46 protein-coding genes and 2 pseudogenes (1 of these 48 running past the window's edge) are annotated in these 57,671 nt (G+C 61.6%); 27 read left to right on the forward strand and 21 right to left on the reverse strand.

Going from position 1 to position 57,671, the window contains the following annotated elements:
• The first annotated feature begins 56 nt into the window (after nt 1-56).
• The gene (locus AC0L2A_RS10845; protein ID WP_473608882.1) at nt 57-1,340 is read left to right on the forward strand and encodes an NAD(P)/FAD-dependent oxidoreductase; all 1,284 of its coding nucleotides are present in this window, start codon (nt 57-59) and stop codon (nt 1,338-1,340) included.
• A 228-nt stretch (nt 1,341-1,568) separates the two neighbouring features.
• A complete protein-coding gene (locus AC0L2A_RS10850; RefSeq protein WP_473494471.1) occupies nt 1,569-2,405 on the forward strand; it encodes an SH3 domain-containing protein in 837 nt (278 codons plus the stop codon).
• Between the two features lie 112 nt (nt 2,406-2,517).
• Here AC0L2A_RS10850 and AC0L2A_RS10855 read toward each other — a convergent pair whose 3' ends face one another.
• The gene (locus tag AC0L2A_RS10855; protein ID WP_473608883.1) at nt 2,518-3,264 is read right to left on the reverse strand and encodes an SDR family oxidoreductase; all 747 of its coding nucleotides are present in this window, start codon (nt 3,262-3,264) and stop codon (nt 2,518-2,520) included.
• Between the two features lie 308 nt (nt 3,265-3,572).
• Here AC0L2A_RS10855 and zwf point away from each other — a divergent pair, with 308 nt between their 5' ends.
• The 3 genes from zwf (at nt 3,573) to edd (ending at nt 7,649) form a co-directional block, all read left to right on the forward strand.
• A complete protein-coding gene (gene zwf / locus AC0L2A_RS10860) occupies nt 3,573-5,042 on the forward strand; it encodes a glucose-6-phosphate dehydrogenase (protein WP_473608757.1) in 1,470 nt (489 codons plus the stop codon).
• On the forward strand, nt 5,024-5,740 hold the full coding sequence (gene pgl / locus AC0L2A_RS10865) for a 6-phosphogluconolactonase (protein ID WP_473608758.1): 717 nt from the start codon (nt 5,024-5,026) through the stop codon (nt 5,738-5,740). Before zwf ends, pgl begins: the two co-directional genes overlap by 19 nt.
• Nucleotides 5,741-5,804: 64 nt before the next feature.
• Nucleotides 5,805-7,649: a phosphogluconate dehydratase gene (edd, locus tag AC0L2A_RS10870; RefSeq protein ID WP_473608759.1), complete on the forward strand. Its 1,845-nt coding sequence runs from the start codon at nt 5,805-5,807 to the stop codon at nt 7,647-7,649.
• A 378-nt stretch (nt 7,650-8,027) separates the two neighbouring features.
• Here the strand turns inward: edd and AC0L2A_RS10875 are convergent, their stop codons facing one another.
• On the reverse strand, nt 8,028-8,324 hold the full coding sequence (locus AC0L2A_RS10875) for a DMT family transporter (RefSeq protein ID WP_473608761.1): 297 nt from the start codon (nt 8,322-8,324) through the stop codon (nt 8,028-8,030).
• Between the two features lie 289 nt (nt 8,325-8,613).
• Nucleotides 8,614-9,534, reverse strand: coding sequence for a helix-turn-helix domain-containing protein (locus AC0L2A_RS10880; RefSeq protein ID WP_473608762.1), 921 nt, complete (start codon nt 9,532-9,534; stop codon nt 8,614-8,616).
• A 345-nt stretch (nt 9,535-9,879) separates the two neighbouring features.
• Between AC0L2A_RS10880 and AC0L2A_RS10885 the strand changes: the two genes are divergently transcribed.
• From AC0L2A_RS10885 to AC0L2A_RS10940, 12 genes and pseudogenes are all read left to right on the forward strand, one after another.
• A complete protein-coding gene (locus tag AC0L2A_RS10885) occupies nt 9,880-10,701 on the forward strand; it encodes an alpha/beta fold hydrolase (protein ID WP_473608884.1) in 822 nt (273 codons plus the stop codon).
• A gap of 64 nt (nt 10,702-10,765) precedes the next feature.
• Nucleotides 10,766-10,987, forward strand: coding sequence for a hypothetical protein (locus tag AC0L2A_RS10890; protein WP_473608763.1), 222 nt, complete (start codon nt 10,766-10,768; stop codon nt 10,985-10,987).
• An 80-nt stretch (nt 10,988-11,067) separates the two neighbouring features.
• Nucleotides 11,068-11,817 (forward strand): SDR family NAD(P)-dependent oxidoreductase, encoded by a 750-nt coding sequence (locus tag AC0L2A_RS10895; protein ID WP_287229497.1) that lies wholly within the window; start codon nt 11,068-11,070, stop codon nt 11,815-11,817.
• A 246-nt stretch (nt 11,818-12,063) separates the two neighbouring features.
• Complete coding sequence (locus AC0L2A_RS10900; RefSeq protein WP_473608765.1) at nt 12,064-13,032, forward strand: MBL fold metallo-hydrolase; 969 nt, start codon at nt 12,064-12,066, stop codon at nt 13,030-13,032.
• A 295-nt stretch (nt 13,033-13,327) separates the two neighbouring features.
• Nucleotides 13,328-13,872, forward strand: a pseudogene (locus AC0L2A_RS10905) (carboxymuconolactone decarboxylase family protein).
• 71 nt (nt 13,873-13,943) lie between these two features.
• The gene (locus AC0L2A_RS10910; RefSeq protein ID WP_128170341.1) at nt 13,944-14,408 is read left to right on the forward strand and encodes a nuclear transport factor 2 family protein; all 465 of its coding nucleotides are present in this window, start codon (nt 13,944-13,946) and stop codon (nt 14,406-14,408) included.
• A 29-nt stretch (nt 14,409-14,437) separates the two neighbouring features.
• Complete coding sequence (locus AC0L2A_RS10915; protein WP_473608766.1) at nt 14,438-14,644, forward strand: hypothetical protein; 207 nt, start codon at nt 14,438-14,440, stop codon at nt 14,642-14,644.
• Nucleotides 14,645-14,722: 78 nt separating this feature from the next.
• Nucleotides 14,723-15,178 carry a DUF983 domain-containing protein gene (locus AC0L2A_RS10920; RefSeq protein WP_473608767.1) on the forward strand — a complete coding sequence of 152 codons (456 nt, stop codon included), beginning with the start codon at nt 14,723-14,725 and terminating at the stop codon, nt 15,176-15,178.
• A 222-nt stretch (nt 15,179-15,400) separates the two neighbouring features.
• The gene (locus AC0L2A_RS10925) at nt 15,401-16,483 is read left to right on the forward strand and encodes a sensor histidine kinase (protein WP_473608768.1); all 1,083 of its coding nucleotides are present in this window, start codon (nt 15,401-15,403) and stop codon (nt 16,481-16,483) included.
• Nucleotides 16,484-16,971: 488 nt separating this feature from the next.
• Nucleotides 16,972-20,370, forward strand: a complete 3,399-nt coding sequence (locus tag AC0L2A_RS10930; RefSeq protein ID WP_473608770.1) for an AAA family ATPase — start codon at nt 16,972-16,974, stop codon at nt 20,368-20,370.
• 447 nt (nt 20,371-20,817) lie between these two features.
• Nucleotides 20,818-21,354: a FecR domain-containing protein gene (locus AC0L2A_RS10935; RefSeq protein WP_473608771.1), complete on the forward strand. Its 537-nt coding sequence runs from the start codon at nt 20,818-20,820 to the stop codon at nt 21,352-21,354.
• A gap of 5 nt (nt 21,355-21,359) precedes the next feature.
• A complete protein-coding gene (locus tag AC0L2A_RS10940; RefSeq protein ID WP_473608772.1) occupies nt 21,360-23,249 on the forward strand; it encodes a CHASE2 domain-containing protein in 1,890 nt (629 codons plus the stop codon).
• A gap of 369 nt (nt 23,250-23,618) precedes the next feature.
• Here the strand turns inward: AC0L2A_RS10940 and AC0L2A_RS10945 are convergent, their stop codons facing one another.
• The 5 genes from AC0L2A_RS10945 to AC0L2A_RS10965 form a co-directional block, all read right to left on the reverse strand.
• Nucleotides 23,619-24,152, reverse strand: a complete 534-nt coding sequence (locus AC0L2A_RS10945; protein WP_236375140.1) for a dihydrofolate reductase family protein — start codon at nt 24,150-24,152, stop codon at nt 23,619-23,621.
• A 333-nt stretch (nt 24,153-24,485) separates the two neighbouring features.
• Nucleotides 24,486-26,147, reverse strand: a complete 1,662-nt coding sequence (locus tag AC0L2A_RS10950; RefSeq protein WP_473608774.1) for a vWA domain-containing protein — start codon at nt 26,145-26,147, stop codon at nt 24,486-24,488.
• 166 nt (nt 26,148-26,313) lie between these two features.
• Nucleotides 26,314-27,312 carry a GlxA family transcriptional regulator gene (locus tag AC0L2A_RS10955; RefSeq protein ID WP_473608775.1) on the reverse strand — a complete coding sequence of 333 codons (999 nt, stop codon included), beginning with the start codon at nt 27,310-27,312 and terminating at the stop codon, nt 26,314-26,316.
• A gap of 19 nt (nt 27,313-27,331) precedes the next feature.
• Nucleotides 27,332-28,231 (reverse strand): bifunctional methylenetetrahydrofolate dehydrogenase/methenyltetrahydrofolate cyclohydrolase FolD, encoded by a 900-nt coding sequence (folD, locus tag AC0L2A_RS10960; RefSeq protein WP_473608776.1) that lies wholly within the window; start codon nt 28,229-28,231, stop codon nt 27,332-27,334.
• Nucleotides 28,232-28,354: 123 nt separating this feature from the next.
• Nucleotides 28,355-30,574 carry a GumC family protein gene (locus AC0L2A_RS10965; protein WP_473608886.1) on the reverse strand — a complete coding sequence of 740 codons (2,220 nt, stop codon included), beginning with the start codon at nt 30,572-30,574 and terminating at the stop codon, nt 28,355-28,357.
• A 196-nt stretch (nt 30,575-30,770) separates the two neighbouring features.
• Between AC0L2A_RS10965 and AC0L2A_RS10970 the strand changes: the two genes are divergently transcribed.
• A complete protein-coding gene (locus tag AC0L2A_RS10970) occupies nt 30,771-32,066 on the forward strand; it encodes a lipopolysaccharide biosynthesis protein (protein ID WP_473608778.1) in 1,296 nt (431 codons plus the stop codon).
• A gap of 465 nt (nt 32,067-32,531) precedes the next feature.
• Nucleotides 32,532-33,680 carry an alpha-hydroxy acid oxidase gene (locus AC0L2A_RS10975; protein WP_473519408.1) on the forward strand — a complete coding sequence of 383 codons (1,149 nt, stop codon included), beginning with the start codon at nt 32,532-32,534 and terminating at the stop codon, nt 33,678-33,680.
• 91 nt (nt 33,681-33,771) lie between these two features.
• Here AC0L2A_RS10975 and AC0L2A_RS10980 read toward each other — a convergent pair.
• A pseudogene (locus AC0L2A_RS10980) lies at nt 33,772-34,170 on the reverse strand (DUF6492 family protein); the annotation flags it as partial.
• Between the two features lie 261 nt (nt 34,171-34,431).
• On the opposite strand from AC0L2A_RS10980, the gene AC0L2A_RS10985 reads away from it, so the two are divergent.
• The gene (locus AC0L2A_RS10985; RefSeq protein WP_091595183.1) at nt 34,432-35,499 is read left to right on the forward strand and encodes a helix-turn-helix domain-containing protein; all 1,068 of its coding nucleotides are present in this window, start codon (nt 34,432-34,434) and stop codon (nt 35,497-35,499) included.
• Between the two features lie 42 nt (nt 35,500-35,541).
• Here AC0L2A_RS10985 and AC0L2A_RS10990 read toward each other — a convergent pair whose 3' ends face one another.
• The 4 genes from AC0L2A_RS10990 to AC0L2A_RS11005 all read right to left on the reverse strand — a co-directional run bounded on the left by AC0L2A_RS10990 (nt 35,542) and on the right by AC0L2A_RS11005 (nt 39,888).
• A complete protein-coding gene (locus tag AC0L2A_RS10990) occupies nt 35,542-36,285 on the reverse strand; it encodes an META domain-containing protein (RefSeq protein ID WP_473608779.1) in 744 nt (247 codons plus the stop codon).
• Between the two features lie 38 nt (nt 36,286-36,323).
• On the reverse strand, nt 36,324-37,988 hold the full coding sequence (locus AC0L2A_RS10995) for an alpha/beta hydrolase (protein WP_473608781.1): 1,665 nt from the start codon (nt 37,986-37,988) through the stop codon (nt 36,324-36,326).
• A 110-nt stretch (nt 37,989-38,098) separates the two neighbouring features.
• Nucleotides 38,099-38,404, reverse strand: coding sequence for a hypothetical protein (locus tag AC0L2A_RS11000; protein WP_091595177.1), 306 nt, complete (start codon nt 38,402-38,404; stop codon nt 38,099-38,101).
• A 278-nt stretch (nt 38,405-38,682) separates the two neighbouring features.
• Complete coding sequence (locus tag AC0L2A_RS11005) at nt 38,683-39,888, reverse strand: M14 family metallopeptidase (RefSeq protein WP_473608782.1); 1,206 nt, start codon at nt 39,886-39,888, stop codon at nt 38,683-38,685.
• Nucleotides 39,889-40,352: 464 nt separating this feature from the next.
• Here AC0L2A_RS11005 and AC0L2A_RS11010 point away from each other — a divergent pair, with 464 nt between their 5' ends.
• Nucleotides 40,353-40,868: a DUF1269 domain-containing protein gene (locus tag AC0L2A_RS11010; protein WP_091595172.1), complete on the forward strand. Its 516-nt coding sequence runs from the start codon at nt 40,353-40,355 to the stop codon at nt 40,866-40,868.
• A gap of 397 nt (nt 40,869-41,265) precedes the next feature.
• Here AC0L2A_RS11010 and AC0L2A_RS11015 read toward each other — a convergent pair whose 3' ends face one another.
• The 7 genes from AC0L2A_RS11015 to AC0L2A_RS11045 all read right to left on the reverse strand — a co-directional run bounded on the left by AC0L2A_RS11015 (nt 41,266) and on the right by AC0L2A_RS11045 (nt 50,288).
• Nucleotides 41,266-42,324: an AI-2E family transporter gene (locus AC0L2A_RS11015; protein WP_473608783.1), complete on the reverse strand. Its 1,059-nt coding sequence runs from the start codon at nt 42,322-42,324 to the stop codon at nt 41,266-41,268.
• Nucleotides 42,325-42,330: 6 nt separating this feature from the next.
• Complete coding sequence (locus AC0L2A_RS11020; protein ID WP_473519336.1) at nt 42,331-44,166, reverse strand: SLC13 family permease; 1,836 nt, start codon at nt 44,164-44,166, stop codon at nt 42,331-42,333.
• 46 nt (nt 44,167-44,212) lie between these two features.
• Nucleotides 44,213-45,415: a M20/M25/M40 family metallo-hydrolase gene (locus AC0L2A_RS11025; RefSeq protein WP_473608785.1), complete on the reverse strand. Its 1,203-nt coding sequence runs from the start codon at nt 45,413-45,415 to the stop codon at nt 44,213-44,215.
• A gap of 50 nt (nt 45,416-45,465) precedes the next feature.
• Entirely contained in the window at nt 45,466-47,016 is a 1,551-nt protein-coding gene (locus AC0L2A_RS11030) for an AbgT family transporter (protein ID WP_473608786.1), read from the reverse strand.
• Nucleotides 47,017-47,380: 364 nt separating this feature from the next.
• On the reverse strand, nt 47,381-48,304 hold the full coding sequence (locus AC0L2A_RS11035; RefSeq protein WP_473608787.1) for a DUF6492 family protein: 924 nt from the start codon (nt 48,302-48,304) through the stop codon (nt 47,381-47,383).
• Nucleotides 48,301-49,119: a WecB/TagA/CpsF family glycosyltransferase gene (locus AC0L2A_RS11040; RefSeq protein ID WP_473608788.1), complete on the reverse strand. Its 819-nt coding sequence runs from the start codon at nt 49,117-49,119 to the stop codon at nt 48,301-48,303. Before AC0L2A_RS11040 ends, AC0L2A_RS11035 begins: the two co-directional genes overlap by 4 nt.
• Nucleotides 49,116-50,288 (reverse strand): glycosyltransferase, encoded by a 1,173-nt coding sequence (locus tag AC0L2A_RS11045; RefSeq protein WP_473608790.1) that lies wholly within the window; start codon nt 50,286-50,288, stop codon nt 49,116-49,118. Before AC0L2A_RS11045 ends, AC0L2A_RS11040 begins: the two co-directional genes overlap by 4 nt.
• A 175-nt stretch (nt 50,289-50,463) precedes the next feature.
• Between AC0L2A_RS11045 and AC0L2A_RS11050 the strand changes: the two genes are divergently transcribed.
• The 3 genes from AC0L2A_RS11050 to proC all read left to right on the forward strand — a co-directional run bounded on the left by AC0L2A_RS11050 (nt 50,464) and on the right by proC (nt 53,694).
• The gene (locus tag AC0L2A_RS11050; RefSeq protein WP_473511366.1) at nt 50,464-51,462 is read left to right on the forward strand and encodes a glycosyltransferase family 2 protein; all 999 of its coding nucleotides are present in this window, start codon (nt 50,464-50,466) and stop codon (nt 51,460-51,462) included.
• On the forward strand, nt 51,431-52,750 hold the full coding sequence (locus AC0L2A_RS11055) for an O-antigen ligase family protein (protein ID WP_473519335.1): 1,320 nt from the start codon (nt 51,431-51,433) through the stop codon (nt 52,748-52,750). Before AC0L2A_RS11050 ends, AC0L2A_RS11055 begins: the two co-directional genes overlap by 32 nt.
• A 128-nt stretch (nt 52,751-52,878) precedes the next feature.
• Nucleotides 52,879-53,694: a pyrroline-5-carboxylate reductase gene (proC, locus tag AC0L2A_RS11060; protein WP_473517491.1), complete on the forward strand. Its 816-nt coding sequence runs from the start codon at nt 52,879-52,881 to the stop codon at nt 53,692-53,694.
• A gap of 276 nt (nt 53,695-53,970) precedes the next feature.
• On the opposite strand, the gene AC0L2A_RS11065 is transcribed toward proC, so the two are convergent.
• Nucleotides 53,971-55,287, reverse strand: a complete 1,317-nt coding sequence (locus AC0L2A_RS11065; RefSeq protein ID WP_473608791.1) for an NAD(P)H-dependent oxidoreductase — start codon at nt 55,285-55,287, stop codon at nt 53,971-53,973.
• A 197-nt stretch (nt 55,288-55,484) separates the two neighbouring features.
• Between AC0L2A_RS11065 and AC0L2A_RS11070 the strand changes: the two genes are divergently transcribed.
• The 3 genes from AC0L2A_RS11070 to AC0L2A_RS11080 form a co-directional block, all read left to right on the forward strand.
• Nucleotides 55,485-56,258, forward strand: a complete 774-nt coding sequence (locus tag AC0L2A_RS11070; protein WP_091595146.1) for an SDR family NAD(P)-dependent oxidoreductase — start codon at nt 55,485-55,487, stop codon at nt 56,256-56,258.
• 213 nt (nt 56,259-56,471) lie between these two features.
• A complete protein-coding gene (locus AC0L2A_RS11075) occupies nt 56,472-57,191 on the forward strand; it encodes a hypothetical protein (RefSeq protein WP_473608792.1) in 720 nt (239 codons plus the stop codon).
• Nucleotides 57,192-57,365: 174 nt separating this feature from the next.
• A protein-coding gene (locus AC0L2A_RS11080; protein WP_473511357.1) for a YihY/virulence factor BrkB family protein crosses the window boundary here: on the forward strand, nt 57,366-57,671 show its 5' end (the start). 615 nt of this gene lie beyond the right edge of the window; the window shows 306 of its 921 coding nt (coding positions 1-306); the start codon lies at nt 57,366-57,368; its stop codon lies off the right edge, out of view.

Raw genomic sequence — 57,671 nt, forward strand, 5'->3', positions numbered from 1 at the left:
GACTAACATCTCCTTACTGCCTTACTGCCCTACTGCCCTACTGCCCTACTGCCCTACTGCCCTACCAATCCCCAATCTCCCCCGGCCGCTCCTGGTATGAGGACACGGCCGGTCCACGGCCCGAATACAAGGCGCTCGACGGTGACCTGAGCTGCGACGTCGTCGTCGTTGGCGGCGGATTTACCGGCCTGTCGGCGGCGGTGCACCTCGCCAGGGCCGGCAGCAATGTCGTGCTGGTCGAAGCGCATCGTTTCGGCGACGGCGCATCGGGCCGCAATGGCGGCCAGCTCGGCACAGGTCAGCGCGCCTGGGCCGAGGAGCTCGAAGCGGAATACGGCTTTTCCCGGGCCAAGGCGCTGTTCGACCTCGCCGAAGAGGCCAAGGCGCATCTCCTCGAATTCGCCGCTGTCAACAAGATCGAGATCGACTACATGCCCGGCCAGATGTCGGTGGCGCACAAGCAGCGCTATGTCGACGACTACAAGGCGCATGCCGAGATCATGGCGAACCGCTTCGGCTATCCGCACATCAGCTTCATGGACGCCAGGGAGACGGCGGAGCGGTTGGGCTCGGCGCGCTATTTCGGCGGCACCCGCGACACCGGCACCGGGCACATCCATCCGCTGAAGCTGGTGATCGGCACGGCAAAAGTGGCGGCGCAGGCGGGCGCGCAGCTGTTCGAGCAGACGCCGGCGACCGCCATCGCGTCCGTTGGCGGCAAGGTCAGGGTCACGACGCCGAAAGGCACGATATCAGCCGAGAAATGTCTGATCGGCGTCAACGCCCATGGCGGCACGCTCGAGCCGATCAGTGCCGCGCATATCATGCCGATCGGCTCCTTCATCGGCGCGACGGCGCCGCTTGGCGGTTCAAACGTGTTGCCGGGCGGTGAGGCGGTCGACGATTCCCGCTTCGTCGTGCGCTACTTCCGCAAATCGACGGATGGGCGGCTGCTGTTCGGCGGGCGCGAGATCTACGCGGTCAACGATCCGAAAGACATCCATGTCCACATCCGCCGGCAGATCGCCGAGCTTTACCCTGACCTCAGCGATGTCGAGATCACCCATGGCTGGGGCGGCTATGTCGGCATCACGATGCCGAGAAAACCGTTCGTGCGCGAGGTGATGCCCAATGTGATCTCGGTCGGCGGCTATTCCGGCCACGGCGTCATGCTGTCGAACTTTTTCGGCAAGCTCTATGCCGAAACCGTCGCCGGCAACCGGGACCGGCTGAGGCTGATCGAGGACCTGAACATCCCGGCCTTTCCCGGTGGCCGGCGCTTGCGCGCGCCTCTGATGTTTCTTGCGCTCAATTGGTATGCCTTGAGGGACCGCATATAACCACAGGTTGCAAAATCCCTTGCAAGTTGCAGAATCGATCGTAAAGGTGCAGAATCCGCACCGCAAGGGCGCAGTGATGCCACAATCGCCGGCAAAGGATGCCGGTTCTGGGCAGTCGAAGGGGGATTTTGCGGGCCTGCCCGCGTTGGATTGGGACCGATGCCGACCAGATGCCGGTTTCCCGGCACGGGTCGTAAGAACGTTGGCCCGCAAATGGAGGTTGTAAGAGTGAGAGAGCCCTTCAGTTTCGGCGCGCCGGAACGACGGCGCTTTGCGATGCAGTTTGGCTACGACATGCAGCCCAGGTTCTGGCGGCAAATCCGGTCGAACCTGCATCTGGTCATCGCCGCGTTTGGAACAGCAGCGCTGCTTGGCGTGGCAGCGATGGCGCTATGGCTGGCATTGCCGGCCACCGAGAGACAAGCGGTCGCCAGTCCCGAGCAGATCGTTTCCAGCATTCCGGTGAAAACGACAAGGATCGTGCCGGCCGCGGCCGCGGCCGCGAGGATAGAAGCGGCGCAGCAGGCTGCGAGCAAGACCGATGCGATTTCGTCGGCGGTGGTTGCAGCGAAGGCCGAGATAGCGGCGCTGGCGCCCAATGACCCTCGCTGGACAGGATCGGGACCGAAGACCACATCCGGCCAGACGGGGGGCGGCCAGACGGCGGGCCAGGCTGAAAAAGCAGACAAGCCGTCCACGGCGGCGGCATTCGCCGATCCGGCAGCGAAAACCAAAGTGGCAGCATTGATTGCCAAAGTCGCTGCTCCCGCCAAGGCGGCGACGGACGGTGCGCCAACCGCCGCCATCTCGACCCCGAAGCCGCTGCCGGCCGCGACACAGAAGGATGGCGCCCAGGCCAAAGTCGAGGCCAAGCCAGCGAGCGCGGCAGGACGTATCCTCAGGGGCGTCACCATGCGCACCGGTCCGAAGAACAGTGCGGCAGCCATCGTCACCATTCCGGCCAAGACCTCGGTTCAGGTGATGGGCTGCAAGAAATGGTGCCAGATCGTCTACAACGGCAAACGCGGCTGGATCTACAAGAGCTTCGTCAAGACCGGCGCGTAGCATCGGTCAGGCCGTTCTTTGACGTTGCCCACGGCTCATTTGGCTGCCGCAATCAACCGCCCGCGTGCGAGGGACGGTCAGGTCAAACTTGAAACCGACAGGGCCGAACGGCTCAGATGCACCGTCCGCCGTCGATCTCCAGCGCCACGCCAGTGACGAAGGCCGCCTCGTCCGAAGCCAGCCACAGCGCCGCGTTGGCTATGTCGAGCGGCGTCGAAAGCCGGCCAAGCGGGATCGACGCGCGGAATTTCTCGCGGATTTCGGGTGTGTCGGCGCCCATGAATTTTTCGAGCATGCCGGTCTCGCCGGCAACCGGGCACAGGCAGTTGACGCGGATGTTCTTCGGCGCGAGTTCCACCGCCATGGATTTGGTCGCGGTGATCGCCCAGCCCTTCGACGCATTGTACCAAGTGAGGCCGGGCCGCGGCCTGATGCCGGCGGTCGAGGCCGTGGTCAGGATGACGCCGCCGCCTTGCCTAGCCATCACCGGCACGACCGCCAGGGCGGCGTGGTAGATCGCCTTCATGTTGACGGCCGTGATCAGATCGAAGGTCGTCTCGTCGACCTCGAGCATATCGCCGTTGCGATGGGTGTAGCCGGCATTGTTGACCATGATGTCGATGCGGCCAAAGGCACTCTTTGCGGCATAGACCATCTCGTCGAACTCGGAACGGGTCGAGACGTCCGTCTGGGTCCAGATCGCCGCCCGGCCGATCTCGTTGGCGACGCGTTCGGCGCCCTTGGCGTTGAGGTCGGCGACAACAACCTTGGCGCCCTCCTCGGCAAAACGCTTGGCCATGCCCTCGCCGAAGCCTGACGCGGCACCGGTGATGATGGCAACTTTGTTTTCCAGGCGCATGGCTTTCTCACTCATGATTGAAGACTCCCCGCTCCGGCAGCCTCCGGCAAGGGCCGCCGAAAGATCAATATACTCTCGATTTCTCCTTTGGCTTTCGCCTCGATCCCGCTCTATGCTGCATCCGCGAAGGCCTCCCGGAACCACCTCGCCGACAAGCGTCCGGGTTGCGCCAGTGTCAAGGGCACACCTCAGGACAATCGGCAAACACCCGATTGGCCTTGGGCTGTGACGCCGTGTCACTGGAAAATCTAAATCGATTAGATTATATCCACGCGTACACCAGCGAGCGGCGTCAGAGCGGACAGACCATGACCAGCCAGATCATTCCCGTCGACCCTTTCGACTTCATCATCTTCGGCGGCACCGGCGATCTGTCGGAACGCAAGCTTTTGCCGTCACTCTATCATCGCCAGCGCGGCCATCAGTTTTCCGAACCGACGCGCATCATCGGCACGTCGCGCTCGATAATGACCGACGAGGAATTCCAGGCTTTCGCCAGGCAGGCGATTTCCGACCATGTGAAACCGGCCGATATCGACGCCGCGGAGCTGGAGACGTTCCTTGCCCGGCTTTCCTACGTCTCGGCTGACGCGACGACCGGCGCTGGCTTCGACAAATTGAAGACGGCGATCGGCGACAGCGAATGCATCCGCGCCTTCTATCTGGCGGTTGCGCCGGCGCTGTTCGGCGACATCTCACACAAGCTGAAAGAGAACGGGCTGATCACGCCGAACTCGCGCATCGTGCTGGAGAAGCCGATCGGGCGCGATCTCGCCTCGGCGCGCCAGCTCAACGATGTGGTCGGCGACGATTTCCATGAAAGCCAGATTTTCCGCATCGATCACTATCTCGGCAAGGAAACCGTGCAGAACCTGATGGCGCTGCGCTTTGCCAATGCGCTCTACGAGCCGCTGTGGAATTCCGCCAATGTCGATCATGTGCAGATCACTGTGGCCGAGACCGTCGGCCTCGAAGACCGCGTCACCTATTACGACAAGGCGGGCGCGTTGCGCGACATGGTGCAGAACCACATGCTGCAGCTTCTCTGCCTCGTCGCCATGGAGGCGCCGTCGTCGATGGACGCCGACGCCGTGCGCGACGAAAAGCTGAAGGTTCTGCGCGCGCTGAAACGCATCAACGGCAATGAAGCGCCCAAGCACACGGTACGCGGACAGTACCGTGCCGGGGCCTCGGCCGGCGGGCCGGTGAAAGGCTATGTCGAGGAGCTCGGCAAGAACAGCAACACCGAGACCTTCGTTGCGCTCAAGGCCGAAATCGGCAACTGGCGCTGGGCTGGCGTGCCGTTCTACCTCAGGACGGGCAAGCGGCTGGCGACACGCGTTTCGGAGATCGTCATCGAATTCAAGCCGATCCCGCATTCGATCTTCGGCGACAGTGCCGGGCCGATCTCGGCCAACCAGCTGGTCATCCGGCTGCAGCCCGACGAAGGCGTCAAGCAGTTCATCATGATCAAGGATCCGGGGCCTGGCGGCATGCGGCTGCGCCAGATCCCGCTCGATATGAGCTTCGCGCAATCCTTCGACGGCCGCGCCCCTGACGCCTATGAAAGACTGATCATGGACGTCATCCGTGGCAACCAGACGCTGTTCATGCGCCGCGACGAGGTCGAGGCGGCGTGGAAATGGATCGACCCGATCCAGGACGCATGGGAAGGCGCCAGGCAGGAGGCGCAGGGCTATACCGCCGGCACATGGGGCCCCTCCGCCTCGATTGCGCTGATCGAACGCGACGGGCGGACATGGCACGAGAGCAATTGAACAGCGACGCCTACAACTGGCACGCATTTGCCGAACGCCAGGATCTGGCGGCTGCACTTGCCGGCCACGTCGCAGGCCGCCTGACCACTGCGATTGCTGAGCGCGGCACGGCATTGCTCGCCGTTTCCGGCGGCACGACGCCGGCGAAATTTTTCGCATCGCTTTCGAGCATCCCGATCGCCTGGAACAAGGTCACGGTGACGCTGGTCGACGAGCGTTGCGTGCCGTTCTCCTCGCCGCGCTCCAACGCCGGGCTGGTCGCCGCCAATCTTCTGCAACACGCCGCCGCAGCCGCACGTTTCGTGCCGCTCTACCAAGAGGCAGCAAGTATCGAGGATACGTCGGAGGCCGATAGCAGGATGTTGCGGTCGCTGCCCTGGCCGCTCGATGTGGTCGTGCTTGGCATGGGAACCGATGGCCATACCGCGTCGTTTTTTCCTGACGCCGACAATCTGGAAACACTGCTCGACCCGTCCTCGGAAAGGGTCGTGCTCCCGGTTCACGCGACAAGCGCCGGCGAGCCGCGGCTGACGCTGTCGCTGGCGCGGATCGTCAGGGCCGGCTTCGTCGCGCTGCACATCGAGGGCGAGGACAAGCGCACGGCATTCGAAAGCGCGATGGCATCGGAAACGCGAAAGCCCATTCGCGCCGTGCTCGACGCAGCCGAGAGACCCGTACAGGTTTTCTGGGCACCCTGATTTCAACTTGCCGAGGGGTCCCACGGACCGTGTCTGCGGGACCTCGCCTGAAAGGACCGACGCCATGACCGCGAGACGCGACATCGAAGCCATCACCGAGCGCATCCGCCAACGCTCCAGACCGGGGCGCGAGGCCTATCTCGGCCGCATCGCCGAGGCATCGAGCCGCACCGCGAACCGGGCCGTGCTGTCCTGCGGCAACCTCGCCCACGGCTTTGCCGTGTGCAGCCCTTCGGAAAAGCTGGCATTGGGCGGCGACCGCGTGCCCAACCTCGGCATCATCACCTCCTATAACGACATGCTGTCGGCGCATCAGCCTTTCGAGACATTTCCAGCACTGATCAAGGACGCGGCGCGCGAGGCCGGCGGCATTGCCCAGGTCGCCGGCGGCGTGCCGGCAATGTGCGACGGCGTCACCCAGGGCCAGCCCGGCATGGAGCTGTCGCTGTTCTCGCGCGACGTGATCGCCATGGCGGCGGCGATCGGCCTGTCGCACAACATGTTCGACGCCGCCGTCCATCTCGGCGTCTGCGACAAGATCGTGCCGGGGCTGGTGATCGCGGCGCTGACCTTCGGCCATCTGCCGGCGGTGTTCATCCCGGCCGGGCCGATGACCACGGGCCTGCCCAACGACGAGAAAGCCAAGGTCCGCCAGCTCTATGCCGAAGGCAAGGCAGGACGGGCCGAACTGCTCGAGGCCGAGTCCAAATCCTATCACGGGCCGGGAACCTGTACCTTCTACGGCACGGCGAACTCCAACCAGATGCTGATGGAGATCATGGGCCTGCACACGCCGGGCGCCTCCTTCGTCAACCCCGGCACGCCGTTGCGCGACGCGCTGACCCGGGAGGCGACGAAGCGGGCGCTGGCCATCACCGCGCTCGGCAACGCCTACACGCCGGTCGGCCGGATGATCGACGAGCGCTCGTTCGTCAACGGCATCGTCGGCCTGCACGCCACCGGCGGATCGACCAATCACACCATCCACCTGATCGCCATGGCCGCCGCGGCCGGCATCGCCATTACCTGGCAGGATATTTCGGACCTTTCGGAAGCCGTGCCGCTGCTGGCGCGGGTCTATCCGAACGGCCTTGCCGACGTGAACCATTTCCACGCAGCCGGCGGGCTCGGCTTCCTGATCCGCGAACTGCTCGACGAGGGAATATTGCACGAGGACGTCCAGACGGTCTGGGGCGAAGGGCTGCGGCCTTATGCGGTCGAGGCCAAGCTCGGCGCCGATGGCGGCGTGGTGCGCGAGGCCTCGCCCCGCGAAAGCGGCGACGAGAAGGTGCTGGCGCCGTTCAAGAAGGCGTTCCAGCCGACGGGCGGGCTGAAGATGCTGTCAGGCAATCTCGGCCACGCCGTCATCAAGACTTCCGCCGTGAAACCGGAACGGCGCATCATCGAGGCGCCTGCCAAGGTTTTCGACAGCCAGCAAGGGCTCAACGAGGCGTTCAAGGCCGGCACGTTGACCGGCGATTTCATCGCCGTCATCCGCTTCCAGGGGCCGAAAGCCAACGGCATGCCGGAGTTGCACAAGCTGACCACCGTACTCGGCGTCCTGCAGGATCGCGGCCAGCATGTGGCGCTGGTCACCGACGGGCGCATGTCGGGCGCGAGCGGCAAGGTGCCGGCGGCGATCCATGTGACGCCGGAGGCGGTCGAGGACGGGCCGATCGCCAGGATCCATGACGGCGACATCATCAGGCTCGACGCCGACGCCGGTACGCTGGAAGTCTTGGTGCCGGCAGGCGATTTCGCGCTGCGCCGGGCAGCGGACAGCGATCTTGTCGGCAATGAATTCGGTTTTGGCCGCGAGCTTTTCGCCGGGTTGCGGCAAATGGTCGGCCGTGCCGACCACGGCGCCAGCGCATTCGCAAACAACGTGGCGGAATTCGCGCTGCAGTGAAAAGGGCGGCGGGGCTGTCGCCCTTTTGGTGGTTGTCGATTGCCACGCTATTTTGCCCTTTGGCCACTACGCTGCCTTCAGGGCAGACATGCTGTCCTATCTCCATAAGAAGGGCATTAAACACATCGAGGGATGCAGTGTTGAGTGGTTCTGCGTCGTTAGGGAACGGCAAAGGTCGACCCGTTCCAGTCGTCCAGATTCGCTCGCGCTACGGAATAAGTTGACCCATTCGAGACCTTCATTACCGGCGTTGGGGATGGCAGCTTTGCGCTCGCTCCATGTCGGTCGTCCAGAGCGGTGACGCTCCCCCCGAAACGTGACACTGGGTTAGCGAACAAGCAAACGATGCCAAGGACGCCAGCAACTGTCCGGCGACGATCAGCGCAACAACGGCGGCGGCCCTAGCTTCGGTATCAGGACAATCGCCAGAAGGATGTAGATGGCGCCGAACACGCCGCCCGCCAACGAGGCCACGAGCTTTTCGCGACGCCGGTTGTCAATCCAAGGCTCTTGCATCAGTAAGATGACGAGGATCATCGTCAGCGTTCCGCCGGCATAGCTGATAAGTGCTGCCCATGGCGCAGATCCCAAGCTGGCCCTGAGACTTGCGACAAGAACTTGCTGAACAACCACGCTAACCCCTGCTCCGACGCCAAGCAGAGCCGATCCCAGCATCTGGCAAAGGTTGCACCGCTTACCCACCCGCTTTTTTACTATTGCAGGTGACCTTTGCCGGCTTCCAAGTCACAAAGTGTGGACAGAATTTATGCGACAGGCCGAATCTCGCCCTTTCATGGCAGTGACTGTGATCGTCGACCGCCGCATCCGAAGGCATACGCCGGACTGGAGAAGGGTTGGCTGTGTCGCAACACAATCTTTCATCCAGACCTCGGACCGACAGCCTCGATAGCAACGGCAGCTAGTCCACCTCGCTGAGTCGTGGTGGCGGACAAAATTACCCTGTTTAGTGCCGGCGTTTACGTCGCCAGTCACTAGGGGTGGTTCCAACATTCGCTCGAAAAACACGGGTCAGATGGCTCTGGTCAGCGAATCCGCAGGCAAGTCCGATTATTGCGATACTCTCATCCGTTGTCTCCAGAAGATCCTTGGCGAGTTCCACGCGCCGTTTCAACAACCAGCGATGGGGCGGCTGCCCAGTTGTTGCCTTGAACGCTCGCGTAAAATGCCTTGCTGACAAACCGCATGCATCGGCCAAATCCGCCAGAGACCGATCGGACTGGATGCTGTCCAAAAGTAGTTCCTTTGTTCGCCTTTCCTGCCATGGCGCTAAACCTCCGGTAGCCTTCTCCGAAGGCGTTTTCAGGCCGCCATAGGCTTGAGCGAGGTGCATTCGGATCGCAGCGAAGACGTAATCTGCGAACAGCGCATTCGCTTCCCAGGGTTTTGAAATCGCGGGGAGCAGTGCACTGACCAAATGAAGCAGTACCTCGTCGCGCGGCGGAGGCTGTAACGGACAGACTAGCTGCTCGATGGCCGGCACGCGGAGTTCGTCGGTGAGTTCATTGAGGGCTCGCATTGGCATATAAACGTGCAGCGCCGCAAACGGCTCTGCGAGGTCAGCCACCCACGATTGCCTTAGATCAAAAATCCCCAAACCACCCGATGGTGTACTTGTCCGTCTCAAATGACGCTCATCGCACCAAAGATCGCCGTCGCTCCAGCCCCCGACAAAAATGCTAGCGAGAAAGGTCTCGCTGCGCGCATGCGGCAAGGTCAAACCTAGGCCGGGCTGGTCTCGGCGAACCTGACAAGCGGCCATATCATTCCCGCCCAACGAGCGAACACGAAGGTGCTCATAAACGTCGAGCCGCTGCCGCCTCGCAAAGAAGGGTTCCACGTAAACGGCGCGCGTCGTCGTGCTCATGGGCCTCGGCCTAATTGTGTCGGCACGCTTCGAGCAGGGCCCGGTCGTGCAAACCGTTCAGCGGAACCATCATGTCCGCTGTGTTCCAACTCGGCGCTTTCGTTCTATTCGTCGCGGCGCCGACACAGTTAACTTAAGGCACATCTCACGAGGCTGTTAAAGCATTTGCCTCGGCAGGCGGGAAGATCAGAAATGAAGGCGAAGCCTGACGAAGGCCTCAATGTGTCGCGCCGATCGACGCTGGTACTCTTGGGAGGCGTAGCTGCGGGTGGCCTGGGCCTGAAAGGTTATGCGATGCCTGCGGCAGCATCGGCTGGCGCAGTCGATTACACAAGGAAAACCGCGATGAGTTTCATGACGACAAAAGACGGCACGCGGATTTACTACAAGGACTGGGGGGCGGGTCGGCCGGTTGTGTTCAGCCATGGCTGGCCGCTAACGGCCGATGCCTTCGAGGATCAGATGTTTTTCCTGGCCTCCCAAGGCTACCGCGTTATCGCGGCTGACCGCCGGGGGCACGGCCGCTCAGGCCAGTCCTGGCACGGCAACGATCTCAACACCTATGCCGACGATCTGGCCGAGCTGACCGAAGTCCTCGACCTGCGCGATGCCATCCACGTAGGCCATTCCACGGGCGGTGGCGAGGTCACTCGTTACATCGGCCGCCATGGCACGGGACGTGTGGCCAAGGCCGTATTGATCAGCGCTATACCGCCCTTGATGCTGAGAACTGAAGCGAACCCGATCGGCAAACCGATGGCGGACTTCGATCAGGTCCGCGCGGCAGTGCTGGCCGACCGGGCCCAATTCTGGAACGATCTGACCTACCCATTCTTCGGTTACAATCGACCCGGGGCGAAGATTTCTGAAGGCGTGCGTCAGCAGTTCGTCCTGCAGTGTATGATGGCTGGCTTCCCGGCCTCCTATTTCGGAATCAAGGCCTGGTCTGAAACGGACCTCACTGAAGACTTGACGAGGTTCGACGTCCCGGCGCTCGTTGTCCATGGTGACGATGATCAGATCGTTCCCATTGCGGCGTCGGCGCTGCTGTCCTCCAAGATCATCCCAAACGCGACACTCAAGGTCTACGAAGGGGTGTCGCACGGGCTACCGACGACCCACAAGGACCGGCTGAACCAGGATCTCCTGGATTTCATCAAAGGGTGAGGCTCCCGGCGATGCCCTCTAACCTGACACTCCATGGCGTAGGAGAGCACGATGACCAACAACAATGGTCATCCCTGGCCACGGTCCCGTCAGCAACAAGCGTGGATTTTCTGACTACCTCGCCATGCTTGTGGGCGTCCGCGAGAACGTGGCTGGCCTCAAACAAAAGGGAATGACCATGGCCGAGACTATCTCGGCCAGGCCGACAGCAAATTTCGACGCCAGATGGGGTCGGTTCATCATTGATCCCGCCTTCTTCACCAGGCTTGCTTACGCGGGCGTATGACCAGCCGGGCGAGGAGTACTGCAGCTTTCAGTTAAAACTTTAAACCGCTGCCTCCGCAGCCATGCGCACTGGGACCGATCATGGGAAAATTAGACGGAAAAATCGCCCTCGTTACCGGCGGAAATAGCGGTATCGGCCTAGCAAGTGCAAAGCGCTTTATGGAGGAGGGCGCGTACGTGTTCATAACGGGACGGCGCCAGCCCGAGCTGGATAAAGCCGTCGCGTCGTTAGGGGACAACGTCACTGGCGTTCGCAGCGATGTTTCCAGTGCTCAGGACCTCGACCGACTATATGAGACCGTCACGGCCCAGAAGGGCCGCATCGACATCCTCTTCGCAAATGCCGGGCTTGGCGAGTTCATGCCGCTGGGCGAGATTACCGAGACGCATTTCGACACAACCTTCGGCGTCAATGTTAAAGGCACGCTGTTTACCGTGCAGAAGGCATTGCCGCTGATGCAGGGCGGTGGCTCGATTATTTTAACCGGTTCCACTACTGGAAGCCACGGATCCCCTGCTTTCAGCGTCTACGGCGCGAGCAAAGCAGCGATTCGCAGCTTCGCCCGGAGCTGGATTCTCGATCTGAAAGGTTCCGGGATCCGGGTGAATGTCCTGTCGCCGGGCGCGACTTCGACGCCGGGTTTGCACGGCTTAACGCCTGATCTCGAACAAGGTCGTCAGATGACGGAGTTTTTAATCGCCCAGACTCCTCTGGGACGCATGGGACGTCCGGACGAAATCGCAGCAGCGGCGCTTTTCTTGGCGTCGGAAGAAAGCAGCTTTGTAAATGGCGTCGAATTCTTTGTCGACGGCGGTATGGCGCAAGTATGAGCGTCCGAGATGCGGGCCCGGCATTATTTTAACTGGTACTACACAAGGTGATGGACATGATCGAAAGCCCGACTTTTAACCCAGATAGTAATTGGGCATCTGTGGGTGGCCACCGACGACGCGCCGGTGAAAGTCTATCTGTCCAGCGCGCCTGGAGAGCGTAAGCGCCGGGTTGATGCGCCCGCACGTCAAAATCAACCCCGATACCCAGTGCCGAAGAGAACTTTCGTTCAGCAGGAGAAACTCATGACAAGCCTTTCGCGCAGAGCCTTTGCCTTCGCAATCCCTGCGGTCCCAGTTGCACTAGGCTCCGCTTTGGCCGCCAGCGTGAATACCGCGAAAGCGCGGACTGCCGATCCCAAAGTGCTCGTCCCCTCAGCACAAATCAGGATCGGCCGCTTCACCGTAACCGCGCTGGTGGACGGGTTTGCCGATATGCCCTTCGGCTATTTCCCCGGGAGCACAGCCGAACAAGTTGAGGAAGAAGCGCAGGCGATATCGACGGCGAAGCCCGGAGGCATCCGCTTCGTGTTTAACCAGTATCTCGTCGATGACGGCGAGCGCCTGATCCTGATCGACACCGGCCCCGCCGGCGCGATGGGCAAAACGGGACAGCTCCCTGGTGCGCTCGAAACAATGGGAATCACGAGAGAAGATATCGGGGCGGTCATCATCACGCATATGCATGTCGATCACCTTGGCGGCCTGGTGGCCGGTGGAAGCCGGAACTTCCCGAATTCTGACGTGTACGTCGATCGCCGTGACGTCGCGTACTGGACTGATCCCGCGAAGAGAATTTCAGCTCCGGAGTTCCTGAAACCCAGCTTCGATGCATCTTTGGAACTGGTCCGCCTCTATCCAAACCTGCAGGCAATGGATGGCGAACGTCAGATCACACCGGGCGTCTCGATCATCGACCTGACCGGCCACACGCCCGGGCACATCGGAGTCCGCATCGAGGATGGCGGACAAAGTCTGCTGATGGTTTCGGACATGCTCTTCCCTGTTGTCCATCCCTCGAATCCGGAGGTCGGCTTCCTGTTCGAGCAGGACCGACCGGCCGCGCAGATCATGCGCGAACGATTTTTTCCGCGTGCGGCCGAGGAAAAAGCCCTGATCGCGGCCACCCACATGCCTTTCCCAGGCTTGGGACGAATCGTGGCCGACGGCGGAAAGATGCGTTGGATACCAGCCGAGTGGGCTCATCAGGAATGAGCCCGACCGCCTGCTTTGGAGCACATCATGCCGCACCAAGCTCACCAAAAGTGCAGTGACCTACGTCAAGGAGCCGACGGCGGCGATTGGCGAAGGCGAAGCGCTGCTGTGCTGCGCAGTCCCCGCCTAAGAAACGACGGGGGAAACCAGATCCAACTCGAACTCTGGTACTCGTCATTGATGCGTCTGACGCAAGAGTATCGTCCGCCTTTTCGACGTTCATCATCGTCCAGACCGGAGCATCTTATCGGGGACGAAAGGGACAGCCTTTCAAAACCAAATCAAGGAGATAGACATGTCCCGCATTCCCACGCCCGCCACAATCAACGATGCACCGGAAGCGTCCCGCCCTGTGCTTGAAGCCGTCCAGAAGCAGATCGGCTCCGTGCCGAACATCTTTCGCCTGGTGTCGAACAGCCCCGCCGCTCTGAACGGCCTGACGGCGCTGCAGGGCGCTCTCGGCAAGGGAAAGCTGGCTCCGGCCACCCGCGAGCGGATCGCCCTGACCATGGCCGAGGCCAATGGTATTACTGCCTGTCCGCGCATACCTATGCCGGCGCAAAATTCGCCAGGCTGGACGAGAGCGAAATCGAAGCGAACCGCCGCGGCACCTCGAAAGATCCAATGGCCGCCGCCGCTGTCGAATTCGCCCGCGCCCTTGTCGACGCGCGCGGCTCGGTGGCGCCGAACGAAATCGAAAAGGTCCGCGCCGCCGGTTACGGCGATGCCGAAATTCTCGAGATCATCGCGCATGTCGCGCTGAACACCTTCACCAACTACGTCAACGAAGCTCTGGGCACCGAAATCGATTTTCCACGTATCGATCGCCTTGCCGCATGACCAATGAAGGGTGGTCGTTTCCTGCACCCACCCTCCCATCCTTTCAGCGCTACCAACCAAGGAACTTATCAATGTCCCGTCCGCCGCTTCCCCCTTTCAACGAACAGTCCGCCATCGAGAAGGTCCGCCTTGCCGAAGATGGCTGGAACAGCCGCGATGCCGCCAAAGTGGCGCTTGCCTATACAGTCGACACGCGCTGGCGCAATCGCGCCGAGTTCGCAACCAACCGTGCCGAGGCTGAGGCCTTCCTGACGCGCAAATGGAACCGCGAGCTCGATTATCGCCTGATCAAAGAGCTTTGGGCCTTTCAGGGTAACCGCATTGCCGTTCGCTATGCCTATGAATACCACGACGACAGCGGTCAGTGGTTTCGTGCCTATGGCAACGAGAACTGGGAGTTCGCCGAAGACGGGCTGATGCGCGCGCGCCATGCCAGCATCAACGAGCATCCGATCACGGAAGCGGACCGCAAGTTCCGCTGGCCGCTCGGCCGCCGACCGGACGATCACCCAGGCTTGAGCGACTTCGGCTTTTAAGCGAGACCCGGATCAAGGAGGTTACCGCCATGGCAGGCTTCAAGCTCGATGCCAAGGCACGGCTGTCGACCGAGCTCGCGCCTACCACCGGACGCGATGATCGCATTTTTGCCCGGCAGCAGGAGGAAGACGCGAAGGCACGGCGCGCGACGTCAAAGAGATCCCTGCTCGCCAATGGCGCGTGGAACATCCATTGGGGAAGTGGTTCTGGCCAGTCTTTCCAGGCAAACCCGTGAAGGGACGATCACTGGTGATTGAGCACGATTCAGGCCGACGCCCATGCTCGTTCAAAACGGCAATCTTGAGGACCAATTATGACTGACGAATGGCCTCCACTCCAACCGGTTCTCACTGGTGTACGCGGTTTGTGCCCCCGTTGTGGGAAAGGGCATCTTTTCAACGGGTTCCTGACGCTTAAGCCTAAATGCGAAGTGTGCGATCTCGACTACTCGTTTGCAGATCCCGCTGATGGTCCCGCGTTCTTCGTAATCTGCTTTGCATGTGTGCCGAGCGTTTTTCTTGGCGTATGGCAGCAGGTCGCTTTTGAGACACCGTACTGGGTCCATCTGCTGACCACGCTGCCCTTCATGCTCATCACTTGCATCCTCCCGCTTCGGCCTCTCAAAGGTTGGCTCATCGCGAGCCAGTATTTCTACAAGGCTGAGGAAGGCAAGATCGACCGCGATTACGTGAGGCCTCGGCACGCTTCGTCCGGAGACGGCGAGGAAATCACACCTCCTCCCGTACCGACCTCTGGCGACGACTCATAAAGATGCGTTGGATACCAGCCGAGTGGGCTCATCCGGACCCTAGGAGCACGCGCGTCATCGTTGACGATACCGTTCGCGGTTTCACCAACAATCGTGAAACGATCAAATGCGTTCAGCGCCAAACCACAGCCTGGGTGTTGTAGCCTTGATCTGATGTCAGGCGTATAGCTAACTTCACGGGTATGGCTGTTGCTACACGGCGAAAAGGACCGGGCTCAACGGATGGCATCCGACGATAATAGGCACGAGCCTGTCGAACAATTGCTCGACACTCCCGAACTTGCGACTGCGCTCGAAAGTGAACAGTTCAAGAAGTTCCTCGACCAAGTTCCTATCGCCATTGCGGTATCGGATCTGAGGGATGGCGAGACGGTGGTCTACGCCAATCCAGAATTCGAGAAGCTTTCCGGGCTTGCCGCCGCTCGCCTTGAGCAGGAGAATTGGAAGGGGCTTTCGGGGAGTGCGGTGAAAGCGCCCTTCGATCAGCGGATCGATGAAGCGATTGTCACACAAACGGACTTCATTGGAACCTTCCGCCTCGAGCGCAAAGGCTCAGGTTCAGCGATCGTAGACGTCTATTCGAATGTCATCGAGGACGACGATGGCAAGCTCTGCTTTCGGCTTGTCGCCCTGGTGGATGTGTCTGCCCATAGCGATGCGGACAAACTGTCCATTGAGGAGCGGATCCGGGAGAAAGATACGCTCCTCCGCGAGCTGCAGCACAGGGTCAAGAACAACCTGCAAATGATCACTGCGCTCATCCGAATGGAAACTCGGAACGCAGTCGAGCCAGACAAGAAGCGATTTGAGCGGCTGGCTGGGCGCGTTGACGCACTCGCGATCCTGTATCAAGCGCTGTCTGGTGAGGATGACAAGGACGAGATCGACTTGGGCGTCTATCTGAGCCAGATAGCCTCCGCCGTGATGACCTCTCACGCGGTGGAGGGCATCCGCCTCGACATGAACGTCGACACCTATCCGGTTTCGATAAATGTCGCCATGCCGACAGGACTGGTTGTGAACGAGCTTCTTACAAACGCGCTGAAGCATGCCTTCAGAGGTCGGGAGGGAGGGACAATCACGCTGCGGAGCATAGTGGACGGCAATGGTTGCCGGGTCGTGGTCGCTGACGACGGTATCGGTCTGCCTGAGGGTGTGACATGGCCTGCACCCGGTAAACTCGGAGCCCTCATCGCGCGGTCGCTGACCGAAAATGCCAAGGCGCAGTTCGACGTCACCTCGGCCGTCGGTGAAGGAACCAAGGTGACCATCATCTTCAATCGGTCGGCTGCGATCGCCGGCTGAATAGATCATGGAGCCGGCTCGACCGGAATCGCCATTACTGGCATAAACCGCCCGCGGTAGGATCTATGGATTTATCATCGGGCCGCCCGCCCTGGGGTTGTAGGGAAAAGCGAGACGCACCGCCAGAGCCTCTGAGAGATCTGCGACTGAGGTCGACTGCACGAACGAATGGTGATGTGGCCCCGCCTCCCGATCCAAGGACCGCTTCGCGATCGAGAACTGCACCTTTAACTGGGCGGGCTCGGAGGTCCGAAAGTGGCGCGTCCGGCTGGTTCAAACACCAGAGCCGCAGAACGCCCGAAATGAGCGTCGAACGACTGGCTGGGGTGGAAGGCAGTCGTTCTCCCGGATAATTGAACGGCAAAAAGTGTGCCATTTTGCGGACCTTGAATCCTTTCGGATGTGCCTTTTCCGTGCACCTTCGCGGTGATTGTGCGGTAGAATGTCGAGCCTTGCGCTCCGGATAGCCGGAGGGCCGGAGGAGTCCAATGGACGTCGGCACCTGGCTGCGCGATTTGGGGCTCGCGCAGTACGAACAGGAGTTTCGCGCCAACGACATCGATGCCGAGGTTCTCGCCGACCTCACGGCAGAGGATCTCATCGCGCTAGGCATCACCTCGGTCGGCCACCGCCGTAGATTGCTTGCGGCAATCGCCACCCTCCGCGACGGCGCGGGTTCTGCGCCCGCCCGTCCTTCGCAAGCCTTCGCTGCGGTCGACGTCACAACCCTGGCAGCTCCAGACGCCGAGCGCCGCCAGCTGACAGTGATGTTTGTCGACCTGGTCGACTCGACCGCGCTCGCGTCAAGGCTCGATCCCGAGGTGGTGAGTGAACTTTTGCGGGCCTATCAGAGCGTCGTGGCGGCCGCAATTGCGCGCTACGAAGGGCACATTGCCAAATATATGGGCGACGGCGTGCTGGCCTATTTCGGTTATCCGCGAGCCCATGAAGACGAGGCGGAACGCGCAGTGCGGGCTGGCCTCGCCGCGGTCGAGGCCATTGACAGCCTTAAGCCAAAATACGACCTGTCGTTGGAGGTCCGCGTCGGCATCGCAACAGGCGGCGTGGTGGTAGGAGAGCTTATCGGAGCCGGGGAGGCGCAGGAGAGGTCTGTCGTCGGCCAGACACCCAACCTGGCAGCACGGCTGCAGTCGCTGGCTGAGCCGAATAGCGTGGTGATCAGCCGGAACACGCGCCGCCTGGTCGGTGGTCTGTTCGACCTTGCCGACCTCGGCTCTCAGCATATCAAAGGCTTCGCCCAGCCAGTGCGTGCTTGGCGAGTGATCGGCGAAAGCCAAGCAGAGAGCCGTTTCGAGGCGCTGCACCCAGCCGCGCTCACACCGCTCGTTGGCCGCGAGGAGGAGCTGGCTCTGCTGCAGCGGCGATGGGACGAGACGCGAGATGGCGAAGGGCAGGTTGTCTTGCTCTCAGGGGAACCGGGAATTGGCAAATCGCGCCTTACGCGCGCTCTACAGCAAAGATCGGACGAGAGCACCTACACGCGCATTATCCACTTCTGCTCGCCTTACCACGTGCACAGTGCGCTGCACCCGATCATCGATCATCTGCAGCGCGCCGCCAGATTCGATCGGGATGACAATGACGAACGGAAACTCGCAAAACTCGAGGAACTGCTCGCGCTTTCGACGCAGAACGTCACAGAAGTGATGCCTATCTTTGCGGCGCTCCTGTCGATTCCATCCGGCGGGCGCTATCCGCAACTACAACTCGCGCCAGAAGAGCTGATGTCAAAAACGCTCGACGCGCTGGCCGATCAGGTCGAGGGTTTGGCGCGGCGGCGACCGGTGCTCGAGCTATTTGAGGACGTGCACTGGATCGACCCGACATCGTTTGAGCTACTGGAGCGGCTCATTGAGCGTGTGCGTAGTCTACCGGTTCTACTGGTGATCACGTTCCGGCCCGAATTCAAACACTCCTGGAGCGGTCACCCGCATGTCACGTCTCTCACGCTGAACCGCCTCAGCCGCAAATCGGGTTGCGCGATGATCGATCGGCTGACTGCCGGCAAGACATTGCCGACGGAGGTGCTGCAGCAGGTCGTGGCAAAGACGGATGGGGTGCCTCTGTTCATCGAGGAGCTAACCAAAAATGTCCTCGAATCCGGGCTGCTGCGCGAAGAGAGTGGAAGCTATGTGTTGGCTGGCCCCCTGCCGCCCTTGGCAATCCCAGCAACCCTTCAAGACTCGCTGACCGCACGTCTCGATCGCTTGATGCCGGTCAAGGAGGTGGCGCAGATCGGCGCGGCCATTGGGCGGGAGTTTTCCTACGAGCTGCTCGCCCTGGTCACTCCACTTCGCGAGAACGAGCTCCATGGAGCACTGGCGCGGCTTGAGGAATCGCAACTGGTTTATCGGCGCGGCACGCCACCGCAAGCCATTTTTGCGTTCAAGCATGCCCTGGTTCAGGAGGCCGCATATGAAAGTCTGCTCCGCAGTAAACGGCAACAAATACACGCAGCCCTCGCGCAAGCCATAGAGGAGCACTTCCCTGAGAAGGGCACCGCCCAGCCGGAGGTGCTCGCCCACCACTACAGTGAGGCTGGCCTCGCAGAGAAGGCAGTCGGCTACTGGTTGAAAGCCGGGCAGCAGGCGGCGGAACTCTCCGCCAATGCGGAGGCAATCGGCCATCTGATGAACGGTCTGGAAGCTCTGAAATCAATTCCCGAAACGCGTCGGCGCGATGAACTTGAGCTGGACCTTCAGACTGCTCTCGGCATGCCGCTCATGGCCACAAAGGGTTACGGAGCTCCGGAGACCGGCGCCGCCCACGCGAGAGCGCAGGAGCTTTGCGAGCGGCTGGGCCGTAGCCAGCAGCAGCATTTTCCGATCCTCTACGGTCAATGGGCCTATCGCGCAGCCGGCGGCGAGTGGTCGAAGGGGCGCCAACTCGCAGAGGACTTTCTGGGTCGCGCCGAACTCCACGCCGACCGGGCCATGAAGCTCGTCGGACACAGGATTCTCGGATTTTCGCTTGCGCATATTGGAGATTTGCTGGCTGGTCGAGAGCAAATCGAGCAGGCACTTGCGCTTTACGATCCGGGACAGCACCGATCTCTCGCCTTCCGCTTCGGGCAGGATCAGAGGGCAGCTGGTCTCGCCATCTTGTCCATGATCTTGTGGCTGAGCGGCTTTCCAGAAAGAGCATCGGAAACGATGGACCGCGCGACTAAGGCGCTTGAAGAGCTCAATCACTTTAACAGCCGAGGCTACGTGCTTGCCTGGGGGGCTGCGACACTGGCTCATCTCCGTCGAGATGCTGCGGCCGTTCGACTGCACGCGGACGCGGTGATATCCCTATCCGAGGAGCACGGGCTACGTTTGTGGCTGGCCCACGGAAAGATCTTCCGGGGTTGGGCATCGGGTGCACAGGGATCGCCATCGGAGAGCGTTCCACAAATCCTTGAGGGCATGGCGGAGTGCCGAGCGGCGCGACATCGAATGCGCGCGCCATATCACCTGAGTCTTTTCGCTGAGACCCTACACCGCTCAGGCAAAACGGATGAAGCGCTACGTGCGCTCGCCGAGGCCGTTATGTTGGTGGCGGAGACCGAGGAACGCTGGTGTGAGGCGGAACTCCATCGGCTAACCGGTGAGATGCTGCTATCGCTCACTACCCCGAACGCATCCAAGGCTGAGGCATGTTACCGTTCGGCGATCGCGGTCGCCCAAGCCCAAGGCGCGAAGATGCTCGAGCTGCGGGCTGCGGCAAGCCTCGCCCGCCTCTGGCGGGACCACGGCAAGTGCGCGGAAGCCTATGAGCTTCTTGCACCGGTTTATGGCTGGTTCAGCGAGGGCTTGGGCACTTCGGATCTCAATGAAGCGCGGTTGTTACTCGCGACAGTTGCGGGCGAAAATCCATCCGCTTAGGGCCAAAGGCTGCGGTGTGTTAGCTACCGGGTCGAGCCGGATACCGTCGAAGTGTCCGCTCCAGGGTCAACTTGCGGCGTTGAGCGTCAGACGCTGAAAGGCAGGAACGGGTCGAATTCTGCGGTTGAGCGAAGGTCGGCAATGGAGAAGCCCGCCGAATGTCCGGATGTGGCGTGACCTGCTCGTTCTGGCAGATGAGCCGAACAGCAGCGTCGCCGCGTGACGTTCGCGACATTCGCATCGCGGCCGCCTCAAACGGCTTGATGTCGCCTTATTTGGTGTTGGAGCAAGCTATCGTGCTAAGATCGCTGGTCGGCACCGTGCTACCTCTAAGGCAACGCGGCTGCAAGTGCCGGTTCGTACGCATGAGTATACTGCCAGGCTGACCGCAGAAGACAATGCAAAGATTTTCTTGCCGCAGATTTTCGCAAAAGCAAGGAGACGTTCATGAGCGCAAGTGGCCGATATCTCCGGAGCCTGATGGCCTGCATGCTTGCCTGTGTCTTCTGGGTGGATACCGTTTCAGCGCAGTCGAATAACGCCGGCTGTACGTTCAGACTGGTAGCAGGTACGTCCCGACAAATTCTGAGATGCCGGCAAGGCCTTACCATCATTGCGGAAGATGGCGCTCGTTTTGCACTGGTGGACCGTGATCGAAATGGTAGTGCCGATGCGGTCAGATTACGGCGCAAGGCGCTGTTGCTCGATGCTCCAGCCGGCAGGGTCCGGGGTGGCTTCGCTGTCGTCACCCCGCAGGCGATTGCCGCGGTGCGAGGTACAAAATGGGCAGTCGACGTTGCCCGAGGCAAGACCTCTGTTTTCGTCGTCAAAGGTCGCGTCGCCGTGCAAAGGCCGGCGTCCAATGCTGGTGTAGTCCTCGGGCCGGGCGAAGGCGTCGATGTGGAAGCCGGAACAGGCACACTGACGGTCAAGCGCTGGCCCGCCGCACGTGTTTCGGCTTTGATGGCCCGTTTCGGTCAGTAAGCTAAATGAGCGGGCGAGCGCTTCAGACGCTGATCGCGCTCGTTCTGGCGGGTCTTTGGGGGGCCGGCCTTGGCTTTGCGCACTGGCGCGGCAACATGTGGTCCCTCGATCGCGTCGAAGCGACGATGACGGATCTTCGAACGCTTGTTCGGGGAACCACAAAGCCGCCGGAGCTGATAACCATTATCGCCATAGACGACGAAGCGGTCCGAAACGATGGCCGCTATCCCCTCAGCCGCGCCACGCTTGCCCGGATTGTCGATACGATAGCTCGCTTTGGACCGAAAGCCATTGCGTTCGACCTGCTGCTGGTCGATCCCGGGACAAAAGATGATGATGAGGCGCTCGCGCGTTCGCTGCGTGGGACTTCAAGCGTAATCGCTGCTGCAGCGGTCTACTCGGGAGGTAAACAATCGATTGCAGTCGAGGGCGATGGCCCTCTCGCCCGAGTGCCGAATGCCGAGCGGTTTTTGTGGCCCCTGAAAGCGTTCTCGGATATCGCCGCTGTCGGCGTCGTGAACGTGGTTACCGACTGGACGGGAACGCCTCGGTTCGTCCCGTTGCTGTTTCGGGCCGGAGATCGGACTGAAGCGTCTTTCTCCCTGCGCGTTGCCGCCATGGCGGTGGGAGAGGATCCGGGAATAGCGCCCGACTATCTATCTCTGGGTGGACAGCGGATTCGGACGGACATTGGTCACATACTCCCTCTGACATTCTATGGCCCCCGCGGCACGATCCGCACGATCAGCGCCACGACGGTGCTGGGCGGCCAAGTCGATGGCGGCATTATTCGGGATCGAATTGTTGTGATCGGAGCAACTGCAACCGGCGCCGGCGATGTTTTCCCGACACCGTTTGATCCCGTGCTCCCAGGCGTCGAGGTCATGTCGACGGCCATTGCCCATCTGATGACCGGCGACGGCATAGTGCGAGATCAGTACGTTCGCCTTGCAGATGCCGGCTTTGCGGTGGTGCTGCCGGTGGTTCTTGTGGGGCTGTTGGCATGGCGTCGCAACGCCGTCGGCCTTGCAGCGATCGTCGGCGTGGTTGCGATCTGGTTCGTGGTCAATATGACCGCATTCTCACACCATATCTGGCTGAGCGCGGCGTTGCCGATGGCCGCCGCCGTTCCGCCGGCTATTTTGTTCGGGGCCGCGCAGCTTTGGTTGGGCAGGAACCAGGCCCAGTATTTCGCCACGCAGAGCGAATTGCTTCAACGAGTTCAGGCCCCGGGCTTTGCGGGGTGGCTTGCGGAGCATGGCGACTTTCTCCTGGAACCTGTCCGGAGGGACGCCGCCATCATATTCATTGACCTGTCCGGTTTCACCGGACTGAGCGAAACATTGGGGCCGAACGCCACACGCGAACTTTTGAACACGTTCCATGCGTTGGTGGACGAAGAGGTGACAAGATGCGGTGGCGTTGTCACGAATTTCATGGGTGACGGAGCCATGATCCTGTTCGGTCTACCGGAAGCAGCGACAGATGATGCCTTCAATGCTGCCCGCTGCTGCGCAGCGCTCTCCAGCCGTACCAGCAACTGGCTCGTCTCGCTGCCCGCATCAACTGCATCCAGGCTCGGCTTCAAGATCGGAGCGCATTACGGAACAATCGTTGCGTCGAGACTCGGTGGCAAAGGCCGTCAGCACATCGCGACGACGGGTGATACGGTTAACGTCGCCAGTCGCTTGATGGAGATCGCGGCCGACCAAAATGCCGAAGTCGCAGTGAGCGACGAAATGCTGCAGGTCGCCGGCCGCGACTGCGAGTTGTTCAAATCTGGTGCTCTAAGAGGACCTGTGGAAGCACAGGTCCGCGGGCGTTCAGGCTCGCTCGCAATCTGGCTGTGGCAGAGTTCGCAGACGCTGCAGGATACCAGGCCCCGTGAACAATGATGGTACGGAATGTCTGAATGGCGCCCGTTTGACCGCGACACTTCGAATCCTGCCTGAGGCCTGGGCCAACCCGAACGGGAGATTCTGAAAAAATCCGCATTGATGGAAGGCAGCTTCGGGTCATGGGCGAGAATTCGGCCGGGGGCGAACGAGCTTCCGCTTAGGGCGGTATCAGGCTGCAGCGCGAACGGCAGGTTTGGAGAAACGCAATGAAGGTCGGCAAATGGCGCTCCTAAGCCGTTCGGCCGATCCCCGCCGAATGGCGATCTCCCCACCCGCAGCCGTCGTTCTTCCGAATCCTTTCCGCAACGTATGCTGAACCGAAAGGGGGATTTCGATGCATCGCCTTCTCATCGGCGTGGTCTGTAATCAGGCAGGAACGTAGGTCAACCTGATGACTTCCCCGCCGATTCGCTCGCTGGCCACAAGGCGGAGCGGTGGCCGAGAGCCGGCGAAGAAGGGCTTGCCGCGACCAAGCACCACGGGGTGAAGGTAGAGGCGGTATTCGTCGATCAGACCCATTTCGGTCAGGCTTTGCGCCAACTCTGGTCCGGAAGCGGAAATCTCTCCTGTTAGCTTGGCCGTTAGCCTGCGTATCACTACCTCGACCTCATCCGCGATAAGCGTGGCATTGGGACCGACCGACTTCAACGAGCGCGATACAACCCATTTCGGCTGGCGCCGCCACGCCGCCGCGAACTCGTGTTGCTCCGTACTCCACTCAGGACGGTCTTCGTCCCAATAGCGCATGGCCTCGTACATGCGGCGACCGTACACACTGCCGGTCAGGTCGCGCACATGCTCTATCCAGTGACGAAAGAGCGCGGGACTTGGCGCAGGCAATTCCTGGTGGTCGACGTAGCCGTCAAGGGACTGGTTCATTCCGAATACGATTTTCGCCATGCTGCAAAATCCCCCCGTCGCGTCAGGTATACAAGACGAACGACAGCCAAGCGCCCCGACATGCCCGAAATTTTTCTGGTGGAGGTCGTTACCCGGTTCTTGTCGCAAAAATTCCCGAGTTTGAATCGGTTTCGCGACTGATATTTGCGACGTCGCAAAACCGGATGTTGTGCGAGGATCCGGCGAACAGAATGCTTTGCGAAAATATTTACAGCAGGCTAAACCGCGCGAAACGTCCGGGCTGCAGGCGAATATTGCGCTGCAAGATACTTGGGTTCCACATTTGGGTCAGGGGCTGGGCTTCGCGCCCCCCTTTTTAGACGTCGAATGTCCCTACTGCACCGTCAGTTCGGAACGCTCGCCGGCCTTGATGGTCACTGTGTCTTCCTTTGAGCTATTGTCCGACTTCTCAGAGACGACGGCATAGTCGCCGGCCGGCAGCGCCGCCTGATATTTCTCGTCATAGGCGTAGCCGAGCGATTTGCGGTTGCCGTTGATGTCCTTCTTCGCATCGAAAATCTCGATCTTCGAAGCCCCTGGCGCGGTGATCGCCAGCACGCCGGCATTGATGGCGATCTGCAGATCCTGGTGCTCACCGGCCTTGACGCTGAACGGCTGCTCGACGATGGCAAGGTCGACCGTCGCCGTCAGCACATAGTCGTCGGGCGGCAGATCGAACTTGCTGTCGGGGCCATAGGCATAAGCCACCTCTTGCCTCGTTCCGTCGAGCTTCTTTTTTGCCTTGAACACCTTGAAGCCAATGCCCGAGCCGTCGGCCTTGTCGCCGCCGGCACTGTAGTAGGCGTTGGCAACGACACGGCCGACACCAACGACGATATCCTTGTCGACGACCTTGCCGGCAGTGAGCGGGATGGTTTCGGTAACCTCGCCCTGCCCGATCCTGACCGTGACTTTCTGATCGCCGGCCGGCAACACCACCTTGGTGTCGCCATAATAGGTCGCAGGCATTTCAACGCCCGGAAAGGCGATCACGACAGCCGCACCATCGGCCACATCCGCTCCCTCGCTTGGCCGCGGATGAATGATGAGCGTGCCGGCATCGAGCACGAAGAGGGGTTTGTAGACCTGGCCCGCCTCGACCGTGATCTTCTGTTCGGTCCTGGCCTCGCCATGGCGCGCCACGACTGCGTACTCGCCCGGCTCCAGACTGCCTTTGTAGGCGCCGTATTCGGTGGCGACGTAATCGCCGCGCGTGCCGTCGGACTTTGCCTTGAAGATCTCCCAGGAATTGCCGCCGGTGACGGGATCGCCGCCATCGGCGAGCACCACGGCGGGCATGAAGTTGAACTCCGGTTTTTCCGGCGCGGCGACCGGCTGCGGCGCTGGCGCTGGTTCGGGCGCCGGTGCAGGTGCAGCGGCGATGGTCTCGACCAACGCGTCCTGCAGCGCCTTCTCATCCGACGCCTGGATGTATTTGCCGCCGGTGTTGTCGGCGAGGCAAGCAACCTGCTTGCCCTCGTCCGCGGTCAGGCCGAAGCCGACGACGTTTACGGTGAAGTCGACACCGGCAGCCCTCAGTTCCCTGCCGAGCGCGCAGGGGTCGCCTTTGCAGGTCTCGAGCCCGTCGGTGATCAGGATGACGGTGGCCTTGTCCTCGGTGTATTTCAGCGCCTCGGCCGCCTGTCTGACGGCTGATGTCAGCGGCGTCTTGCCGATGAATTTCAGGCTGTCGGCGGCAGTGGAAACAGCACCTGCCGAGCCGGCCTGCGGCGGCACGATGAGCTCGATGTCCTCGCAACTGCCCTTCTCGCGATGGCCATAGGCCATGAAGCCGATTTCCTTGTCGGCGGGGACCGATTGCAGCACCGTTCGCAGCGATTCCCGGGCGATTTCGAGCTTTGGCTTGCCGTCGATCTGCGCCCACATCGAACCGGAGGCGTCGAGAACGATGACGACACGGTCGGCGGCAAGGCCGAGCGTCGTCATCCACAACAGGAGCGCCGCCGCAACGATGCTCCGTGCAAGTCCCGCCATGAAATCTCCCCCCAGTCAGTGGCCGCCAGTTCGTCGCAGCCAGTCAGCTTCTGCCAGGCAGTCCATGCCCGCCAGTCCGTCCCAGCCGGGGGAAGCTATTTGACGCCGCGTCAGGATACAAGCCCGGGCACGTGAGGGGTTGGCGGCGCTGGCTGCGCCAAACCCCTCAATATGTCGTGCGCCGCTCTTCGGAAGGCGGCCGGCCAAACTGCAGCCGGTAGCTCTGGGCAAAATAGGAGTGCGAGGTGAAGCCGGTGGCGATCGCCACGTCGAGGATCGGCATGTTGGTCTGGCGCAGCAATTCGCGCGCCCGCTCAAGCCTGAGCCGCATGTAATAGCGGCCGGGCGTCACACTGAGGTGACGCAGGAACAGCCGCTCGACCTGGCGCACCGACAGGCCCGCCGACTTGGCGAGCTGCACCGCCGACAGCGGCTCGTCGAGATGGTCGGCCATCAGTTCGACGATGCGCCGCAGTTTTTCCGATTTGCCGGTCAGGTCGCGCTCAGGACCGACGCGCTGGCGGTCGCCGGCGGAGCGGATGCGCTCGTGCTGGAACTGATTGGCGACGCCGTTGGCGAGGCTCGAGCCGAAATCGCCGCGCACGATCTCCAGCATCAGGTCGATGGAGGTGGTGCCGCCGGCGCAGGTGTAACGCTTGCGATCGATCTCGAAGACGTTGCCGGTGCAGTTGATGTCGGGAAACCGTTCGACGAAGCCGGCGCGGTTTTCCCAGTGGATGGTGCAGCGATAGCCTTCGAGCTGGCCTGCCTCGGCGAGCAGATAGGAGCCGACCGACAGTGCGCCGAGCGCGTTGCCGCGCCGGCCCCAGCTGCGCAGCGCCGCCAGCACCTTGCTCTTGCCGGGAAACTCGGTCGTCAGCCCGACCGAGACGAAAAGAATATCGACCGGCGGCAGATCGGCGACAGCGTAGTCGATCTTGAGCGGCAGGCCGTTGGAGGCCAGGACGGCATCGCCGTCGGCCGACACCGTCGTCCAGCCATAGAAGTCGTGGCCGAGCAGCCGGTTCGCCGACCGGAACGTGTCGATTGCGGCGGCCAGCGAGAACATGGAAAACTTGTCGACCAGCAGGAACCCGAACTGCCGGCCGCCGTGAATGGGATCATTGGCGACCGGCCGCTCTGAGGGAACAGTGAGGTTCGGCAAAGCTTTGGGCTTTCCAGGTTCAGAAAGACGGCCGTTTCAATCCGGCCGCGAGATAGGCGGAAGCTAGCGTGTTGGCCATCAGCATGGCAATGGTCATCGGTCCGACGCCGCCGGGCACCGGCGTGATGGCGCCGGCCGTCTTGGCCGCTTCCGCAAAGGCGACGTCACCGACGAGACGGGTCTTGCCTTCGCCCTTTTCTGGCGCCGCGATGCGGTTGATGCCGACGTCGATGATGGTGGCGCCCGGTTTGACCCAGTCACCCCTGACCATTTCAGGTCTGCCGACAGCGGCAACGAGAATGTCGGCGGTGCGCGCCAGTGCAGCCAGGTCCTTCGTGCGGCTGTGCGCGACAGTGACGGTGCAGTTGGCGGCAAGCAGAAGATTGGCCATCGGTTTGCCGACGATATTGGAGCGGCCGACGACCACCGCATTGAGCCCGGAAAGATCCTTGCCGCGCACACGCTCGATGAGCAGCATCGAGCCGGCCGGCGTGCAAGGCACGAACGCCGTCTCCAGTTCGCCGGTGCCGAGCTTGCCGACATTGATGAAGTGGAAGCCGTCGACATCCTTTTGCGGCGCTATTGCCTGGATGACCTTGCCCGCATCGATATGGCCAGGCAGCGGAAGCTGCACCAGGATGCCGTTGATACCGGGATCGGCGTTGAGGTCGCCGATGATGGCAAGCAGTTCCTGTTCGGTCATGTCGGCCGGCAGCGTGTGCTGGACCGAATGAAAGCCGCATTCCTTGGCGGTGCGGGATTTGGAGGCGACGTAAACCTGGCTCGCCGGATCCTCGCCGACGATGACCACGGCGAGACCGGGTTTGTGCGCGCCCTTTTCCATCAGTTCGATCGTCAGGGCCTTGACGCGCCGCACCACGCCTTCGGCAACGCTTTTTCCGTCAATCAACTCGGCCATCAACCACCCTCAACATCGTTCTGCTTCGGGCGGCATTCTCATGAAAATCTGACCGGGCAATCCCGTCAAAGCGCCGTCTTATGCCGCTAACTCGAAACCGATGGCTTTTATTCTGTTCGGCGCTCAGAAATAGCGCCGCGATCGGCTTTCGGTGAGTTCGCGAACCGCTTCACGGAATTCGCGCAAGCTGGCTCGGATTTCCTCGATGGAGGCTTGCTGTTCAGCGGCTTTCGAAGCCTGATCTGCCTCCTCCGACGAGGCTCGCCGATACTGCTGCTGCGGATGAGGCACTTGTCCGGCATGGGGCGGAACGGGCGGCGACGCCTTGTATGCTTTGTCTTCAATGGGTGTCCGGCGCTCTTCTGTCCGGCGGCGCGGCCGCGAATCGGCAGTTTCGCGCAGGCTCGCATAAGCGCCGCGCATGGCGCCGAGGCCGACACCGGAAGCAAGCCCCGCCAGCAGGCCGGCAAGCACCGTCATGGCGCGCGACGGTCCGTTTGGCTCGAGCGGGGCGAACGCCTTGGAGATCACGTTGATATTGGCGGTGTTGATGTCCTTCTGCTCGCCGGTCTCCCTGGCGCGGAGAAGATATTGCTCATAGACGGAGCGTTTGGCGGCGGCCTCGCGCTCCAGTTCGCGCAGCGTGACCAGGTCGCTGTTGACGTCGCCGCTACGGACCTTCAACTGTGCCAGCCGGGAGGCCAGATCCTGTTCGAGCTGCACGGCGCGCCTGAGGTCGACCTGCAGCGACGAGGCGATGCGGCGCAGTTCCCCGGCGATACGCTCGCGCGATCCGGCAAGCTGGGCATTGAGCGCCTGGAGCTCGGGATGGCGCGGGCCGAGCCGGATCGCGGCGCGGTCGGCCTCCTGCTTGAGCGTCGCATATTGCGAGCGCAGCGCGCTCATGGTGTTGGAGTTGATCTCCTCCGGCAAGGTGCCGCTCAGAACCGAATTCACGTCGATCGAGCGCGCCGATGCCGCGCGGGCGTTAAGTTCCAGCGTGCGCGCGCGGGCGATGGCCAGCTGCTGGTTGAGCTTGAGCATCTCGTCGTCGCTGATCAAATGGCCTTGCGCGTCGACGAGGTCGTGCGCGGCCCTGAAATCCTCGACCTTGCGCTCGGCCACTTCGACGCCCTTGCGCAGCTCGTCGAGCCTGCCGGTCAGCTCGTTGGTCGCGCGGCCAGCGGTGTCGGACTGGATCTGACCGAAGGTCTGCAGAAAAACATCCGTCATCGTGTTGGCGATGAGCGCCGACTTCTCGCCATTTTGCGTGGTGGCGCTGACGGAGATGACAAAGGTCTTGCCGCCGCGCTCGACCGCAAGGCTCTCGGCCAGATTGGCGACGGCCAGCGCACGGCGGCGACCTTCACCGGCAGCCGGCCCGTCATTGCGCGACAGGATCGACCGGATGACCGTCATCATCCCCAGCCCATCGGAACCTTGCCCGTTGAACTCCGGATCATTGACGAGATTGAGCTTGTCGACGACCTTGTTGAGAACGGTGCCGGAGGTGAGCACGCGAACCTGGTTCTCGACGATGGCCAGCGTCGCGTCGGACGCAACCACCGATTGCGTGAGGTCGCGGTCGGTGAGCTTTAGGTCGCGCGGGTCGACGATCAGCTCTGCGGTGGCTTCGTATTTCTTCGGCGTCGACAGCGCGATGGCGACGCCAAGCGTGGCGCCCAGTATCGTCATGGCGACGATCAGCAGCTTCGACCGGGCAATGCCGCGGACGACCTGCATCGGGTCGATCAACGGCTTCCATTCTTGTCTGTCGTCATCCTGAGGGGAAGACCGCCGCCCGTCATCTGCATATCCGGGTTCGGGTGCGGCGTGTCGAGGCTCGAACGCGGCGTCTCGAGGCTCGAACGCGGCGTATCGAGGCTCGAACGCGGCGTATCGAGGGTCGGCATCGGATCGGCGGTCCTCGGAAACAGTGGCAGCAACCGGCTCCTCCCGCGGCATGGCGTATCGAGGTTCGAACGCGGCTTCCGCATGGTCCGCTTCAACGGGCTCGTCACTCTCAGGTGGCATCCGGGCCGCCGAAGCCGATGCATCCTCGGCTTGAAACCGGTTTATTTCATCGTTTGCCGATAACTCCGGAGTCACCCAGCGTTCCGGGGTCGCCGAGGGCTCCGGGTTTGCCGAGAGTTCCGGATGCGCCCGCCCCTCGCGGCGTAAGCGCGCGAGACGATGGCGCGTTGCGGCATCCTCGCGCCATGACGGGTCTGCCCGGTCCCCGATCGCAACCAGCGATGGCTCTTCTTCGCCGCGCAACGCCTGGCCGAGCGCCAGCAAGGAGCGCTCGCGCTTCCAATCTTCACGGTTTTGCCTGTCGACCATTGTCGTGGAGCTTGCCCTTTGCGGCTTGGACGCGCGGTCAGCCATTCGTTAAACCACGCTAAACAAGCATAGGAAACAAAAAGTTAATTTCCCTGCCTTGAAGACACGGTTTCCCTCTAGGGTTGTGCCCTTCTTGAAAGCATCGAAAGCGCCCAGAACCGCGCGTTAAACTTTCCGGCCTATGCTGTCTCGACACATGACCCAGGCTGGCAACATCCCGCAAAAACGGCCTCTCGCCCGGATCCGCGCTTTCGTCGCCGAGCGACGGCGGCTGGTTCGCGACTATCTTTCGGCGATCAGCGGCGCGGGCGGGCGGCTGGTGTTTTCGCTCGCCTATTTCATCGCGCTGGCCAACACGCTGTCGATCGCCGAATTCGGCATGTTCGCCACCGCTTCGGCGGCCGGCGTGATGCTGTCGCGCATCCTGGCCTTCGGCTTCATCTCAGCGCTTTACCGAACCGCCACCATCCGCCCCAATCTGATCGGCACCTTCACGGCCGGCTTCCTGCTGCTTGGCGCGATATCGCTGCCGTTGCTGGCTGCCGCCTCCTACGGCGTCTACCTGGTCTTCTTTGCCGGCACCGTGCCGCTGTCGGTCTTTGCGGCGATCGTGTTTGCCGAGGCGTTGCTGTGGCGGCCGGTCGAGGTGGCGCTGATCGTCAACAACGGCCTCGGCAAATTCGGCCGCGCCGCCCTGCTGACGATCCTGGCGACGGCCTTGCGGGCGCTCGGCGCCGTGCTGTTCATGTTCGCGGCGCAGCCCACCATAGGAGCCTGGTCCTGGTATTACATCGGCGCCAACGCCGCCTCGCTGCTCATCGCCTTCGGATTTTTCTATCCGCGACAGCGGCTGCGGCTGCGGCTGGCGCTCTATCTGCGGCGGCTCGCCGATTCCATCTACGTTGCCGGCGCAGAGGTGCTGTTCTACCTGCAGATGGAATTCGACAAGCTGCTGGTGCTGGCGATCGGCGGTCCGCACCTCGCCGGCATCTATGCCATCATCATGCGGCTGGTCGACCTGACGGCGATCCCGATCCGCACCTTCTCGATGATGCTGGTTCAGCGCATGATGCGGGCGCCGGAACTTTTGTCGCGCCTTTCGGTCAAGAGCGGTATCGAAGGCGCCGTGTTCGCGGTCTCGACGCTGGCGCTGGCGACACTCGCCATCGTGCTGCATTTTTTCCCCAACGCGCTGGGCAGGAATGTTGCGGAGGCCGCCCCTTTGGTGGCGCTGGCGATCTGCGTGCCGGGCCTGCGCAATCTCGTCGAATACCAGGCCGAGCTTCTGTTCGCGCGCGGCCAGACGCTGGTGCGGGCGATCAACCTGGCGCTGCTTGCCGGGCTGAAGGCGGTGCTGCTGACCTATGTGCTGACCCATATCCTGGACACACCCGATCTGGTGCTGTCGCTCAACGTCGTCTTCCTGCTGCTCTATCTCGCCTCGGCGCTGCTCACCTACTCGGCGATGCGCAGGCCGGCGAAGCCGGTCTAGGTCGACCAGCTAGCTGCCGTCGATGCCGAGATGGGATGGACACTTCGATTCGTTGGCAGTAGTCGCTGGCGATGGGACGCCACAAATGATTACGCGTGGTTTACAGGTGAAGGCCGTTATAGCAATCAAGCTCTAAAATGGGGGGAGTTCTACGAAGTGATCGGCGACGGCGGGGCAGTCGACGAGCCCGATTGGGGGGTTCTGTCGTCGGACAGTCCGACATCACGGCATTTCTTGTTCTATTTTCGAGATGAGACCATCGAGGTTGTCGCCCGAGACTGGTCGTTCACTCGAAAAATGCCGGGTGTCGGGTAGCGGCGAGCCTTGCCGCCGCTTCTCCAGAGCAACGTTCGCGCCACGACTGCTACCAGTTCGTTGCGGCCGTTTATCGTTCAGCCCGCGTCAGTTAGGCATCGCGCAGCAGTGTGCTATCGGGCAGATGAGCCGGGCCAACGGAGTGATGAGATGCGTCTGAGGAATTGCCACAACTTCCATGACTTCCGCAGCATGGCCAAACAGCGCCTTCCCCGACCGATCTTCAACTACATTGACGGTGCGGCCGATGACGAAGTCACTTATCGGCGCAACAGGGCTGCCTTCGATGACTGCGACCTGGTGCCGAATGTACTGCGCGGCGTGACCAATGTGGACATGTCGGTGACCGTCATGGGCCAGAAGCTGGCGATGCCGGCCTACTGCTCGCCAACAGCGCTCCAGCGCCTGTTCCACCATCAGGGCGAACGTGCAGTGGCGGCAGCGGCGGCGAAATATGGCACGATGTTCGGCGTCTCCTCGCTCGGCACCGTCAGCCTCGAAGAGGCGCGCCAGATCAGCAATGGGCCGCAAGTCTACCAATTCTACTTCCACAAGGACCGCGGATTGAACCGCGAGATGATGGCCCGGGCCAAGCAGGCGGGAGTAGAGGTGATGATGCTGACGGTGGACAGCATCACCGGCGGCAACCGCGAGCGTGACAAGCGAACGGGGTTCGCCATCCCCTTCAAGCTCAATCTCGCTGGCATCGCGCAGTTCGCGGTCAAACCGTCATGGGCGATCAACTACTATATGCATGAGCGGTTCCGCCTGCCACAGCTCGAAGGCCATGTCGACATGGGCGGCGGCGCGATGTCGATCAGCCGCTACTTCACGGAGATGTTGGACCCCTCCATGTCGTGGGGCGACGTTGCCGAGATGGTGCAGCACTGGGGCGGACAGTTCTGCCTGAAAGGCATCATGTCGGTCGAGGATGCCAGGCGTGCGGTCGAGATTGGTTGCACCGGAATTGTCCTCTCCAATCACGGCGGTCGCCAACTCGACGGCTCGCGTACCGCGTTCGACCAGCTTGCCGAGATCGTCGATGCGGTGGGAGACAGAATCGATGTGATGATGGATGGTGGCGTGCAGCGCGGCACCCACGTGCTCAAGGCCCTGTCGCTGGGCGCAAAGGCCGTCGGATTGGGCCGCTACTACCTTTTCCCACTGGCGGCCGCCGGACAGGCCGGCGTCGAACGCGCACTGGAATTGATGCACATCGAGATTGAGCGTGGCATGAAGCTGATGGGCTGCACCTCGGTCAACGAACTCACGCGACGGAACCTGCGCTTCCGCCAGTAACAGGCGACTTCCCACCCTTTCATGACCTCCTGCCAGGAAGGTCGGGGGCCTAAGCCCGGTCGTTAAAGGGCGATGAGTTTTTATCCTCGGACTAATCGAGCCCGATCAGGCGGCGGATGCGGCCGACATCGGTGCCGATGAACGACTGCATGCCGATGGCCACCTGTTGCGGCGCCATGGCGGCGACGAAACGGCGGAACTCGTCTTCCGACAGCGCCTCGCCCGTCCAGTGGACGCGGCAGAACGCCTCCGAGCCATGGAAATGGCCGGCGCCGGCGAGCACGTCGTCGACATAGCGGCCGTAGATCATGCATTCGGAGAATTTGCGCGCCGCACCGACGATTTCGACCCAGTTGCGGCCATGGATCGTCTCGATCCGCGCGCACAGCGCCGTCACGGTTTGGCGGCGCCAGGCAATCAGCGTCGAAATGTAGTCGTGGGTCGAAACCTCCGATGGCTCGATGCCAAGCGCCGAACCGGCATTGCGCGACCTCCGCGCTCCGTGCAGATCACGCATGAAAAGCTTTCGCATGAATCCCTGCAGCATTTTCCGACGCCGAAACTGCTAGATTCGTTTTTTTCAGAAGATTGGCCGTTTCGCAAGCATCGAGCCATCAGGCCCAATTCAAGGACAATTGCTCACACGCTCTGTCAATTTTGTCTTTGAGGCTTGTGCGTGGTACGATATGGTACAAAGAAGGTGATGTTTGTTTGGACATTACGCGGAGCAACGGTAATTTAGAGTCATCTAATGTATCAAGACTCCGCGCTCCAATCGCTCGAAGAGCACGAAAGTAAGAATGCGAAATTTACGCATTCTCTTGATTTTTCAACCTTTGGCTTTCAACCTCACGAGCAATTTCCGGCTTTCCGTTTCGCCAATCGAGGCGTGATGGACTTGTCAGCCGTGCGGGATTGTCCTCAATCCTTTCCGGCCCGCCAAACGGTGTGGAACCTGGATAGACTCGCTTTTATGCGAACTGAGCTTCCAGGCGAAAATCATGCTCATCGCCAGAAGCATCTGAAAAATGCCGTTCTTGACCATTGGTATGTCACCCTGCCGTTTTGCTTGCCGGGTGAGTGGCATAAAGGCGAGAAAGCTGTGCCTGAGCTGCACTGCCTGGCCAGCCCGTTCGATAGACAAATCAATCACGACGGGGTCCTTACGCTCTTCATCCCAAACGATCTGTTTACCTCGACTGCCGGGCTCCATCGAATGTTGGATGCCAAGTTCGAAGGAGGGCTCGGTAAGCTGCTGGCAGACTACCTGCTTCTTCTCAACCGGTCGCTGGCGGATTTGCAGTCGCCGGAGATACCATACGTCGTCGAGGCAACACGAAGCCTTGTGGCCGTATGTCTCGCGCCCTCCCAGGATCGCTTGAGAGAAGCACAAACCCCAATCGACGCGACATTTCTAGGCCGAGCGCGACGGATGATTGACGGCAGACTTGTGGATCACCAACTGACATCCCAAACGCTGTGCGCGGAACTTGGCGTGTCCCGCTCCCGGCTATACAGAATTTTCGAGCCGCTCGGGGGAGTAGCTTCTTACATTCGGAGGCAGCGGCTACTGCGAACGCGGGACGCGCTCTCCGACATTGGCGATACGCGGTCCATATCCCGGATCGCCGAGCAATGGGGCTTCGTCGATGCTTCCAGCTACAGTCGAACGTTCAGGCACGAATTCGGCATTTCACCGAAGGAAGCACGGGATATAGGTTGGGCGAGCGATGGCTTCGTCGTGGCGCAGCAATGCCAGGCACGACACGAAGGGCCGCAAACGCTTTACCAGCTACTCCGCACTGTAGATGGAACCTGACCGGACTGAGCACGAGTCCGCGCTAACGTCAGCTTAGCCGCCTCACGGCGCTCCCAGGCGAGCGATGGTCTTACCTGCATCATCGACGAGCATCAGATTTCCATCCTGTACCGAATACGCCGCAGTTTGCGAAAGCGCTGCGTGGAAGACCGCCTCTTGAACGGACTTGGCATCTTCGCAGGCCATCATTGTCGATGCCAGCTGGCCAAATTTCATTGTCGTACCTTCTATATCGACGTCGCCGCGAAAAGCGTTGCAGCCACCATTGCCGCTCACCGCGCCATCAGCATCAAAAATAAGCGTCGACGTCACGTTCGTATGGGCCTTCTTGCCCTCCAGCTTTAAAACCCTCCATTCGGTACCTGCCAGCGAGACGCCGGAAGCCTCCTCTGCATCCTTACTGCCTGCCTGAACGAGGAGGATTGAAAACATTTCTCCCGCTCTCGCCAGATCAAACGGGGTCGGCTCGGCACTGGCGAACCAGGCGGAGCCGCCGACCTCAATGCGGGCCTGTATCGCATAGGCCTCTCCGTTCGAGAGTTTGCTTGAATCGACAACCAGGCCAAAGGCAATGGGAACTTGTCCGGCCGGCGCCACCGCAGTTGCGGCCAGGGCGTTTTTTGGCTTGGCCAGATCTATGAATTCCACAAGGAGAATGGCATCTGAGGGTAGCGCAATCCGCTCCCGGTAGAAGGCGCTGCCGGACAGTTTCACATCCGTAGCAAACGCGCCATGCGACGCTAGGCAGCACATGGCTGCGGCAACAAGGGCTGACAGCAGCTTCACGGCGTTTCTCCTACTTATAACAATGACAAAACTGAGATTTATCCGCTGACAGGCGTCGTCCCGCGCGTGATGAAAAGGACCTTCAGCCGAGCAACGTCTCCAGGTGTAATGCTCGGCGGATCGGTTACGGCCAGCCACGCATCGATATAGTGCTGCGGTGCAAAGACATGGCCGTAGCCCATTGGAGACGTCGTCGCTATTGCCATATCGACCGTCAGTTGCAGCATCGTGATAAGCGGATACCAGCGAACCTGCTCCGATACGTCGGGTCCGCGCGGCTCTTTCATCCAATCGGGTTCTCGATAAAGCGTGGCGACGTCGAAGAAGGTTATCGGATCGCTGGCATATTGAAGGTAGACTATCCGGATCGGTCCCCACTCCGCGTCTGGAATGTCCAAGGCATCGTTCTGATTGGTGAACCGGAAGATCGAGCTGTTGCGAAAGCGGGGGAGCCATTCGGGCGATCCGGAATTGCGGCCGTCGGTAACGGATCGCCAGGTGCGGCTTGCGAAAGGTGGCCCGCTCCACAAGGCGCCTTGAAACGGATCTGCGACGACATCGTAAAGGTTCGCCGACTGTTCAGAGTTCATCGCCCCGAGGCTTAGGCCGTGCAAGTAGAGTTTCGGGCGGGCGTCGCGTGGAAGCGAAGACCAGTAGGTGTAGACCTCTTGGAACAGCGCGTCGCCGGCCTCCGCACCGTAGTCCGGCTCGACCAGGAGGGATAACCAGCTGGCGAGGTAAGAGTATTGCATTGCGACGCTCGCGACATTGCCCCTGTGAAGATATTCAACCGGGTCCAGCGCAGCCGGATCAATCATGCCGGTACCAGTCGGCACGATGATGATCAGTATGGATCTCTCGAACGCGCCGGTACGTTTCAATTCCTGCAAGGCCAGCTTCGCGCGTTCATCCGCAGTGTCGGCCGAACTCATTCCGACATACACCCGAATAGGGTCCACAGCCCCTTCCCCGAAGAAAGTGGTTATCTCTGCCGCTGTTGGACCGGAACTGACAAACCTGCGGCCCTGCCTGCCGAGTTCTTCCCATGACAGCAAAGAAGCCGCGCTTCCCGTCTTGATCGATTGCGCGGGCCTGCTGAGGTCATCTTCAATGAGAGCATCCATCTCCTGGAACGAAGAATCCAGGATCCGAAGCGTCAATCTGAAGACCAGTCCCTCGACGACCGACCAGAACAGCGCGACCGCCAGCAGGCCGCCGACAAGATGGGAGACCCGCCTCGGGACGAAGCGCCCAAGCCAGCCGGAGAACACCAGGAAGGTGTGCCTGAAAAGGTGTGCCAACAACATGAGTGTCGCAAATACGACGACAGCGACAATCCCTGTCTTGAGCGGACTCGCGGTGTCCAGCGGAGCGAGATCCATCAAAACGCGGATCGAATTCTGCCATTCCAGAGTTCTCCAAAGGAAGACAGCGGCAATCACAACGCACGTGCCGGCGACTGCAATTCTCGTCGCCTTCAGGGTTCGGTCCCGTAGCTGCGGCAATTCGAGATAGGTCCACAGCGAATAAGCGACGAAGCCGATGCCGTATCCGAGAGCAGCCGAAAGTCCCGAGAGCACACCCTGGACCAGATAGGATCGTGGTATAAGGCTGGGCGTAAGAGAGACCGCGAACGCAAGGGTCGCTACCAGTATCCCTGCCGCGAGGAATGAGTGTGCGAGCTTTGTCAGGATCGCGCGCAACCCATTGGTCCTCAGCGTTTAACGGACAGCAAACTTGCAAGGACGGCGTAACGATCGAGTCCTTAGGCTGAGTCTAACGGAATCCAGACCCTGGAAGATAGCCCAAACCATTATCTTCTAAGGCGACGCAGATCGACGACGCGGCCATTGTTCGCGCTCACTGCAATTTCGAAACGGCTTGCGCCGCGCCTGGCGCGATAGACGAAGAACCGCCCGCGGCAATCGACACGTCGAATGTCTCTGAAGCCGCGATTGCGCAAGATTCGCTCGCCGTCACGACAAGTGATGGCACGGCCATTATTGAGGCTGGTGCCGATATTGATGTTTATCGTGACTGCATGGGCGGGCGTTGACGAAACTACAGGGAGAACGAAGCTGAGAGCTACACCAAAGCAAGCGAACAAAAGACGACGCATAAGACTTCCTCCATATCGACGGGCTCTTCGAGAACAATTCGTCCTCGGCTGCCTTGTCAAGGCAAAGACGGTGGCGGCCCATATCTCAGGGGCAACCATACAAAGTTCAGGACTCTTTGGTCATGACCTCTCTCCATCGAAGCTAAGTTCGAGATGAGTAGAAAACAAAACTTGCCTCCCGCCTGCGTGTTGCCGTCCTTGCCTCCCGCCTGCGTGTTGCCGTCCTTGCCACCACAGGAGTCGGAGTTGGCGCCTTTCTCGGCGCTGTCGTGGCGTACTCACTCTGGGTAAGTTTCACCGTCATCCGGCCCCGCCTTGTGGAAAAGGATGAATGCCAAGGGGTCGCCAGGCTCGCACGGTACTTCGCTGCGCTGGCCGGCAATCTCTCCATTAACGCTGCTCGTATATTCCGCGACGACTTCGCCGAAGCTGTTGCGTTGGATGGCCACCTTTTGTCCGGCTTCGACCTTGTCGTTGAGCTTGACCAGATGCTCGATAAACCCGCCCTGGGTTGCCACGACCGGAACCGCGCTGTTGCCTAAGAAAACACCCACGTCCTTGCCTGTCCGTCCCATTGGGCCGGCCAGGATGCCGTGATGCTTGAGGACATTCATCGTGCCCTCCACGAACAGGGGGATCATCTCGAGATCGAGGACGCGCGCAGCGCCGACCTCCGGGCAAAAAGACGGGATACCCGCGTCGACAAACGCGTTATGCAGGACACCGGGATATGTATGATTGTCGAAGATCTGGCCGACCGGGTAGAGTTCCACCATAGCCCTGATCTCGGGCACATCCATGCTTGCAATATTGAATGCGGTGACTTCGAATCCGCTTGTCCCGGTATGGAAGTCGATCGCCGCGTCGGCGTTCGGCCGCAGCAGCCGGTTGAACAGCAGCCCGGCGTGCCGGCTGGGCGCGGTGAAGCCGTTCTCGTTCCCGGGCCATTCCCGGTTCATGTCGATCAGGCCGGCGCCCCTGCCAGAATTGGGCCATCTGCGCTGCATGCCTTCCATAGCCGGGCGGGCAATGTCCGTGACCGCCATCACCGTGCCCGACATTTCCGCCGGAACGAGCTGGTTCATCACGGTCAGGATCGTATGCACGGAACTCATCTCGTCGCCATGCACACCGCTGGTCAGAACGACGCGCTTGCCCGGCTTTGCCCCCTTGGCGACGGCCACGGACACATACCAATACTGTCCGGTGGGCATCTGCACGCCCTGAAAGTACAAGAGGTGCTTCTGCCCGGCTTCCAGGTCGCTGACGTCGAGCGCACTGACGACCTTTTTCCCCTGGATCACTTCGCCGGTATAGACCGTTCCCTGAGACCCACCGGATGCGGCGTCGGCAGAGGGAGCCGCTACGTCCTGGGCGGTTGCAGAACCAGCGTTGGCCGCGAAGGCGGCCGCCGCGCCAACCGTCGCGATGGATGCTATTATCAGATCGCGACGGTCGAGGCCTTTTTTGTATAGGTCCGACATGATCAAGTCCTTGTGTGTATCAAGGTCGCTTCGGCTTGAGCGGTCATTGATGGAGAAAGGAACGATCGGAGATCATCAGATGGACCGTGACTACAGCTTAGGATGCTTCCGCTTCCGTTGTTGACGATAGCGTCTTCTGGCCGCCTTGCCATTGGCCCAGAATTCCAAAACTGTGCCTCTCGTCCTACATCGGACGATATTCTCCAAAGCGCTCCTGTTCCCTCGGCCTATCGCCCGATTTCGCCAGCGACGCCGGCATGATGAAGCGTGAGGCCAAGTTAGTTGCCTCAGGCTGTGGCAAGACTGGAAACGGATTTGACATCAGTCAATCGATGCCCCGGCGCTGCGAAAAAGAGACATGGGGCACATAAGCAGGACTCCATGCCGATTTCTTCAGGTGCTGGACGCCCTAAAATACGGCACCCCCTACGCAGCCCTAATGGCTGCCGTCGACAGGAGCCTCCATGTCAACCCTCATCGTCATTGTTTATCCCACCGAGGCGAAGGCTGAAGAAGTCCGCCAAACCCTGCTCGGTCTACAGAAGGAATATGTGATCAAGCTTGGCGACGCTGTCATCGCCACCAAGACTGAGGCGGGAAAGGTCAAGCTGAACCAGCTTATGAACACCACGGCTACCGGCGCCGTTTCCGGCAGCTTCTGGGGATTGCTCATCGGGATTTTATTCCTCAATCCGCTTATAGGCGTGGCGGTTGGCACGGCTTCGGGTGCGCTTGGGGGCGCGTTGACCGATGTCGGCATCAATGATGCCTTCATGAAAGATCTGTCGGCAAGCATCGTGCCAGGCAATGCCGCGCTCTTCCTGCTGATCCAGGAGATGACCGAAGACAAGGTTCTGAAGCAGATCCAGGGCTTCGGTGGAATCGTCCTCAAGACCTCGCTCGACGAGACCAAGGAGCAGGTTCTGCGCGACGCCCTCAAGCGCCATTCCGCAGAAGCCGGTTCGGCGCCGTCGGCGTAGGCGGCATCGCCGCTCCCGTTCGTGCTGGAGAAAGTGACAGTTGTCCCCGACCGAAACTGTCATAGCCATCGCCATCGAGATGCTCTGCGGCGCGGCGGGGGCACTCGCTGTGCGGTGGTGGTGGCCCAGCGTTGAACTTACCAAGATCGCAGCCGTTCTGGCCGGCATGGCCGGAGGTTTTGCGTTGACCTTCGTAGCTGCGCAGATTCCCGGCATTGGCCACTTGGTTGGGCACGCTGAAAACGCCGCCGATTGGGCTGGGCGGGCTTACCCCTGCCGTCCTGATCGGGGTCGGCGTATCGGGCCTGCTCGGTGGCGTCGTTCTGATGACTGTTCTCGGTCTAATCCGAGCCCGCGTGAAAGGTTAATTTCCGGGGCTGGCTGCTCTTACTGTTCCCTATCCACATGTTCCGTATCTACCTTGGGCGCTTCCCACCTCATCGTCAGGGGCGCCTAACAACTGGGCGAGCCACCTGGCCGACGGAGACTGGGCGCAGAAGGTCAGCACTGCAATTGCTATCGGGACCCCGATGAAGGCGCCGAACAGGCCCCAGAGGAACATCCAAAGGAAGACAGAAAACAGCACGAGAAAGGGCGACAGCGCCAACGCCTTGCCGGCCAAACGCGGCTCTACATAACTGCCGATCGCGAACTGGATGAGATTGAGGCAGGCAAAGACGAAAAGTGCGGAATACAGGGATTCGAACTGGGCCAGCGCGTAGAAGGTCGGCAGCAGCGTTGCGACGAACGGGCCGACGAAGGGGATGAAATTCAAAGTGAAGGCGATGACGCCCCACTCCGTGGCAAGCTGCAGGCCAAGCGCCAGGGTAAACACGTAGATCATGCCACCCGTTGCAACGCTCATGATCGTTCGGATCACCAGGTACCGGCGCAGCTTGGCGGCTGTGCGTTCGCCGCCGACGATCAGGATGCGCGCAGCCTCGCCGCTGACGATGCTGGGGATTTTGCGCGCCAGCGGGCCGACCTCGAGCAGGCCGAGCAGCACGTAGATCAGTACCACGATCCAGAACGAGATCGTCGTGTTCAGCCGTGCTGACAGGCCCTGCATCGCCGCCACAGCCCAGCGCACATTGAAATGCTCCGCCCATAGGCCGGCAACGGCGATCCCGTGCGTCTCCAGCCAGGCTGTCGCCTGTTCGTAGAGCGCTTGAAGCCGCGGCGTCTCGGCGATGACGGATCTGCCGATCCGACCGAATCCCCAGGCCACGACGGACGCGAACACGATGAAGACCAGCATGACGAGCGTTACAACAATGGCGAGCGCCAGAAGCTGCGGCAGGCGTGCCTGCAGCCGTTTCTGAACCGGCCAGACGATCGCGATGATAAAGAGGGCGCAGGCGACCGGCGCAATGATCGCGTCGGCGAAATAGAGCGCGGCCAGCAGGAGAATTGCGCAGATGATGCCCAGCAGAACCGGAACCCAGCGGGCATTCATGGCAATTCAGAAGCTCCAGATCATCGGCACTATGAGCACGGCCACGACAAAGAACCAGAGCATGAGCGGTAGACCAAGCTTCCAGTAGTCACCGAAAGCGTAACCGCCGGGACCCATGACCATCAGGTTCGTGGGGGTTGCGATCGGCGTCAGGAATGCTGCGGCCGCCGCCACGGCGGTGCTCATGAGCACGGGACGGGGCGAAATACCCATGGTTAGCGCGGCTGCGACCCCGATCGGGATGACGATGAGAGCAGTCGCGGTGTTGCTGATGAGCTGCCCCATTATGGCAGTCAGCACGAACAGGCCGGCGAGCAGGGCAATGGGACCGGCGTCGCCGACCAGCGACACCAGATGCTCTGCCATCAGTTTCGCGGCGCCTGTCTCGACCATGGCGGTGGACAGCGGCATCATCGCGCCGACAAGGATCACGGTCGTCCAATCGATGGCTCGGTAGGACTGATCGACACTCATGATCCCCGACAGGACGATCGCTCCGGCGGCGAGCAGGCCGGCTACCGCTGGCGGGGTGATGCCCGTGGCGAGGAGCACGACCATCGCGATCAGAATGGCAACGGCCTGGCGGGCACCCGGCCCCATCGGCACCGCCTGACGACGCACCAGTTCGGGCGAATTGACGACCAGGACATCCGGATCCTTGAGGCGGTGGTCGAGAGCTTTCCACGTTCCCTGCAGGAGCATCGTGTCCCCGGCCTGCAGCACGATACCTCCTGCATCTCGTGTTGCGTTGGTGGCGACCACCTCTGCGCCGGCGCGCTGCACGGCAAGGACGATCAGGTCGCCGCTCTCGGTGACCATGCCCGGGAAAACGTTCTGGCCAATAAGGCCGGAGCGTGGCGGAATCACCACCTCGGCGAGGCCCGAGCTGCGGTTGAACAGCGTCTCCTCTCCCTGCCCTGGCGCCGCCGACTCGCTAAATGCGAGGTGTTTGTCGGCAGCGAACGCAGCGGCCGACTCGGCGTCGCCCCGCAGCAGCAGGTGATCCCCCTCGGCGATAACAGGTCTGCGAAGCGGGCTGGCCGTTTCACCCTCCTGAACGGCGACGACTTGCAGGTCGGGATAGGTGCCCAACTCGATCGCAGACGCGGGCATGCCGATAAACGGCGAACTTGCGCGCACGCGCATTTGGTAGACGCCGCTGGCAAGGCCGTATTGCTCGACGAGCGTCTTCGCATGGCGGCTGAAGTCGGCAGGCATGGTCGCGCCGTTGCGTTCGGGCAACAGCCGTTTTCCGAACACTATGATGATGGCCATCGTTCCTGCCAGCAGCGGCAAGCCTACAAGCGCGAATTCGAAGAAGCCGAAGCTGCCCACGCCGGCGTCGCTGCCCGCGTTCGACACCAACACGTTCACTGGCGATCCCGTCAGAGCCAACTTTGAGCCGGCATGCGCGGAAAAAACGAGAGGCAGGAGCAGCTGGGCCGAATTTCGCTTCAGGCGGACGGCGATGACGACCACCACTGGCAGGAGTGCAGCCACGGCGCCATTGACACTGATCAGCGCTGTAAGGAGCGCGACCATACTCATCGTCAGCAGCAGCAGGCGGGCGCGGCTCTCTTCGCCTGCGCCACGGATCAGAAGTTGCCCGGCCCAGGCGGTGACGCCCGTCACGTCGAGGCCGGCGCTGACGATGAAGAGGGAGGCTATGAAGATCACTGCGGGATCACCGAAGCCGCCGAGCGCCTGATCAATCGTCAGGACGCCGGTTGCCCACAACGCGGTGGCCGTCGCCATCGCGACAACGACGACTGGCAACCGGTTCCAGACGAACAGGACGACGACGGCTGCGATGATGGTGGCAGTGTACGCTATGGGGCTCAATCGCTTGGTTCCTCACCGGCCCTACGGCCGACCCGCGGCATGACTGCTACTCTTCCAGTGTCGCCATAAGTACGCCCAGGCGGCAGCCCTTCTCGTATTCGGCAAGGTTCACATATTCCTTGATGGTATGGATCTCGGCCTGGCCCGCACCGATGGTGATGGTAGGGATGCCATGTTTGTCGAGCCAATTTGCATCCAGCCCGCCATTGGAGAAGAGACAGCGGGCCTCGATGCCCAGCATCTTCAACGCCTTGGTGGCCCGCGTCACGACCAGGCTGTCCTCTGCGAGTTTGAAAGGAGGGTAGGAGGTCTGGTGGCTGAACGTTACTTCTGCCGTCTGGCCCTCATGATCTCTGACCTGCCCCTTCGCCTTGCCGAAGGCATCTGCGTAACCCTTGGCGATCTTCGTTGCGAAAGCTGCCTCGGGGCTGCGAGCCTCTCCCTTGATGGATGCGTAGTCGGTAACGACATTGGTTGCATCGCCCGCGGGCTTTCCATCCCTCCCGCCGAAAATGCCGACATTGCTGGTTCCCCGGCCGTCGGGTTTCACAACCTTGCCGAACCAGCCTGCCTGCCGCGCCTCAGTCAAGGCGATCGCTCCTACCAGCGTCGCCGATATGCCCTTTTCGGGCGCCACGCCAGCGTGGGACGCGCGGCCCTTGATCTCGACTTCCCAGTTTTCCTGTCCGACCGCGCCGATGATCAGATCGGAGGCGAGTTGCCCATCGACATTGATGCACATGACAGGGCCACCGAGATCGGCGGGGTTCAACTCGCGCGCCCCGTGAAGCCCGCTCTCTTCCCGTACCGTGAAAAGCAGCGTGATCGGCGGATGCGGTAGCTTGTGCCTGATGAGCGTTTCGGCAAGCACAACCAGAAGCGCCACACCGGTGCGGGCGTCGCCTCCGAGTGCTGTCGTGCCGTCGGAGACGATGCGATCGCCTTCCCTTCGGGGCTTCGCCCCGGCGCACAGCGGCACTGTGTCAAGATGGGTGGAGAACAGCAGCCTTGGTGCGCTGCGCGTCCCGGGCAGATCTACAATCAGATTGCCAGTTTCGGTTGGCAACGCAATGCGGGTATTGGCGTCATCGAAGCGGATTGCCGAAGCTGGCACGCCAACGGCCTTCAGTGCGTCACTGACAGCCGCCGCGATATTGGCCTCGTATCCGGTCACACCTTCGATCGAAAGGAACCGCATCAGGTGCTCTTCGGCGGCAGCGACATCGAGGGGAATCGGAACTTCGCTCATCTTACCTCCTCCAAGATTTGAGTGCTGTTCGCATCGTGGTGGATCAGCCATTACAGGCCCCATGGGAGGCCAAACGCCTGCCAGCCCGCGAAGAGTGCCGTCCACAGGACGTACATCCACAGGACGTAGGGAAGCATCAGCGATACGATCGTGCCAACGCCTGCGGATTTGTCGTATTTTTGGGCAAATCCAACTACGAGAGCAAAATAGGCATTGAGCGGGGTAATCGCGTTCATCGGTGAGTCACCGACACGATAAGCCGCCAAAACAGCTTCCGGCTCGACGCCTAGTTTCATCAGCAAAGGCACGAAGACCGGAGCGAAAATCGCCCATTTCGCGATTGCTCCAGTCAACAGCAGATCGATGATCGCGACCACGAGGATGAAGCCGAGCAGAAGGGGCAATGCGCCTATGTTTGCAGCTTGCAGCGCACCCGACAGGCTCAGCGCCATAACCGTTCCGATGTTGGTGTAGGTAAAGTAAGCGACGAACTGGCTGAGCACGAAGAACAGAAAGATCGTCCCGCCCAGGTTCTTGATCGACTTTTCAATCGCGCCGATGACCTCGGTCAGGGTGCGCAGCGTGCCGGCTCCGATGCCGTACGACCAGCCGGTCACCAGGAAGATCAGCATGATCAGCGCGATCAGGCCGTTCATGAAGGGCGAGTTGCCGATCAGTTCGCCGGTTTCGGGGTTTCGCAACGGCGCCCAAGACGGCAGTGTCAGGAAACAAAAAACGACGATCAGGCCGATCAGCCCGTATAAGGCATAGCGCAATCCGCGGGATTCTCTTTCGGACAGTCCCGCACTCTGATCGGGAACCGTTCCATCCCCGGACTTCTCGGGCTTGTAGACCCCGAGCCGCGGTTCGATCATGCGGTCGGAGATGAACGCGATGATCACTGTCAGAAACAGCACGGATGCTATGGAGAACCAGACATTCGAGGCCAAGCCGATCGATCTGTTGGGGTCGACGAGATGCGCCGCATCGTTCGTGAATTCGACCAGCACTGCATCAAGCGGCTTGATGAGCATATTGACTGTAAAGGCACCTGCCACAGCGGCGAAACCCAGGGCGAGACCGGCAAGCGGGTGACGCCCGACTGCGAGATAAGCGATACCGGCCAGCGGAATCAGGACCAGATAACCCGCGTCGGCGGCAACGCTGGCGATGATGCCGACGAAGGCGAGGATATAGGTCAGGGCCCAGGCCGGTGACACGACTACGAGCTTTCGGATCAGCGCGGTGACCAGGCCGGATTCCTCCGCCACGCCGGCGCCGACCATTGCTGCGATCATCAGCCCGACCGCAGTGAAGCTCATGAAGTTGGGAATGAGCGAGGCATACAGAAAGCGTATGCCTTCAATGCTCAGCAGGCTACGGATCTCGGTGGTCGCCGTTTCAATCTCATGCGTATCCGCATTGATGCGTTCGAACGTCACCGCGGCGCCGAAGGCGCTCAGGAGCGCCGACAAGACGATGACGATTGCAATCAGGATCAGGAAAATGACGACCGGATGAGGAACCATGTTCCCCACTCTTTCGACTGCGTCGAGAAATCTTTGCATTGCGGTTTTTGGAACCGCATTCGCGTTGGGCATCTCGGCCTTCCTCTCTGCAGGACCCGCGCAGCGCGTCCCCCCGGCAATACTCAGATCAAACGGGCTTTGAGCTTAGTCCTCTACTGTGAGGAGTCATGAGCGCAGAATCCAAAGCCTTGGCCGCCTGTCCCGAAATCGCCCGTAAGTCTTTCACGCCCGATCGCCCTGACAATGAAACACAAGGAATGGAACGATCAGCGTAGACTCTGGACTTTAAGCGAATGTGTAAGGGCGGCGGCAATTGCTAGTCTCGGTCAAGGTTCTCGAAGAGCCATGAGCAGCCGTGATGCTTAAATACTTTGGGGTTCGGTCCCGGCATTGTCATGCAGAAGCGGGTCGAGGTAATCGCGCTTTTACCCCAGCACTAATCGAGCCCGATCAGACGGCGGATGCGGCCGACATCGGTGCCGATGAAGGACTGCATGCCGATGGCCACCTGTTGCGGCGCCATGGCGGCGACGAAACGGCGGAACTCGTCATCCGACAGCGCCTCGCCCGTCCAGTGGACGCGGCAGAACGCCTCCGAGTCATGGAAATGGCCGGCGCCATCGAGCACGTCGTCGACATAGCGGCCGTAGATCATGCATTCGGAGAATTTGCGCGCCGCACCAACGATTTCGACCCAGTTGCGGCCATGGATCTTCTCGATCCGCGCGCACAGCGCCGTCACGGTTTGGCGGCGCCAGGCAATCAGCGTCGAAATGTAGTCGTGGGTCGAAACCTCCGATGGCTCGATGCCAAGCGCCGAACCGGCATTGCGCGACCAGATGCGATGCTCCTCATGACCGTCACCAGACAGCACGCCGTCGCGGCGGAACAGCCGCACCTTGCCATCGCGCCAGAAGGCGCTGCAGTCGAAAGGTTTTAGGAACGCCACGTCGGAATCGCAGAAGACCAGCACGTCTTCGCCGGCGTGCGCCGATATCGCGATACGGCGAAGCTGCTGCACGTGCCAGCCGCGCAGCGGCTTGGTCTTCAGGCTGAGCCAGATGCGCCGGCGGAACAGGCTGAGCGGATCGTCGAAGGCATGCAGCCAGCGCGGCAACAGGTCCCGCTCGTCGACGATGGTGCGGCGATTGTTCTCCAACTGACGAAACAGCGCCACGTCACGATGCTCGACAAGAATATAGTGGTGCGCCACGCCGGAAACGTAGCGGTCGATTGTGTCGCACAGCAGGCGGCAGCGCTCCAAATCTGGCGCATAGCTTGCCGTCACGACCGCCGCCGTCGGCGCCCGGGGAAGGAAATCAGCCTCGGGATCAGGGCTCGGCACGAACCCGTTGTTCAATGATCTGCTCCGGGGCCTGCTTTGGGGCGCTTTTCGGCAGCAGCGGGCCTGCGCAAGAATTTCTGGCCGATGACGCGCCACAGGAACAGGGGATTGCCGACCACATAGCGGCGCCAGAGACGGCCCGGTTCGATCCACAACCGAAACAGCCATTCGAGCCTGAGCCGACGCATCCACAGCGGCGCCCGCGGCACCGTGCCGCTCAGGAAATCGAGCAGCGCGCCGACGGCGATCGGCAGCGTGCAGTGGCGCGCGTCGATGTGGCGCGCGATCCATAATTCCTGGCGCGGCACGCCCATGGCGACAAGCAGCACGTCCGGCCGCAATCTGGCGATGCGATCGACGATTGCCGGCTCCTCGGCGGGAGAGAAATACCCGTCATGGATGACCACGAACCGGTGCTGCAACGCGAGCGCTGCCAGCTTCTTCGACGCCGCCTCGGCGTTGACACGGGTCGCGCCGAGCAGCCCCACGGTCAGCGGTCTGGCGGACGCCTGCAGGAAGGCAGGGATGAAATCGGTGCCGTTGAGATTGTCCGGAAACGATGCTCCGTAAAGCAGTTTCGCCGCCAGATCGACGCCGACACCGTCCGGCAGGATGAGAAAATCGTCGAGCGCCTCGGCAACGACCGGGTCCGTATAGGCGACATTGGCGTTGTGCGCGTTGAGAAAGGTGACCTTGGTGAAGCGCCGCTCTGCAATCAACCGGGTCAGGTGCGCGACCGCATCGTCCCAGCGGATGGCAAGGACCGGGATGCCCAGGATTGATTTCAAGCTGTCGGCCCCGAAAACGGCGTGGGCGTTGTGCACATTCATGCAAACATCTCCTGGCCGACAGGCCCGAGCTTTTCCAGGCCGAGCCTGATTGCGGCATCGAGCGCCTTCAGCTGCCGGCGGTGGAAAGCGCTGCCGTCGACGTCCCCGACATCGGCCACTGCTGCTTCAAGGGCGCCGGCGAAGGCGACCGGATCATCGGTCACCACGCAATTGACCGGCCGATGGTCGATGCCGCGCAGCGAATGGCTGGTGGCGACGGAGGGCAGGCCGAGTTCGAAGGTTTCGATGGTCTTGAGCTGCACGCCGCTGCCGGAGGTGCTGATCAGCGGGATGACGGCGGCGCTGCGCACGAAAGCCTGCGCGTCCGGCACGCGGCCGACGAATTCGACGCCGGGATGCGCGGACGCGAGGCCCGACGGCATGCCGCCGGCAATCCTGACCCGGAAATCGGGCCTGAGATGCGGCACCACCTTTTCCAGGAACCAGTCGAGACCGATGCGGTTCGGCTGCCAGGTCCAGGTGCCGATCAGCGCCGCGTCGCAGTCGATGCGGCGCGGGGTTTTTTGCACCGGCGGCTCGGCGCAAGTCACCAGCGGCAGCACCGCCGAGCGGCCGTCGGAGGCGACGCCGAGCGCTGAGCGATCTTCCTCGGCCAGCGTGAAGACGAAGCGTGCCCGGCGGCAGAGCCGTTCTTCCACAGTCTTGAGCAGCCTTGCCTCACGGCGAAACAGCAGGCGCTGGAAAAGGCCGCCGGCGGCAGCGGCGTTCTCCTGCGCCGAACGATGCTCGACATTGTGGGCGACGAAGATTGACGGCCGGTCGCCGAAAAGCCTTTCGAAGGCGCCGGCGAACTGCACGGAATTCAAGACGTAGCCGTCGAAAGGGCCGGCGCGTTCGACGGCGGCGCGGACCTCGCTGGCGTTGACCACCCGCAGCTTGACCGACGCGAAAGTGAGGCCGGAGAGCATCGCCCTTGCAACCCAGGCGAGCTTTTGCAGCGATGAGGCGGTTTCGGTGCGCACATCGACAGCGCCGAGCACGATGGTGTTTTGCGGATCGCTCGCAGGCTTGCCCGGCCAGGTGAAGCCGATCACGGTGACCCGCGCGCCGGCGCGCCGCAACGCGGCGATGATCGCGGCATTGGCGATCTCGTAGCCCGAGGCAAGGGCTCCGTCGGGCACGATCGATGTGGCGAACAGCAGATGCATCTCACCTATCCTAAGCGGATACAGCTAACAAAGTGCGGTGAAGCCTTGATTAAATGAAGATATTTGGTGGCCCGGCGTTGCCGATTTGCGGGCTTGTCCACGAAGGTGATAAACGAAACGTTATCATCACGGATGCTATCGAGAGCCAAACTCACCAATCCCGGGCTGGACACGGATGATCCCTTTGCCATTGGACGGTTCGGTATCGATCGCAGGGCGGTCGCCGGGACTTGTCGCCGCTGCCGTCGAGGCGGTCGTTACGCTGCCGACCTTCAAACGGCCCGAGCAACTGCTGGCGACGCTGGCATCGCTCAAGGCCCAGGAAACCGGCAGACGATTCGCAATCATCGTCATCGAGAACGAAGCCGAGGCGCGCGCCGGCGCCAAGGCGGCACTGCCGCTGTTCGAGCGCGGCGACATCCCGGGCATGGTGATCGTCGCGCATGAGCGCGGCAATTGCAGCGCCTACAATGCCGGCTGGCAGACGGCTATCCTGCACTTTCCTGACTTCAGCCACCTGCTGGTCATCGACGACGACGAGATCGCCGATCCGCAGTGGCTCGAGCGCATGTGCCAGGCGGCCGAGACGATCGGTGCCGACATTGTCGGTGGCCCGCAAACGCCTGTGTTTGCCGACGCGGCCCATGCCAGTTGGGCCGAGCACCCGGTCTTTGCGCCACCTTATCGGCAGACCGGGCGGGTACCCGCGCTGTATTCCTCCGGCAATTTGCTGGTCGGCCGCAACGTGCTCACCGCCATGGGGCCGCCCTTCCTCGACCTGAAATTCAACTTCATGGGCGGCGGCGATTCCGATTTCCTGAGCCGGGCGGCACAAACAGGTTTTGTGCTTGGCTGGTGCGCCGAAGCGCAAGTGCATGAAACAATTCCGGCCCGGCGCATCGAGGCCGACTGGATCCGTGCCCGCAGCCTGCGCAACGGCGTCATCTCGACACTGGTCGAGAAGAAGAAGCGGGCCGGCACGCCGTTCGCCGGCACCAGGGTTTTCTTGAAGAGCCTGGCGCTGCTTGCCGTCTCGCCGTTTCGCGGCGCGGCCAGGCTGGCGCAGACGGGGTCGTTGGCGACGGCCTTATACCCAATCCATGTCGCTGTCGGCCGCGTGCTTGCCGAATTCGGATACGCCAATGAGCAATACCGGCAGCCTGAGAAGAACTGAACGCGCGCCGCTCAGCGCGGCCTTCACACGCGACGGTGTCGCGTCCGCGATCGCCGCGCTGCTGTTCACTGTCATCCTGGTGTCGTTCCGTCCGTTCCAGCCGGCCGGCGCCGCAACGACCGGCGATGGCGGCGACATCGTCAACCAGCTCGGCTTCGGCTCGCTTGGCGCGATCTCGGTCTTCTCGCTCATGGCTTTTGCCGACCCGCGCGTGGTGCGCTCGCTGCTCAGCCCGTCCTGGCTGCTGATGCTGGCTTTGCTGATGCTTTCGGTGGTGATGGCAACCGATCCGCCGTCGGCCATGCGCGCCGCCTTCTTCACGCTGATCGGCATTTTGACGATGGTGACGATCCTGGCGCTGCCGCGCGACGCCGAAGCTTTCTCGAAAGTCATCATCTTCACCATCGTCGTCGTCATGGGCCTGTCCTATATCGGGCTCATCGTCTTTCCAAACGAGGCGCTGCACACCGCCGCGTCGCTGGAGCCGGAACATGCCGGCCTGTGGCGCGGCGTGTTCACCCACAAGAACATCGCCGGGCCCGTCATGGCCTGCTTCAGCTTCGCCGGGCTGTACCTCTACCGGCGCGGACAGCGGCTCTGGGGCGCATCGATCTTTTGCGCAGCGATGATCTTCATGCTGCACACCGGTTCCAAGACGACGGCCGGACTGGTGCCGTTTTCGATCCTGATCGTCGTGCTGCCGAGCCTGATCGGCATGCGGCTTGGCACGCCGATCCTGTTCGCGCTGGCCATCATCGCCGCAGCGATCGGCACGCTGGGCATCGTCTTCCTGCCGCCGGTGAAGCATCTGGCGGCACTCTATTTCCCCGACCTGACCTACACCGGGCGCACGACTCTTTGGGAGTTCGCCGGCGAGATGCTGGCGAAGCGGCCGTGGACCGGCTATGGCTTCGAGAGCTTCTGGGGCACGCCGCTGCTGTTGAACCAGGACCAGCCTTTCGACCGCGCCTGGGACATCAGAACCATCGTGCACGGCCATAACGGCTATCTCGACATCGCGGTGCTGATGGGCATCCCGGCGCTGTGCGTGGCGGTCTACACGTTCCTAGTCGCGCCGCTGCGCGATTACATGCGCATTCCCTTGCGCAAGGAGAACATCTATCTCGGCGACTTCTTCATGATGGTGGTGCTGTTCGCAGCGCTGAACGCCTTCCTCGAAAGCTTCTTCTTCCATCGCGCCGACCCGGTCTGGCTGCTCTTCGTGTTCGGCATGTTCGGCCTGAGGCAAGTGTCGCTGCGGCCGATGGCGGTTCGTGGTCCGTCCTGATCCTCGGTCCCAACAGGGCTTCCCCGCCTAGTCGCGAGGGTCTATGGGAGAACATCTTTTGGTTTGAGCATCGGATTTTGCCAAAACCGGTACCCACTTTTGGGCCCAATGCTCTGCGGAGGTTTTCCATGACGATCAGGCTTGTTCTCGCCGGCTGCGGCAATATGGGCTACGCCATGCTCTCCGGCTGGCTGAAATCGGGCAAGCTCCCCCCGGCGGCGGTTTTCGTGGTCGAGCCCAATGCCGATCTGCGCAAGCGCGCTGAAGCGCTGGGTTGCAATGCTGCCTCGGATGCCGGCGGCATTCCGGCAGACGCGGTGCCGGCCCTCGCCGTCATTGCCGTGAAGCCGCAAGTGATCCGCGAGGTGACCGCCGCCTACAAGCGCTTCAACGATGGCCGCACCACCTTCCTCAGCATCGCCGCCGGAACGCCGGTCGCCACTTTCGAGTCCATTCTGGGCGATCGCGCGCCGATCGTGCGCTGCATGCCCAACACGCCGGCGGCGATCGGCAAGGGCATGATGGTGGTGTTTTCCAACCGGCTGGTTTCCATCGATACGAAACGTTTCGTTGCCGATCTGCTCTCGGCGAGCGGCGAAGTGACAGATATCGACGACGAGGGCCTGATGGACGCGGTGACGGCGGTGTCAGGGTCTGGCCCGGCCTATGTCTTCCATTTCATCGAAGCACTGGCGGTGGCTGCCGAGACGGCCGGGTTGCCAGCCAAAACCGCCAGGCTGCTGGCCGTGCAGACGGTCTATGGCGCCGCCTCGCTCGCCGCCGAAAGCGGCGAAGATGCGGGCGTGCTGCGCCAGCAGGTGACCAGCCCCAACGGCACAACGGCCGCCGCACTTGCCGTGCTGATGGGCGAGGACCGGCTGACAAAACTGCTCACCGAAGCGGTGGAGGCGGCACGGCTGCGGTCGATCGAGCTGGGGAAGTAGTGGCGGCTTTGCGAGTCGCCGGCGGCGAAGGTCGACGATCAGTTGCAATAACAAACTTCCGTAGCGATCCTTCGCGCCCCCCTCTGTCCTGCCGGACATCTCCCCCACTTGGGGGGAGATCGGACGTCACGCCGGCTTTCGCCTATCTCCAACATCGCAGTGGTGAGTGGCCGCCAGAAGCTGCCAATCTCCCCCCAAGAAGGGGAGATCCCAAGTTTTGGCAAAGAGGGCAGGACAGAGGGGCGCGCTGTCCCGCCGGCATCAAAATTCTGCGCACTACCCCGCCCCGTACAGCATCTCGTCCTGCAGCCGGCGCAAGGCGAACAGCCTGGTGGTCGGGTCGGGCGCGGCATTGGCTGATGTCAGCAGCTCGCCCTTGCTGACCGGCCTCAGCACCTTGCCGCCTTCGAGCAGGCCGACCGGCACGGCGCGGTTGGCGCGGGCCTCTTCGACTGTCATCGTCCAGGAGCGGTAGCAGGTCTCGCCGATCGCGTCGAATGTCTCTCCCGCCGCCAGATCGCGCTTGGCCACGGCGCAGACCTCGGCAACCGGCCTCGGCAGCGGCACCATGTCCGGCTTGCCATAGAGCGCGATGCGCGCGGCGGTGAGCGGCACTTCCAGCGAGGTCAGATGATAGGGCCGGAAGAAGCTGTAATAGGGTCCATGGCCGATTTGCAGATCGTCCATGCGCTCGATGATGCGCGGATGCGTGGCCTCGACGATGACGAACACGCCGGGCGCCACGCCTTTGCCGATGGTGTAGTCGACGACGCCCTTCCTCGACAGGATGCCGCCGTCGGCGCGCGGGATGAGCACCTTGGCCAATTCATCGCGGTCGGCCTTGGGACCGTGCATGCCGGCAATGTCGGGCACCAGCCCGGTGGCGTTGGCGATGGCGCACATCTCGACCATGGTCTTCGAGCCGTCGACGAACTCGACCAGCATGCGCGGGTTCATGTTGCGGCGCAGCGCTTCCGCGCGATAGTCGTCAGGCACGGCGTCGTGGTTGAGCGGGTTGTTCTTGCCCTTGCCGGCTGAGACGATGGTGTAGCCGAGCGCGGAGGCGAACTCGATCAGTTCCATGCAACTCGACGGCTCGTCACCGGCGCCGACCGAATAGACGACGCCGAGGCGGTCGGCCTGCTGCTTCAGATAACAGCCGATGGTGACGTCGGCCTCGACATTCATCATCACCAGATGCTTGCCGTGCTGCATCGCCATCAGGTCGAAATCGGCGGCGACGCCGGGCTTGCCGGTAGCGTCGATGACGATTTCGATCAGCGGATTGGTGACCAGCATCTCATTCGAGGTGATGGCTATTTTTCCGCTCTCTATCGCCTCGCTGAGCTTCGACGGCGTATCGGCCTCGCGCGCCATCGCCTCATCGCCATAGGCGATGCGGATGGCATCACGCGCCGTGTGCGGGCGGCGGGTCGAGACGGCGCACACCGAAATGCCCGGCATCAGCATGCCTTGCGTCACCAGGTCGGTGCCCATCTCGCCTGAGCCGATGACGCCGATGCGCACCGGTCGGCCTTCCGCGGCACGCTTGGCGAGATCGCGGGCAAGCCCGGTCAAGGCGACATTGGTCATGCGCAAGTCCACTGCTTTTGATCTGAAAGGGGGAATAGCAGGGAACGGCAGCCTTTTGCCAACGAAACCGGCCGCCGTCGTCAATTTCTTGCGGCTGGCTTTCGCGCCGCGAGCGGATAGTCTTCCCAGTTACTGTTCAGAGATGAGGAGACCGCCCTGTCGGGCGGCGCCCCGACAGGACTCTCAGGGAGGTTGAGATGACAAACGAGTTCACGCCGAAATTCGATCTGGCTGACAAGGTGGCGCTGGTCACCGGCGCCTCGCGCGGCATCGGGCGCGCTTGCGCGCTCGCCTGCGCCGGCTCTGGCGCCGACATGATCGTTGGCGTTCGCAGCGCTGCCGACGGCGCGGATATCACCGCCGAGATCGAGCGCATCGGCCGGCGCGCGCTGGCGGTACAGATGGACCTCACCGATCTGGCGACGGTGCGAAAAGCGGTCGCCGACGCCCACGCCGCCTTCGGCCGCATAGACGTTCTCGTCAACAATGTCGGGCTCGGGCCTGAAAACCTCGCGGAGAACGTGACCGAAGCGGATTTCGACCTCACCGTGAACGTCAACCTCAAGGGCACGTTCTTCACCACCCAGGCGGTCGGACGGCTGATGATCAAGCAGAAATCCGGACGCATCATCAACATCAGTTCGCAGGCCGGCACAGTGACGCTGAAGGGCGAAGCGATCTACTGCATGACCAAGGCGGCGATAAACCACCTCACCCGCTGCCTCGCGGCCGAATGGGCGCAGCACAAGATCACCGTCAACAGCGTCGCGCCGACCTTCATCTGGACCGACGGAACACGGCCCTCGCTCGCCGATCCGGACTTTCATGCCCATGTGCTTGGGCACATCCCGCTCGGCCGCATCGGTGATCCGATCGATGTCGCCGGCACGGTGGTGTTCCTGGCCTCGCCCGCCGCGTCAATGATCACTGGCGCGAATGTATTGGTCGATGGCGGCTGGTCAGTGGCGTGAGCGAACGGGTCGTCTCGCTGATGGCTGCAAGACACGTCTGGACAGTACAGCCAACGCCGCACTTGCCCGTCAGGTTCGCCACGCTTACGCCGTAAGGGCACCGGCAGGTGGCCGGGCATTACGAAGCGGCAACTTGACAACGGTCCAGTCTTTCAAATTGAGTGAAATCACGATTAATAGAGAACCGGCACAAGACAGATGGGCGAGACACATATGGCATGGGATGAAAGAAAGATCGGTTACGGCACGGGCCACTATTTCATTCAAATGGGCCTTGCGCTGCTGGTGCTCGTCTTTCTCATCGCCCTGCCGCTCGCCTTTCTTCCCGAAGATATCAGGAAGTTCTACCTCAGCGAGGGCGGTCCCATCGAAGTCTTCTCGGCCGCCGGTTACCTGATCGTCGTGGCGACGCTTGTGCGGGAAATGTCCTATCGGGAGTTGCTCAAGCGCTGGTATCTCGTCGCCATAGCGATCGCGATGTGCCTGCGCGAGTTGGACTTCCATGCGCATTTCACCACCCACAACATCACCAAGACCACCCTCTACATTTCGCCTGACGTTCCGCTGTTGGAAAAGCTGATCGGCGCGACGGTCGTTATCGCCCTCGCCATTGCCTTCTATTTTCTCCTCAAAGACGGCCTCCGCAGCTTTGTGCAAGGGCTTCGCCACGGCGAGGCGACTGCCGTTGCCATTGCCGCCGCTATCGGTTGCGCCGTCCTTTCGAAGGTCATCGACGGGGCGCCGTCAAATCTCACATTTCTCGGCATACATGTTGCCCGGAACGATACCTCGGCAGTGTTCGAGGAAATCCTCGAATTGGGGATTCCGATCTATCTGGCCATCGCGGCATTCGCGGCCTTCCCGACGCAGGACGGTCTCACAAAAAGAGCCGCCGGACAGGTCGCGCCAAACAAGCCAGGATCGGTCATCTGATTGCTCTGCCACGCCTTCGTCATCCTAGGTCTGCGCCGCGTCGCTTCGCTCCTTGCTCCGCCCCAGGATGACGAAGTGGAGGGGTGTTTCAGCCAATCCTAGAGGTTGCGACCTGCCACGCTCTGGTCCGCCGCGGTGCTGCCTCTATTTGCTTGAGAAGCAGGCGAGGCAAACATGTGGGATGTGGCGAAAGAGGCCTGGACACTCCTTAGGGAGAGCATCGTCGGCTTCATCAATGACAATGCCTTGAGCCACGGGGCGGCGATGGCGTTCTATGCCACGACCTCGCTCCCGCCGATCCTGCTCATCGTCGTCGCCATCGCAGGCATGGCCTTCGGAAACGATGCGGCACAGCTGGCGCTTTCGGCCCAGATGGCGGGCCTGATGGGTCCGCAGAGCGCCGAGCTCCTGCAAGCGACAATCGAGAACGCAGCACACAAGGAGGCGGGAACTCTGGCGAGCATTTTGGGGCTCGTTACG

The sequence above is a fragment of the Mesorhizobium sp. WSM4844 genome, from assembly GCF_055811775.1.

Bases quoted from the DNA above. Each gene is read 5' to 3' on its own strand.
- AC0L2A_RS11050 (WP_473511366.1), top strand. From the start codon at position 50,464: ATGATCCCTTTGCCATTGGACGGTTCGGTATCGATCGCAGGGCGGTCG.
- AC0L2A_RS10890 (WP_473608763.1), top strand. From the start codon at position 10,766: ATGGTCATCCCTGGCCACGGTCCCGTCAGCAACAAGCGTGGATTTTCT.
- AC0L2A_RS10855 (WP_473608883.1), bottom strand. From the start codon at position 3,264: ATGCGCCTGGAAAACAAAGTTGCCATCATCACCGGTGCCGCGTCAGGC.
- AC0L2A_RS11040 (WP_473608788.1), bottom strand. From the start codon at position 49,119: ATGAATGTGCACAACGCCCACGCCGTTTTCGGGGCCGACAGCTTGAAA.
- AC0L2A_RS10945 (WP_236375140.1), bottom strand. From the start codon at position 24,152: ATGGCGAAAATCGTATTCGGAATGAACCAGTCCCTTGACGGCTACGTC.
- AC0L2A_RS10985 (WP_091595183.1), top strand. From the start codon at position 34,432: ATGTATCAAGACTCCGCGCTCCAATCGCTCGAAGAGCACGAAAGTAAG.
- AC0L2A_RS10970 (WP_473608778.1), top strand. From the start codon at position 30,771: ATGACCCAGGCTGGCAACATCCCGCAAAAACGGCCTCTCGCCCGGATC.
- AC0L2A_RS11005 (WP_473608782.1), bottom strand. From the start codon at position 39,888: ATGTCGGACCTATACAAAAAAGGCCTCGACCGTCGCGATCTGATAATA.
- AC0L2A_RS10950 (WP_473608774.1), bottom strand. From the start codon at position 26,147: ATGGCGGGACTTGCACGGAGCATCGTTGCGGCGGCGCTCCTGTTGTGG.
- AC0L2A_RS10965 (WP_473608886.1), bottom strand. From the start codon at position 30,574: ATGGTCGACAGGCAAAACCGTGAAGATTGGAAGCGCGAGCGCTCCTTG.
- zwf (WP_473608757.1), top strand. From the start codon at position 3,573: ATGACCAGCCAGATCATTCCCGTCGACCCTTTCGACTTCATCATCTTC.
- AC0L2A_RS11015 (WP_473608783.1), bottom strand. From the start codon at position 42,324: ATGAATGCCCGCTGGGTTCCGGTTCTGCTGGGCATCATCTGCGCAATT.
- AC0L2A_RS11045 (WP_473608790.1), bottom strand. From the start codon at position 50,288: ATGCATCTGCTGTTCGCCACATCGATCGTGCCCGACGGAGCCCTTGCC.
- AC0L2A_RS11070 (WP_091595146.1), top strand. From the start codon at position 55,485: ATGACAAACGAGTTCACGCCGAAATTCGATCTGGCTGACAAGGTGGCG.
- AC0L2A_RS11010 (WP_091595172.1), top strand. From the start codon at position 40,353: ATGTCAACCCTCATCGTCATTGTTTATCCCACCGAGGCGAAGGCTGAA.
- AC0L2A_RS11025 (WP_473608785.1), bottom strand. From the start codon at position 45,415: ATGAGCGAAGTTCCGATTCCCCTCGATGTCGCTGCCGCCGAAGAGCAC.
- AC0L2A_RS10920 (WP_473608767.1), top strand. From the start codon at position 14,723: ATGACTGACGAATGGCCTCCACTCCAACCGGTTCTCACTGGTGTACGC.
- AC0L2A_RS11055 (WP_473519335.1), top strand. From the start codon at position 51,431: ATGAGCAATACCGGCAGCCTGAGAAGAACTGAACGCGCGCCGCTCAGC.
- pgl (WP_473608758.1), top strand. From the start codon at position 5,024: ATGGCACGAGAGCAATTGAACAGCGACGCCTACAACTGGCACGCATTT.
- AC0L2A_RS10915 (WP_473608766.1), top strand. From the start codon at position 14,438: ATGGCAGGCTTCAAGCTCGATGCCAAGGCACGGCTGTCGACCGAGCTC.
- AC0L2A_RS10910 (WP_128170341.1), top strand. From the start codon at position 13,944: ATGTCCCGTCCGCCGCTTCCCCCTTTCAACGAACAGTCCGCCATCGAG.
- AC0L2A_RS10885 (WP_473608884.1), top strand. From the start codon at position 9,880: ATGAGTTTCATGACGACAAAAGACGGCACGCGGATTTACTACAAGGAC.
- AC0L2A_RS10930 (WP_473608770.1), top strand. From the start codon at position 16,972: ATGGACGTCGGCACCTGGCTGCGCGATTTGGGGCTCGCGCAGTACGAA.
- edd (WP_473608759.1), top strand. From the start codon at position 5,805: ATGACCGCGAGACGCGACATCGAAGCCATCACCGAGCGCATCCGCCAA.
- AC0L2A_RS10900 (WP_473608765.1), top strand. From the start codon at position 12,064: ATGACAAGCCTTTCGCGCAGAGCCTTTGCCTTCGCAATCCCTGCGGTC.
- AC0L2A_RS10895 (WP_287229497.1), top strand. From the start codon at position 11,068: ATGGGAAAATTAGACGGAAAAATCGCCCTCGTTACCGGCGGAAATAGC.
- AC0L2A_RS10940 (WP_473608772.1), top strand. From the start codon at position 21,360: ATGAGCGGGCGAGCGCTTCAGACGCTGATCGCGCTCGTTCTGGCGGGT.
- AC0L2A_RS11030 (WP_473608786.1), bottom strand. From the start codon at position 47,016: ATGCCCAACGCGAATGCGGTTCCAAAAACCGCAATGCAAAGATTTCTC.
- folD (WP_473608776.1), bottom strand. From the start codon at position 28,231: ATGGCCGAGTTGATTGACGGAAAAAGCGTTGCCGAAGGCGTGGTGCGG.
- AC0L2A_RS11075 (WP_473608792.1), top strand. From the start codon at position 56,472: ATGGCATGGGATGAAAGAAAGATCGGTTACGGCACGGGCCACTATTTC.
- AC0L2A_RS10975 (WP_473519408.1), top strand. From the start codon at position 32,532: ATGCGTCTGAGGAATTGCCACAACTTCCATGACTTCCGCAGCATGGCC.
- AC0L2A_RS10925 (WP_473608768.1), top strand. From the start codon at position 15,401: ATGGCATCCGACGATAATAGGCACGAGCCTGTCGAACAATTGCTCGAC.
- AC0L2A_RS11065 (WP_473608791.1), bottom strand. From the start codon at position 55,287: ATGACCAATGTCGCCTTGACCGGGCTTGCCCGCGATCTCGCCAAGCGT.
- AC0L2A_RS10935 (WP_473608771.1), top strand. From the start codon at position 20,818: ATGAGCGCAAGTGGCCGATATCTCCGGAGCCTGATGGCCTGCATGCTT.
- proC (WP_473517491.1), top strand. From the start codon at position 52,879: ATGACGATCAGGCTTGTTCTCGCCGGCTGCGGCAATATGGGCTACGCC.
- AC0L2A_RS11000 (WP_091595177.1), bottom strand. From the start codon at position 38,404: ATGCGTCGTCTTTTGTTCGCTTGCTTTGGTGTAGCTCTCAGCTTCGTT.
- AC0L2A_RS10875 (WP_473608761.1), bottom strand. From the start codon at position 8,324: ATGCTGGGATCGGCTCTGCTTGGCGTCGGAGCAGGGGTTAGCGTGGTT.
- AC0L2A_RS10880 (WP_473608762.1), bottom strand. From the start codon at position 9,534: ATGAGCACGACGACGCGCGCCGTTTACGTGGAACCCTTCTTTGCGAGG.